Source organism: Streptomyces cyanogenus (assembly GCF_017526105.1).
Taxonomy (GTDB): domain Bacteria; phylum Actinomycetota; class Actinomycetes; order Streptomycetales; family Streptomycetaceae; genus Streptomyces; species Streptomyces cyanogenus.
This window is the reverse complement of the sequence record NZ_CP071839.1, coordinates 5201564-5255146: the sequence shown is the minus strand read 5'-3', so window position 1 is coordinate 5255146 and position 53583 is coordinate 5201564. Positions and strand designations below refer to the sequence as shown.

Below are 53583 nucleotides of genomic sequence, written 5' to 3'. Positions count from 1 at the left end.
CTCGGTGGCCGCGTTCGTCCCGCGCGGCACGTACGGCGCGTCCAAGGCGTGGGTCGTGCAGTTCACCCAGGGCGCGGCGAAGGACCTGGCCGGCAGCGGGGTCCGGCTGATGGCGCTGTGCCCGGGATTCGTGCGCACCGAGTTCCACCAGCGGGCCGGGATGGGCACGGACAACATCCCCGGCTGGATGTGGCTGGACGCCGACAAGCTGGTCGCGGCGGCCCTGGCCGATCTCGCGCGCGGCAAGACGCTGTCCATTCCGGATCCCCGGTACAAGGCACTGATGGGGCTGGTGAAGGTGACCCCGCGCGGGCTGCTCGGCGGGATCAGTTCCCGGACGGGGCGTAAGTACGGGCCGCAGTAGCGAGGGGTGGCGCTGCCGTCCCGGTGGGAAGATGGGCGGGACGGTACCGGACCAGGGGGGCCGGAGGCGGCGCCATGACGTTCGTACAGCTCATCGAGTGCAGGACGAGCCGGCTGGACGAGATGAACCGGCTCATCGACGACTGGGTCGAGCAGACCAAGGGGAAGCGGACGGCGACGCACGCGGTGGTCGGCACGGACCGCTCGGACGCGTCGCACATCGTGGAGATGGTGGAGTTCCCGTCGTACGAGGAGGCGATGCGGAACTCGAACCTCCCGGAGACCGACCGGATCTTCCGGGAGATGGTCGCGCTGTGCGACGAGATGCCGACGTTCATCGATCTGGACGTCGTACGGGACGAGAACCTGATGGTGGCCACCGTGCGGCGGTTCTTCGAGGCGCTCGCGACCGCGGGCGAGCTGCCGCCGCTCAACGACCTGCTGGACGAGGACATCCACAGCCACGACCCGGCGAACCCGCAGGACACCATCGGCCTGGACAACGCCCGCGCCGAGTTCCGGATGTGGCGCGGCGCCTTCGACTTCGCGTTCACGGTGGCGGACGTGATCGCCCAGGGCGAGCGGGCCTGCGCGCGGTGGACATGGGACGCGACGCACAAGGGCGACTTCCTGGGGATCGCACCCACCGGCAGGCAGGTCACCATGACCGGGATGACGCTGTTCCGGTTCGCGGACAACGGCAAGATCGCCGAGACCTGGTGGCAGCACGACCAGCTGGGGCTGATGCAGCAGCTCGGCGCGCTGGACGAGCTGGAGCAGTAGACCGCGCCGGACGCGTGGGAGCACTGGACCGCGCCGGACGCGTTGGCGCAGTGGACAGGGCGAAGGCCCGGCTCCCCGTCCGGGGTGCCGGGCCTTCGCTCAGGCGTGGGTCGCTCAGTGGGCGTGGCCGTGGCTGTGGCCGTGGCCCGCGGCCTCCGGCTCCTCTTCCTTCTTCTCGACGACCAGGGTCTCGGTCGTGAGCAGCAGGGAGGCGATGGAGGCGGCGTTCTCCAGAGCGGAGCGGGTGACCTTGACCGGGTCGATGACGCCGGCCTTGATCAGGTCGCCGTACTCGCCGGTGGCGGCGTTGTAGCCCTGCCCCTTGTCCAGGTCCTTGACCTTGGACACGATGACGTAGCCCTCCTGGCCGGCGTTCTCGCCGATCCAGCGCAGCGGCTCGACCACGGCGTTGCGGACGACCGTGACACCGGTGGCCTCGTCGCCGGTCTTGTCGAGGTTGCCCTCGAGGACCTTGGAGGAGTGGACCAGGGCGGAGCCACCACCGGAGACGATGCCCTCCTCGACCGCGGCGCGGGTCGCGGAGATGGCGTCCTCCAGACGGTGCTTCTTCTCCTTCAGCTCCACCTCGGTGGCGGCGCCGACCTTGATCACGCACACGCCGCCGGCCAGCTTCGCGAGGCGCTCCTGGAGCTTCTCGCGGTCCCAGTCGGAGTCGGTGTTCTCGATCTCGGCCTTGATCTGGGCGACGCGGCCCTGCACGTCCTCGGACTTGCCGGCGCCGTCGACGATCGTGGTGTCGTCCTTGGTGACGGTGACGCGGCGGGCGGAGCCGAGCACGTCGGTACCGACCTGGTCGAGCTTGAGGCCGACCTCCTCGGAGATGACGGTGGCGCCGGTGAGGACGGCCATGTCCTGCAGCATCGCCTTGCGGCGGTCGCCGAAGCCGGGGGCCTTCACCGCGACGGCGTTGAAGGTGCCGCGGATCTTGTTGACGACCAGGGTCGACAGGGCCTCGCCCTCGACGTCCTCGGCGATGATCAGCAGCGGCTTGGAGGAGCCGGCCTGGATGACCTTCTCCAGCAGCGGCAGCAGGTCCGCGATGGCGGAGATCTTGCCCTGGTGGATGAGGATGTACGGGTCCTCCAGGACGGCCTCCATGCGCTCCTGGTCCGTCACGAAGTACGGCGACAGGTAGCCCTTGTCGAAGGCCATGCCCTCGGTGAAGTCCAGCTCCAGACCGAAGGTGTTCGACTCCTCGACGGTGATGACACCGTCCTTGCCGACCTTGTCCATCGCCTCGGCGATCAGCTCGCCGACCTGCTGGTCCTGGGCGGACAGCGCGGCGACGGCGGCGATGTCGGACTTCTCGTCGATCGGGCGGGCGGAGGCCAGCAGGTCGTCGGAGACGGCCTTGACCGCGGCGTCGATGCCCTTCTTCAGGGCGGCCGGGGAGGCACCGGCGGCGACGTTCTTCAGACCCTCGCGGACCAGCGCCTGGGCGAGGACCGTGGCGGTGGTGGTGCCGTCACCAGCGATGTCGTTGGTCTTGGTCGCCACCTCCTTCACCAGCTGGGCGCCGAGGTTCTCGTACGGGTCCTCGATCTCGACCTCGCGGGCGATCGTGACACCGTCGTTGGTGATGGTCGGAGCGCCGAACTTCTTGTCGATGACGACGTTGCGGCCCTTGGGGCCGATCGTCACCTTGACCGTGTCGGCAAGCTTGTTGACGCCGCGCTCAAGGGCGCGACGGGCGTCCTCGTCGAACTTCAGGATCTTCGCCATGACAGCGGGAGCCCTCTCGAAATCTGTGGGTGAAAAGACGCTGCGCCCCGGGCGCCCGGCTTCTTATCGGTCGCGGGGGCCAGGGGCGCAGCTCAAAGCGGAGAGTCGCTTGAGGTGATTACTTCTCGATGATCGCGAGGACGTCGCGAGCCGAGAGGACGAGGTACTCGTCGCCGTTGTACTTCACCTCGGTGCCGCCGTACTTGCTGTAGAGGACGACGTCGCCGACCTTGACGTCGAGCGGCAGACGCTCGCCGTTCTCGAACCGGCCCGGGCCCACGGCGAGGACGGCGCCCTCCTGGGGCTTCTCCTTCGCGGTGTCCGGGATGACCAGGCCAGAGGCCGTGGTCTGCTCGGCGTCCAGCGGCTGGACCACGATGCGGTCCTCGAGCGGCTTGATGGCAACCTTGGAGCTGGCGGTCGTCACGATCCGACCTCCCCCTTCGGAGATCTCACGGGGTTAACTGTCTGAGGTGGCGACCAGGTCGATCCGTCGTCGCGGGTGCCGGACCTGCCCGTCGCGTTTGTCTGGCACTCTCCAGGGGGGAGTGCCAGAGCCGAGACTATGACCGGGATTAGCACTCGGTCAAGCGGAGTGCCAATCGCGGTGCGGCGCGTCGGCCGTGAACGGCGTGCGCGGGCGCCCCGGCGGCGTCGTGTGCGCCGGGCCGGCGCTCAGAGGTAGTCCTCCAGGCGCCCCACCGTCAGGCCCTCCTCCTGTGCCTTCCTCAGCACGTCGACCGTGCGCTTGCGCAGGGAGGGGCCCGTCGACTCGTCCGGGCCCACCAGGACGATGTCGCCGGGGCGCAGGTGGCGGGGGCCGTGGGTGTAGGCGAGGCCGGCCGGGGTGAGGGCGGCGCGCCAGAGGACGAGGGCGGAGATGCCGCAGCCGGCCGCGGCGCGCCGGGTGGTGCGGTCGTAGGAGCCGTAGGGCGGGCGGAAGAGGCGCGGGGTGACGCCGAGGCGGGTGCGCAGGCGAGTCTGCTGGCCGCAGATCTCGGCGCGCTGGCCGGCGTACGGCAGTCCGGCCGGCGCCCGGTGGTCGAGGGTGTGGTTCTCGATGCCGGCGCCGAGCGCGTGCAGGCGGGCGAAGTGGCCGTAGCCGGGGGCGGCGACGCTGTCGGTGAGGAAGAGGGTGACCGGCAGCCGGAGGTCGCGCACCATGTCGACGAAGCGGGGGTCGCGTTCGGAGCCGTCGTCGTAGGTGAGGAAGACGACCGGGTCGCGGGTGCGGACGTGGTCGACCACCGGGGGCAGGACGGGGACCCCCGGGTGCTCGGCGAGCGGACGGGCCGGGTGCACCGGGGAGCGGGCGAGCGGCCGGGTCAGGCCCCAGTGCCGGTAGCCGGGGCCGGGCGCGGTGGCGTGTGGGCGTACCCCTTCGGCGGCCTTCTTGCCGAGGCGTTCGATGGGGTCGACGGACTGGGCGCAGCCCGCCAGGAGCAGGGCCGGGGCGAGGACCGCGGCCGGGCCCCGCAGGCGCCTCACAGGTAGTCCTCCAGGCGGGCCACGGCGTAGCCCTCGCGCGTGACCTTGTTCAGGAAACGGCGCATGTCGTCCACCATCGTGCCGTCCCAGTCGTCCCGGCCGCGGAAGTGGGTGAGGACGATGTCGCCGGGGTGCAGGCTGCGGTCCCAGTCGCGGTACTCCCAGTGGTCGACGAAGACCTCCTCGTCCCAGATGGGCGCGTACCTGATCCCGCAGGCCTTGGCGGCGCGCAGGGTGTCGCCGTTGTAGTTGCCGTACGGCGGCCGGAACACGGTGGGCGCCCGGCCGAACTCCCGCTTCATGACGGCCTGCATGCCGCAGATCTCGTCCTTCTGCTCCTCGTAGGAAAGGCCGGGCAGGTAGGGGTGGGTGAGGGTGTGGTTGTTGAGGGTCACGCCCTGGGCCTGCATCCGGCGGAAGTAGCCGTAGTCGTCCTTGACGAGGTAGTTGCTGAGGAAGGCCGAGTACGGCACCTTCAGCTCGCTCATCATGCGCAGGAAGGCCGGGTCCTTCTCGGCGCCGTCGTCGATGGTGAGGAAGACGACCCGCTGCTTGGTGGGGACCGCGGTGAAGACCGGCGGGAGGTCCTCCTCCTCCTGCCCGTCCACCTCGAAGCCGTCCCGGGGGGTGATCTTCGGCTTCCTGGCCGGTGGTGCGGGGGGCGTGAGCGGGACGCGGTCCAGGCCCCAGCGCCGGGCGGCGGCGGCCAGCCGGGCCTGTTCGGCGGCCGCCCGGGCCTGCGGGTCCGGGGCGCGGGCGGGGCCGCCGTGGCCGGTGGCGGGTTCGGCGCCGCCGGCGCAGCCGGACAGGAGGGCGGCGGCGGCCAGCGTGAGGGCCGCGGAGCCCACGGCCGTCTTCCGGGAGGTGCTCACGGCGAGCCGCGCCCGCTTTTTGTCATTTTGTACTACTGCTCGCATGGTGCCGGATCCTCCCAGGACCCGGCCCCCGATCCCGGCCGACACCGCCGCCGTCGGGCGCACCATCCACCGACTGGCCCACAATGACCCGGTGAACGACCTCGCTCTGCTCCTCAGCCCCGAAGGCCGCGCCCTCCTCGACGAGGTGCGGGACACCGAGCCCGCGCAGGAACTTGCCGTGGCCACCCGGCTGCGCCGCGACCACCCGGCCGAACTGGTCTCGGCCGCGCTCGGCCAGGCCCGGCTGCGGCAGCGGGCGGTGGCCAAGTTCGGGGCCGAGGACGCCGGCCGGATGTTCTTCACGCCGCACGGGGTCGAGCAGTCGACCCGGGCGAGCGTGGCGGCCTACCGGGCCGGGCGGCTGCGGGAGCTGGGCGTGGCCTCCGTCGCCGACCTGTGCTGCGGGATCGGCGGGGACGCGATCGCGATGGCGCGGGCCGGGATCCGGGTGCTGGCCGTGGACCGGGACCCGGTCACGGTGGCGGTGGCCCGGGCGAACGCCGAGGCGCTGGGGCTTGCGGGCCTGATCGAGGTGCGCGAGGCCGACGTCACGGAGGTGGACACCGCCGGGTACGACGCGGTGTTCGTGGACCCGGCGCGCCGGGGCGGACGCGGCCGGGTGTTCGACCCGGAGGCGTACTCGCCGCCGCTGTCCTGGGCGGTCGGGACCGCGCTCGCGGCGCCCCGGGCCGCGCTGAAGATCGCGCCGGGCATCCCGCACGAGGTGATCCCGGCGGCGGCCGAGGCCGAGTGGATCTCAGACGGCGGGGACGTGAAGGAGGCGGTGCTGTGGTTCGGGACCGGGGCGCCGGGCGCCGTGCGGGCCACGCTGCTGCCCGGCCCGCGCACCCTGCCCGGCCGCGGGCTGCCCGATCCCGCGGTGCGGCCGGTGGGGCGCTACCTGTACGAGCCGGACGGTGCCGTGATCCGCGCCCACCTGGTCGCCGAGGTGGCCGAGGAGGTCGGCGGCGGGCTGCTGGACCCGACCATCGCCTACGTCACGGCCGACGAGCCGCGGTCCACGCCGTACGCCACCGGCTACGAGATCACCGACCGGCTGCCGTTCAACGTCAAGAAGCTGAAGGCCCTGCTGCGCGAGCGCGAGGTGGGCACGCTGACCGTGAAGAAGCGCGGCTCGGCGGTGGAGCCGGAGGAACTGCGCCGCAAGGTGCGCCCGCACGGGCCGAACGCGGCCACCGTGTTCCTCACCCGGGTCGCCGGGGCGCCGACGATGCTGATCGGCCGTCCGCTGGGCTGACGCCGGCGCACTCCCCCGCCCTGCGCAGCAGCAGGCGCCGTTCCCGCTCGTTGTGGGTCAGGCCGGCGGCGCGGAGGAACTCCTCGCGGGCCTCGGCGGTGCGCCCGAGGCGGGACAGCAGGTCGCCGCGGACGCTGGGCAGCAGGTGGTAGCCGCGCAGCGCGGGCGCGTCGGCCAGGGCGTCCACCAGCTTCAGGCCCTCCGCGGGGCCGTCGGCCATCGACACGGCGACCGCGCGGTTCAGCTCGACCACCGGGGACGGCGCGCGGACGGCCAGCAGCCGGTACAGGGTGGCGATGGCGCGCCAGTCGGTCTCCTCGTACCTGTACGCGCGCGCGTGGCAGGCGGCGATGGCGGCCTGGAGGGTGTACGGCCCGGGCGGGCCGCTCGCGGTGGCCTCGGCGCGGTCGAGGGCGCGGACGCCGCGCGCGATGAGCATGCGGTTCCAGCGGCGGCGGTCCTGGTCCTTCAGCAGCACCGGTGCGCCGTCGGGGCCGGTGCGGGCGGCGGCGCGGGAGGCCTGGAACTCCAGCAGCGCGGTCAGGCCGTGCACCTCGGGCTCCTCGGGCATCAGCGCGGACAGCACCCGGGCCAGCCGCAGCGCGTCCTCGCACAGGCCGGGGCGCAGCCAGTCGTCGCCTGCGGTGGCCGCGTACCCCTCGTTGAAGATCAGGTAGATGACGTCCAGCACGGAGCCGAGGCGGGCCTCGCGCTCGGGCCCGTACGGCACCTCGAAGGCGACGTTCCGCTTCGCCAGGGTGCGTTTGGCGCGGACGATCCGCTGGGCGATCGTCGGCTCCGGCACCAGGTGGGCACGGGCGATCTCGGCCGTGGTCAGGCCGCCCAGCAGGCGCAGGGTGAGCGCGGTGCGGGCCTCCGGCGACAACACCGGGTGGCAGGCGGTGAAGACCAGCCGCAGCAGGTCGTCGTCGATGTCGTCCGGGTCGGCGGGTTCGTCGTACGACGGCGGGGCCGTCTCCAGGTCCCGGCCGATCTCGGCGAGTTTGCGGGCGTAGGTCTCGCGGCGCCGGACCAGGTCGACGGCCCGGTGCCGGGCGGTGGCCATGAGCCAGGCGCCCGGGTTGTCCGGCACCCCCTCCCGGGGCCACCGCTCCAGGGCGGCGACCAGGGCGTCCTGCGCCAGCTCCTCGGCGATGCCGACGTCCCGGACGATCCGGGCGACGCCGGCGATCACACGGGGCGACTCCAGGCGGAAGACGGTCTCGATCGCGTGTGCCGCGGTGGGCTGTGATTCCACAGCCCACCATGCAACACCCTGGTCGACGGACGGCCAAACGGGCTCAGCCCTCGGCGATCTCCCGCAGCTCGCAGGCGAACCGCCACTCCGTGCCGTGGATCTTCAAGAAGCGCTGGGTCCACTCCAGCGCCTCCGCCCGGTCCTTGCACTGCATGAGCGCGTAGCCGCCGACGACCTCCTTGGACTCGGTGAACGGACCGTCGGTGACCGAGACCTTCGTGCCGTCCCAGTCCAGCCGGACGGCTTCGGCGGACGGGGTGAGCCCGGCGGTGTCGAGCAGGACACCGGCCTTGGTCATCTCCTCGATCAGCTCGCCCATCCGCTGCATCAGCTCCTCGCTGGGGCCGCCGGCGGGGCCGGTGGACTCGTCGATGCGCACGAGCGACAGGTAGCGGGGCATGGTGTCTCCTTCGGTCGGGGCGGCGGGTCCGTTCCCCGCCGCTCACCCTTGCGTCGAACGGGAGGGAGCCGGATCGACACGCTCGCGGAAAAATCTCCGGGATTTTTTTCGCCGCCCCCCGCCCCGCCGCTCAACCTCCCGCCGCCCCGCCGCTCAACCTCCCGCCCGTCCCGCCGGCCCGGGCGGCCCGTTACTTCAGCGCGAAGCCGAACGACGCCTTCTTGTACGGCGCCCCGAGCGCCTTCCCGCCGAAGACGGCGGCCGCGTCCGTGACCAGGCCGGACGGCCGTCCGCGCAGCACCCACACCGCGCCGTCGCCGCCGTCCTCGCCAGGGGCCGCGGCGGCCAGGTCGGCGTGGCCGTTGCGGTCGACGTCCAGCAGCCGGACCACGTACCCGAAGGAGTCGTACGGCTCGGCGGTGCCGGGAACGCCCCTGGTGTTCTGCCCGAACGCCTGGGCTCCGGCGCCGGTCAGCCCGGAGCGGCTGCCGCGCAGCACGTCGACCACGCCCTCGCCGTTCTCGTCGGGCGCGCCGACCGCCACGTCGTCGATGCCGTCCCCGGTGATGTCGCCGACCGCGACGGCCTGGCCGAACTTGTCGTTCGACTCCCGGCTGCCGGGGACGCCGGGCGTGTCCTGCGTGAACCGCTTCCAGGTGGACTCGCCGCGCAGCCCGGCGGCGCTGCCGTACATCACCCAGATCGCGTTGTCGTCCTGGAAGCCGGTGACGAGGTCGTCGTAGCCGTCGCCGTCGAGGTCGCCGAGCGCCGCCGCGCCGTCCCCGCTGCGGTAGGGGGTGGTGACGGGGGCGAGGCCGGCGGGGCCGCTCAGGTACAGCCGGCTGCAGTTGTTGCCGTCGCCGCAGTAGCCGGTCAGCACCAGGTCGGAGCGGCCGTCGCCGTTGATGTCACCGGTGTCGCCGTCGCGGATGTCGACGTACCGGAGGTGGTCGGGGTCGAGCGGGGTGCGTGCGGCCGGCGTGCCGCTGCGCTTGAGCGGGCCCTTCCAGATGCTGCCGGTGGTGCCGGCCGGGTCGTCGCCCCCGCCGAAGCCGGCCCGGAACAGGGCGAGGTCGAGCCGCCCGTCACCGTCGAAGTCCCCGGTCTGGGTGTCGGTGGCCGGGATGGACCTGCCGCCGGACAGGCCGCGCGGGCCGCCCCAGACGACGACCCCGCCGTCCCGCGGCGAACCGCTGCCGACGACGAGATCGGCGTAGCCGTCACCGTCCAGGTCGCCCTTGGAGATCTGCTGCCCGAAGCCCTGCCCCTTGACGGGGTTTCCGGGGATGCCGGCGGTGGCCCGGCTGAGGATCGTGCGGTGGCCGGCGGACAGCCCGTGCGGGCCGCCGTACAGCACGGCGACGTAGCCGGCCCGGGCCTGGCCACCGACCGTGGCGTTCGGCGCCCCGATGGCCAGGTCGGCGTAGCCGTCGCCGTTGAAGTCGTCACGGACCGGGGCGGCGCTCCTGGCCGGGGCCGCGGAGACGGCCGGGACGGCGAGGCCGAGGGCGGTGAGGCCGAGGGTCAGCGGCAGTGCCCAACGGGCGTGCGAACGCGAGCGGAACAACGAAAAACCCCCTGGTGTACAGCTGTTCGGTCATCGCAGCAGACCCGTGCGTCACCCGGAAGGTTGTACGCGTCAGCGCAGGGACGCCCAGAGCCGGCTCGCCCGCGGCTCCTCGGCGACGACCCGGTTGGGGTCGGAGGGTGCCGTGGTTACCGGCATGGTCACCGTCCGCACCCGGTCGGCGGTCAGGCCCCGCAGGCTCCGGCCGAGACCCACCAGTTCGTTCAGCGAGTCCAGGCCGGTGTCGGTGGTGAGGCCGGCGGTGACGGCGTCGGCGACCTGGTACAGCCTGGCCGGGTCGGTGAGCAGGCCGGCGCCGGAGAGCTGTTCCAGCAGGTCCTTGACCAGCATCTGCTGCAAGCCGATGCGGCCCAGGTCGCTGCCGTCGCCTATGCCGTGCCGGGTGCGGGCCAGGGCGAGGGCCTGTGTGCCGTCCAGGTGGTGGGTGCCGGCCTTCAGGCGCAGGTGGCTCTGGTCGTCGTCGATGTCCTCGGTGGTCGTGACGTCGACCCCGCCGAGCGCGTCGACCAGCTTCGCGAAGCCGGAGAAGTCGATCTCGACGTAGTGGTCCATGCGGACGCCGGTGAGCGACTCGACGGTCTTCACCGCGCACACCGGACCGCCCAGCTCGTAGGCGCTGTTGAACATGGCGCCGTACGCCGGTGCCGAACTGCCGCCGGAGGACAGCGGGCAGGACGGACGGGTGACGAGGGTGTCGCGGGGGATGCTGACGACGGTGGCCCTTGTCCGGCCGGCGTCGAGGTGCACGACCATCGCGGTGTCGGACCGGGCGCCGCCGCTGTCCCCGCCGCCCAGCTCCTGGTTGGCCTTGCCGCTGCGCGAGTCCGAGCCGAGGACCAGGATGTTCAGGGAGCCGGTGGGCAGCGGGGCGGCGCTGGTGGAGGGGGTGACCACGGCCCTGGCCGGACGGTCGTCGCCGAGTGCGCTGTTGATGTCGACGCTTCGGATGTTGCGGTCCAGATGCCAGTAGGTCCAGCCGGCCGCCGCCGCACCCAGCACCAGGGTGCCCGTCAGGGCGAGACCGGCGATCCGCAGCGCACTCGGCCGCCTGCCCACCCGTCTGCCCGTGTCGCCTTGCTCCTCGTGTCGCGTCACGGCAGGAACGTAAGTCCGAATTATTAGGGGACTGTTAGCGGAAGCCGCCCGAGTCGGTTTTCCTCGGAAATTCTCATCTTGCGGGTGGCGTTCCAGGCCTGGTGACCTGTCGGCCCGCGCCGTAGCTCCAGTTCGGCGCCTCCGAAAGTTTCGGTTGGGGAACCGCTTGGCTTCGGGGCAGTGTGGGGTTGCCCCCCGCCCCCGTCACTACGCCAACCGCTGAGCCACCGCCGGTGCGTCCGTGCTCGACCGCACCACCAGACTGGTCGCCAGCTCCACCCGGGTCGCCGCCCGCTCCTCCGGCGCCCGCCCCAGCTCCAGCACCAGCCGGGCGGCGGCCTCGGCCATCTCGGTGAGCGGCTGCCGTACGGTCGTCAGCGGCGGGCCCACCCAGCGGGCCACCGGCAGATCGTCGAAGCCGACCACGCTCAGGTCCTCCGGGATGCGCAGGCCCAGTTCGCGGGCGGCCTCGTACAGGCCGAGCGCCTGCAGGTCGTTGCCCGCGAAGACGGCGGTGGGCCGGTCCGGGCGGCGCAGCAGCTCCAGGCCCAGCCGGTAGCCGGCGTCGTGGTGGAAGTCGCCGGCCACGACGAGTGAGGGGTCGACCGGCAGTCCGGCCGTCTCCAGGGCGGCCCGGTAGCCGTCGACCCGGGCCCGGCTGCACATCATCCGGGACGGGCCGCTGATCGCGCCGATCCGGGTGTGCCCGAGCTCCACCAGGTGGCGGGTGGCGGCGAGCCCGCCCTGCCAGTTGGTGGCGCCGATGGACGGCACGTCGGGACCCGGGTCGCCGGCCGGGTCCATCACCACGAACGGGATGGAGCGGCTGGTCAGCAGCGCCCGCTGGGACTCGTCCAGCCCGGACAGCACCAGCACCACGCCGTGCGGGCGGCGGGCGGCGACCTGGTCGGCCCAGGTCCGGCCGGGGGTGAGCCGGCCGGCCGACTCGGACAGGACCACGCTCAGCCCGGCGTCCCTGGCGACGTGCTCCACGCCCCGGATGACCTCCAGCGCCCAGGCGCTCTCCAGCTCGTGGAAGACCAGGTCGATCAGGGGCGAGCGGGAGGCCTCGGCGCGGCGGCGCCGGTAGCCGTGGACGCGCAGCAGTTCCTCGACGCGGGTGCGGGTCGCGGGGGCGACGTCGGCGCGGCCGTTGAGGACCTTCGAAACAGTCGGAGCGGAGACCCCGGCCTCCCGGGCGATCTCGGCGAGGGTCGCCGTCTGCGGTGCTGCGGGCTTCGAAGGCTTCATGGCCGCGATCGTATCCCCGCCGGGCCTCTTGACGAAGGGCTTGGCTCGCCATAGGTTCCCGGAACATTCGATGTATTACTCGAAACATTCGTGGCCGAGCTCGCGAAGCAGAGTCGAGACGGGAGTTCCATGACCACCGCTCCTTGGCGCGACCCCGCCCTGCCCGCCGACGCCCGCGTGGCCGACCTGCTGTCCCGGATGACCCTGGAGGAGAAGGCCGCCCAGCTGTACGGCGTGTGGGTGGGCGCCGCCACGGACGGCGAAGGAGTCGCTCCGCTGCAGCGCGAGATGACTGCCGAGTACGACTGGGACGAGCTGATCAGCCACGGCCTCGGCCAGCTCACCCGGTCCTTCGGCACCGCCCCCGTCGACCCGGACGTCGGCGCGCGGGCGCTGGCCCGGGCACAGCGCCGGATCGCCGCCGCGAACCGCTTCGGCATCCCGACGGTCGCGCACGAGGAGTGCCTGGCCGGTTTCACCGCCTGGCGGGCGACCGCCTACCCGGTCCCGCTCGCCTGGGGCGCCTCCTTCGACCCGGAGCTGGTCGAGCAGGTGGGCCGGCGCATCGGCCGGGACCTGCGCGCGGCCGGGGTCCACCAGGGCCTGGCCCCCGTCCTGGACGTGGTCCGCGACCCGCGCTGGGGACGGGTCGAGGAGACGATCGGCGAGGACCCGTACCTGGTCGGCACCATCGGCACGGCCTACGTGCGCGGTCTGGAGTCGGCCGGTGTGGTCGCCACGCTCAAGCACTTCGCCGGGTACGCGTCCTCGGCGGGCGCCCGGAACCTGGCCCCGGTGCGGGCCGGGGTCCGCGAGTTCGCGGACGTCACCCTGCCGCCGTTCGAGATGGCGCTGCGCGAGGGCGGCGCCCGCTCGGTGATGGCGGCCTACACGGAGACCGACGGGGTGCCGGCCTCCGCCGACCCTGGACTGCTCACCGGGCTGCTGCGCGAGGAGTGGGGGTTCACCGGCACGGTGGTGGCCGACTACTTCGGCATCGCCTTCCTGCAGAGCCTGCACCGGGTCGCGGCGGACGAGGCGGAGGCGGCCCATCGGGCGCTGGCCGCCGGCGTCGACGTGGAGCTGCCGACCGTCAAGTGCTACGGGAAGCCCCTGGTGGCGGCCGTACGGGAGGGACGCGTCCCCGAGTCGCTGGTGGACCGCGCGGCCCGCCGCGTCCTGCTCCAGAAGTGCGAGCTGGGCCTGCTGGACGAGGACTGGCGGCCGGAGCCGCAGGGCCCGCTCGACCTGGACCCGGTGGCGAACCGGGCCCTCGCCGGGCGCCTGGCGCAGGAGTCGTTGGTGCTGCTGGACAACCCCGACGGGCTGCTCCCGCTGGCCCCGGACACCCGGATCGCGGTCGTCGGCCCGCGCGCGGCGGACGCCCTCGCCATGCTCGGCTGCTACTCCTTCCCCTCCCATGTCCTCACCCACCACCCCGACGTCCCGCCCGGCATCGAGATCCCCACCGTGCTGGACGCCCTGCGCGGCGAACTCCCCGACACCAAGGTCACGTTCGCGGAGGGTTGCGGGGTGTCGGACCCGGACACCGCCGGCTTCGCGGAGGCGGTGGCCCGGGCGGCGGAGGCGGACGTGTGCGTGGCGGTGCTCGGCGACCGGGCGGGCCTGTTCGGGCGCGGCACCTCGGGCGAGGGCTGCGACGCGACGGACCTGCGGCTGCCGGGCGCGCAGGGCGAGTTGCTGGACGCGCTGGTGGCCACGGGCGTCCCGGTGGTCCTGGTCCTGCTCACCGGCCGCCCCTACGCCCTGGGCCGCTGGCACGGCCGGCTCGGCGCGGTGGTGCAGGCCTTCTTCCCGGGCGAGGAGGGCGGCCCGGCGGTCGCCGGGGTGCTGTCCGGCCGGGTGAACCCCTCCGGCCGACTCCCGGTGAGCGTCCCGCGGCTGCCCGGCGGCCAGCCGTGGACCTACCTCCAGCCCCCGCTGGGCCTGGCCGGCGAGGTCAGCAGCCTGGATCCGACCCCGCTGTACCCGTTCGGGCACGGCCGCTCGTACACGGAGTTCGCCTGGGAGGAGTTCGCGGGCTCCGCGGCCGACATCGGCACGGACGGCTCGTACGACCTCTCCCTCACGGTCCGCAACACCGGCGACCGGGCGGGCACCGAGGTCGTCCAGCTGTACCTGCACGACCCGGTGGCCTCGGTGACCCGCCCGGACGTGCGCCTGATCGGCTACCAGCGCCTGGACCTGGCCCCGGGCGCCGCCCGCCGCCTCACCTTCCGCTTCCACGCGGACCTGTCGTCCTTCACGGACCGCACGGGAGCGAGGGTGGTGGAGCCCGGCGAACTGGAGCTGCGCCTCGGCCCGTCGAGCGCGGAGGTACGGCACCGGGCGCGGCTGCGGCTGACGGGGCCGGCGCGGGTGGTCGGGCCGGAGCGGCGGCTGCGCTGCGAGGTGGTGGCGTAGAACGCCGACACCCCGCCTCCGGAAACCCGGGGGCGGGGTGTCGAGTGGAGCGCCGGGCAGGCCTTGCACCTGCATCTCCCCGCAGGAAGCGGGGCGTCTTTCCTTGGACCACCAACGCACTGCGTCCGGGGCGGTTCCCGATTCCCGGGTTCCGGCCGTTCGCTGTGTGATGATCATAGCCCAGGTGCGGGGTGCTCGCGCAACCTCAGTGGTCCGCCACCGCCTCGAACCGCCAGCGGTGCACGGCCCGGGTCACCAACTCGGGGCCGGGCTCGGGCAGTTCCGGCAGCGAGGCGTCGTACGGCGCGGCCCACCACGTGATGACCAGCACCCGGTCCTCAGGCGCCCGGAAGGTCTCGCGGCGCAACGGCTCGCCGGTGAGCGGCTGTTCCCGCACCCAGGCGAGCAGGTCCGCCCCCCGTCCCTCGGCGGCCCGGGCCTCCCACATCAGCGCGACCGTCACGAGTACAGGTTCTCCTCGCCGACCTCGTGCACGTGGTCGTGGTCGTGGCCCGGCACGTGCGGGTCGGTGACCGGCAGGGACGAGTCGGCCGACAGGTCCCATGCGGACGCGGCCCGGCCCCGGGCGACCATCTCGGCGCCGAGCGCGGCCACCATCGCGCCGTTGTCCGTGCACAGCTTGGGGCGCGGCACGCGCAGCCGGATGCCGGCCGCCTCGCAGCGTTCCTGGGCGAGTGCGCGCAGCCGGGAGTTGGCCGCCACACCGCCGCCGATCATCAGGTGGTCCACGCCCTCGTCCTTGCAGGCGCGGACGGCCTTGCGGGTCAGCACGTCGACCACGGCCTCCTGGAAGGAGGCGGCCACATCGCGCACCGGGACCTCCTCGCCGGCCGCCCGCTTCGCCTCGATCCAGCGGGCCACCGCGGTCTTCAGACCGGAGAAGGAGAAGTCGTACGCCGGGTCGCGCGGGCCGGTCAGGCCGCGCGGGAAGGCGATCGCCTCCGGGTCGCCCTCGCGCGCGTACCGGTCGATGACCGGGCCGCCGGGGAAGCCCAGGTTCAGCACGCGGGCGATCTTGTCGAAGGCCTCGCCGGCCGCGTCGTCGATGGTCGAGCCCATCGGGCGGACGTCGGAGGTGATGTCCGAGGACAGCAGCAGCGAGGAGTGGCCGCCGCTGACCAGCAGCGCCATGGTCGGCTCGGGCAGCGGGCCGTGCTCCAGCTGGTCCACGCAGATGTGGGAGGCGAGGTGGTTGACGCCGTACAGGGGCTTGCCCAGGGCGTAGGCGTACGCCTTGGCCGCCGAGACGCCGACGAGGAGGGCGCCGGCGAGGCCGGGACCGGCGGTGACCGCGACGCCGTCCAGGTCCCTGGCGCTGATCCCCGCCTCCTTCAGCGCGCGGTCGATCGTCGGGACCATCGCCTCCAGGTGCGCCCGGGAGGCCACCTCCGGTACGACACCGCCGAAGCGGGCGTGCTCGTCCACGCTGGAGGCGACGGCGTCCGCCAGCAGGGTGGTGCCACGGACGATGCCGACGCCGGTCTCGTCGCAGGAGGTCTCGATGCCGAGGACGAGAGGTTCGTCAGTCATTGATATCGGTTCCTTGTACTGAGGCGGAGCCCGCGGCGGAGCCGCTGCCGGGTTCCGTGGTCAGGCGCATCACCAGGGCGTCCACGTTGCCCGGCTGGTAGTAACCGCGCCGGAAGCCGATGGGCACGAAGCCGAAGCGCTCGTAGAGTTTCTGGGCGGGGAGGTTGTCGACCCGGCACTCGAGCATCACCTCGTGGCACTCGAACGCGGTCGCCGCCCGCAGCAGCTCGGTCAGCAGCCGGGCGCCGAGGCCGGTGCCCTGGTGGTCGCGGGCGACGGCGATGGTCTGGACGTCGGCCAGCTCACCGGCCGCTGCCAGGCCCGCGTATCCGACGATCCGGCCGTCGGCGGACTCGGCGACGAGGTAGCAGCGGGTGGCGCCGGTGCCCCGGGCGTGGGCCAGCTCGGACCAGAACATGCCCCGGGACCAGGCGTCCTCGGGGAACAGGTCCCGCTCCAGCCCCAGGACCGGGTCGATGTCCCACCAGCGCATCTCGCGCAGTCGGGGGGGTGCCGGCTGTGTCACTTGGGGGTGACCACCTTGTAGTTCTTGGGGACCTGGGCGTCCGGCCGGCGCAGGTACAGCGGCCGGGGCGCCGGGAGTTCCTCGCCCGCGGCGAGCTTCCGCGCGGCGAGCGAGGCCAGGGCGGCGGCGGACACGTGCTCGGGCTCGTGGGCGCGCGGGAACGTGTCCGGGTAGAGCAGCGCACCCGCGCCGACCGCGGGCAGGCCCGCGACCTGCTCGGCGATGTCGGCCGGGCGGTCGACGGCGGGGCCGGTCAGCCGGGTCCGGGAATCGGCGTAGGTGGCCCAGTAGACCTCCTTGCGGCGGGCGTCGGTCGCCACCACGAAGGGGCCCTTCTCGATGTCTGCGGCGTAGGCGAGGCCGTCCAGGGTGCACAGGCCGTGCACCGGGACGCCGAGCGCCAGGCCGAAGGTGTCTGCGGTCATCAGACCGACGCGCAGGCCGGTGTAGGGGCCGGGCCCGGTGCCGACGACGATGCCGGTGACGGCGTCCAGTTTCAGGCCGGCCTCGGCGAGGACGCGGTCGACGGCCGGCAGCAGCAGCTCTCCGTGCCGGCGCGCGTCCACCTGGCTCGACGAGGCGATGACGTCGGTGCCGTCGTGCAGCGCGACGGTGACGGCGGGCGTTGCGGTATCCAGAGCGAGCAAGAGCACGCGAACAGCCTACGGCGCCCGCGGCTCGCGCATCGCCGTCCCGGCCGGACGGTCACCGGCTGCTACGGTCAGTACGAAGTACGACATATGACACGAGTAAGACCAGGCAGAGGTGGACGCAGGTGGCAGGGACCAGCTCGGGGATCGTGGCCGGCCTCACCGCGGCGGCTCTGGGAACCGTCGGTTTCCTCGCCTTCCGGGCCCAGGCGACCGTCCCGGCGCACCCCGGCGCGATGCCGGCGGCGCACGCGACGGTCGCGTCCAAGGCGCCCCGGGACCGGCATCACCCGACCGCCCTGCCGAGCGGCTCCGGAACGGGTGAACGGGTCGTGTACTCGGTGGACGACGACCGGGTCTGGCTGGTGTCCCCCGGGAACCGCGTGCAGCGCACCTTCCCGGTGCGGCCGGGCAGCGTCGACCCGCCGGCCGGCACCTACTGGGTCACCTCCCGCTCCAACGCGGCCACCGGCACCGACGGCGCCGCCATCGAGCACGTGGTGCGGTTCACCAGCGTGGACGGGGTGACCGTCGGGTTCAGCGCGGCGGTGGACGACGGCTCGGGCACCACGGCCGACGCGAGCGTGAAGACGGGCGGCATCCGGGAGAGCCGGGCGGACGGGGACGCGATGTGGAGGTTCGCGACGATCGGGGTGCGGGTGGTCGTGATCCGCTAGTCGCCCGGGCGCTCCGCCGGAAGGACCGCGAGGTGTCGTCGGCCGGCTGCCGCGGCGCAGTCCTGCGCGACAGGGTGGCGACAGCTCGTCGGGACGTTCCGCGGGCTCAGCCGGACAGCGTCTCCAGGCCGGCGTCGTCCCAGCGCTCACCCAGCCCCGTCACCGTCACGTGCCGTACCTCGTCCGTGGTGTCGCCGACCGCGCGGTGGATGACGACCTGGAGCCGGTCCTCGGTCAGTTCCTCGACCTTGCCCTCGCCCCACTCCACGACGATCACCGAGTCGGGCAGCGAGACGTCGAGGTCCAGGTCCTCCATCTCGTCCAGGCCGCCGGAGAGCCGGTAGGCGTCGACGTGCACCAAGGGCGGGCCGTCGCCGAGGGACGGGTGGACCCGGGCGATCACGAAGGTCGGTGAGGTGACCGCGCCGCGCACGCCGAGGCCCTCGCCGAGCCCGCGGGTCAGCGTGGTCTTGCCCGCGCCCAGCTCCCCGGTGAGCATCACCAGGTCGCCCGCGCGCAGCAGTTTGGCCAGTCGGCGGCCCAGTTCCCGCATCTGTTCCGGGGAGGTGACGGTCAGCTGGGTCTCAGCGGGGTTGTGCGGTGCTGCTGGTGCTTCCATAGCCACTTACCGTAGCTCCTGCCGGCACCGCACCGGCGCGGGTGAGCAGGTCGGCGAGGCGGTCGGTGACCACTTCCGGGTGCTCCAGCATCACCAGGTGCCCGGCGTCCGGCACGAGGACCAGCTCGGCGTCGGGCAGCAGGTCGGCGATGGCCTCGCTGTGCTCGCTGGGCGTGACCAGGTCCTGCACTCCGGCCAGCACCAGCACCGGCATGTCCCGGAAGCAGGTGAGCGCCTCGGTCTTGTCGTGGTCGGTGAAGGCCGGGTAGAACTCGGCGACCACGTCGATCGGTGTGGACTCGATCATCCGCTCGGCGAACCGCTCGACGGCCGGGTCGACGTCCCGCCCCGCGAACGAGTACCGCTTGATGATCCCGGCGAACAGGTCGGCGGTGGCCCGGCGCCCCTTCTCCACCAGCTCCGCCTGCTGCCCGAGGGCCTTCAGCACCCCGGGGAGGATCCGGCGCACCGCGTTGACGCCGGCCACCGGGAGCCCGAAGTTGACCTCGCCGAGCCGCCCGGACGACGTGCCCACCAGGGCGGTGGCGACGACCCGGTCCCGGATCAGCTCCGGGTACTCGGAGGCGAGGGCCATCACGGTCATGCCGCCCATGGAGTGGCCGACCAGGACGAGCGGCCCCTCCGGTGCGGCGGCGTCGAGGACGGCCTTCAGATCGCGGCCGAGCTGGTCGATGGTGAGGGGCACCCGGTCCCGGGTCTGGGCCACGCCCCGCCCGGACCGGCCGTGGCTGCGCTGGTCCCAGTGCACGGTCCGCACCACCCCGCGCAGGGCCGCCCGCTGGAAGTGCCAGGAGTCCTGGCTGAGGCAGTAGCCGTGGCAGAAGACGACGGTGACCGGGGCGGGCGCCTTGCGGCCGAAGAGCCTGCGCCGACGCGGGGACACGCTCGGTCCGGGGTCGGGGTCGACCTCGTCGACCTCGTAGTACAGCTCGGTGCCGTCGTCGGCGTACGCCTTGCCTGGGGTGCCGCGCAGGGTGCCGTAGGGGCCCGCCGAGTCGAGCGCCAGCCGTGCCTTCCTGCGCATCCCGCGGCCCACCGTCATCCGCTCGATGGCGACACCGGCCGCCGCGCCCGCGGCGAGCACGCCTATCGCGGCGCCGGCGATGCCGGTCGCCCTGCGCCAGTTCCCGGCCGCCCCCACGGCGGAGGCGGCGGCGGCCGAGGCCACGACGTCCGCCACGGCCTCCGCGCTGCTCTCGCTCACGTACCGCTCCTCTTCGCCGTACTGCAGTTCGCCTGGATGGGTGTCGCTGCGGAACGGGTTACCCGGCTTCTTGCCCGTTCACCTACCTGCGTCGGCAGCCGATGTGCGGACACGCAGCACCGTTCGCACAGCACCGTTCACGCGGTCCGTTCACACGGACCCGTTCACATAGACGCGGGGAACGCGCGTTCCGATGCGTGTGACGATCTCGTACGCGATCGTGCCGCAGGCCTGGGCCCAGTCCTCGGCCGTGGGCTCGCCCCGGTCTCCGGGTCCGAACAGCACCGCCTCGCTGCCCACCGGAGGCTCGTCGCCGCCGAGGTCCACCACGAACTGGTCCATGGCGACCCGCCCGGCGATCGTCCGCCACTTGCCGTCGACCAGCACCGGGCCGGTGCCCGAGGCGTGCCGCGGGACGCCGTCCGCGTAACCGACCGGCACCAGGCCGAGGGTGGTCTCGCCGGGGGTGACGTAGTGGTGGCCGTAGCTGACGCCGTGGCCGGCCGGGGTGCGCTTGACGAGGGCCAGCGAGGCGCTGAGCGTCATCACCGGGCGCAGCCCGAAGTCCGCGGGGGTGCCGACCTCCGGGCTGGGCGAGACGCCGTACAGGGCGATGCCCGTGCGGACCAGGTCGAAGTGGGTCTCGGGCAGGGTGAGGGTGGCCGGCGAGTTGGCGATGTGCCGCACCTCGGGACGTACGCCCCGCTCCTCGGCGTACGCCGTCATCTCCCGGAACCGGGCGAGCTGGGCGGCGATCGACGGGTGGCCCGGCTCGTCGGCGCACGCGAAGTGCGACCACAGTCCGGTGATCCGGACCAGGCCCTCGGCCTCCGCGCGCAGCGCCGCGGCCACGAGTTCGGCCCAGTCCTCGCCGGGCTGGCAGCCGTTGCGTCCGAGTCCGGTGTCGGCCTTGAGCTGCACGCGCGCGGGGCGCCCCGCCGCCCGGGCGGCCTCGACGACCTCCCGCAGGGCCCACATGCCGCTCAGCGAGACGTCGATGTCGGCCTCGATCGCCTGCCGCCAGGGGCCGCCCGGCACCCACAGCCAGCACAGCATGCGGCCGGGCAGCCCGGCCGCGCGCAGCGCCAGGGCCTCCTCGGCCGTGGCCGTGCCGAGCCAGGTCGCGCCCGCGGCGAGGGCCTCGCGGGCACACCGCAGCGCGCCGTGGCCGTACGCGTCGGACTTGACGACGGCCATCACGGCGGCGCCCTGCGCCCGGGCGCGCAGGGCCCGCACATTGGCGCGCAGGGCGCCCAGATCGATCTCGGCGCGGGCGCGCAGGGCGGCGGTCGGCACAGCTGCTGTCTCACTCATCGCGCCCCCAGTGTCTCAGAGGCCGCCGACAGCCTTCGGGCACCGCCCCCCGCGGGCCCCGGGCGCACGCTCAGGTGCCGGGCCGCCGCCCCCACCGACCCGATGGGCGGCGGTGCTGTGGTCCGGCCCGGCCTCGCCGCCGGCCGTCCCACCGACCCAGGGCGCGGCGGTGCTGTCATCCGGTCCGCTCTCGCCGTGGGCCGTACCACCGCTTCCCTGCGGGCCGTCGCGGGTTGCTCGCGCGGTTCACCGCGACGCCCTCACGCGGTCCTCCGCGGCGTCCCTCGGAGCGCTCCCGCCGCGGCCGCGGTCGGCTGCGCCGCCGGGACGGTGCCCGCCCGGCAGTGGCCGATGCCGCGCCGGCCTCGCGCAGCCCTGCCGTTGGGGTCAGCTGCCCACGTTTCGCCACGCCTCCGGGATGTGTGACGCGACGTCATGGGCGCCCGTGGGTGCGCCGGCGGCGGCCAGGCGGCCCGCCAGCCCGTGGAGGTACGCGGCGACGCTCCCCGCGTCCAGCGCGCTCAGCCCCGCCGCCAGCAGGGACCCGGCGAGCCCCGACAGCACGTCCCCGCTCCCGGCGGTGGCCAGCCACGGCGTCCCCGTGGCGTTGACCCGCACCGCCCCGCCCCCCGCCCCGGCGACCAGCGTCGTCGACCCCTTCAGCAGCACCGTCGCCCGGTACGCCGCCGCCAGCTCCCGCACTGCCGCGAGCCGGGCCCCCTCGACCTCCTCGCGCCGCACCCCCAGCAGCGCGGCGGCCTCCCCGGCGTGCGGGGTCATCAGCGTCGGCGCCGTACGCCGCCGTACCGCGTCCCGCTCGGCCAGCCGCAGCCCGTCCGCGTCCAGCAGCACCGGCACGTCCGCGTCCAGCACCTCGGCCACGCTCCCCGCGTCGTCCCCGGCCCCGGGCCCGGCCACCCAGGCCTGCACCCGTCCGGCCTTGGCGGGCCCGGCGTCGGAGACGAGGATCTCCGGGAAGCGCGCGATGACGGCCGCCCCGGCCGGCCCGACGTACCGTACGGCCCCGGCCCCGCCCCGCAGCGCCCCGGACACCGCCAGCACGGCGGCCCCCGGATACCGCGCCGAGCCCGCGGCGATCCCGACGACCCCGCGCCGGTACTTGTCGCTCTCCGCCGCCGGCGCCGGCAACAGCCGGGCCACGTCGGCGTGTTGCAATGCCTCCAGCTCGGCGTCGGCGGGCGGCGGTTCCAGCCCGATGTCGACGAGCCGCACCACCCCGGCGTACTCCCGCGCGGGATCCACCAGCAACCCGGGCTTGTACGTGCCGAAGGTGACGGTCAGGTCGGCCCGGAGCGCGGCCCCCCGCACCTCCCCGGTGTCCGCGTCGACGCCGCTGGGCAGGTCCACGGCCACCACCGCGGCCCCGGACCGCGCCACCACCCCGGCGAGCCGCTCGGCGTCCGGCCGCAGCCCGCCCTTGCCGCCGATCCCGACGATCCCGTCCACGACCAGGTCGGCCCGCAGGATCGGTTCCTCCGGGGAGTCGGCGGTGGCGACCGTGCCGCCCGCCCGCCGCAAGGCCGCCAGCCCGCCGGCGTGGGCCCGTTCGGGCGCCAGCAGCACGGCCGTCACACCGGCGCCGCGCCGGGCCAGCCGGGCCCCCGCGAACAGGGCGTCACCGCCGTTGTCGCCGCTGCCGACGAGCAGCACCACCCGGCTGCCGTACACCCGCCCGAGCAGTTCGGCACAGGCGGCGGCCAGCCCGGCGGCGGCCCGCTGCATCAGCGCACCCTCCGGCAGCCGTGCCATCAACGCCCGTTCGGCCGCCCTTACCGTCTCCACGCTGTACGCAGTACGCATGGCTCCGAGTCTGCCCCGGAACCCCCACCGCCCACACCCGGGCGCCGGCCCGGTCAGCCCTCGGCGATCACCACGGCCGAGGCCACCCCCGCGTCATGACTGAGCGACACGTGCCAGGCCCGCACGCCCAGCTCCGCCGCCCGCGCGGCGACGGTGCCCTTCACCCTGAGCCGCGGCTGCCCGCTGTCCTCCACGTACACCTCGGCATCGGTCCACTGCAGCCCGGGCGGCGCGCCCAGCGCCTTCGCCAGCGCCTCCTTGGCGGCGAACCGGACCGCGAGCGAGGCGATCCCACGCCGCTCCCCGCTGGGCAGCAGCAGTTCGCGCGTCACGAACAACCGGTCGGCCAGTCCCGGCGTCCGCTCCAGGGACGCCCGGAACCGGTCGATCTCGGCGACGTCGATGCCCACCCCGATGATGCTCATGGCGAGCACCCTACGACCCCGGTGGAGCGGGATCCGGCGACACCACGGCGGCGAACCGGGCTCTAGGCTTCCGGCATGACCTCGCCGCACGCCTATCTCTCCGGCCTCTTCTCCCTGGACGGCCGCACCGCCGTGGTGACCGGCGGGAGTTCCGGTATCGGACGGGCCATCGCGGGGGCGCTGGCGCGAGCCGGGGCCGGTGTGGTGATCGTGGCCCGCGGTGCGGAGCAACTGGCCGAGACGGTCGATGAGTTGACTGCCGACGGCTGCCGCGCGGCCTGGGTCGCCGGGGACCTGGGGTCGCGGGAGGGCGTGCGGGCGGCGGCCGAGGAGGCCGCGGCCGTCTTCGGCGAGCCCGACATCCTCGTCAACTCGGCCGGCATCAACCTCCGGCCGCCGATGGGCGAGTTGGGCGAGGAGGTGTGGGACAGCACGATGGCAGTGAACCTGGAGGCGCCGTTCCTGCTGGGGCAGCGGTTCGGGCCCGGCATGGCCGAGCGGGGCTTCGGGCGGATCATCCACATCACCTCCCAGCAGGCCCACCGCGCCTTCGTGCACAGCGGCGCCTACGGCGTCTCCAAGGGCGCGCTGGAGTCCCTGGCCCGTTCCCAGGCCGAGGCCTGGTCGCCGTACGGGGTCACCTGCAACACCCTGGTGCCGGGCTTCGTGATGACCGCGCTCAACCGGCGGCTGTCGTCCGATCCGGAGCGGGTGGCGGCGCTGGCCGCGCGCACGATGACCGGCCGCAACGGCCTCGCCGAGGACTTCGCGGGCGCGGCGGTGTTCCTGGCGAGCCGTGCCTCCGCCTACGTCACGGGCCAGTCGATCCACGTGGACGGGGGCTTCTCCGTGCACTGAACACAACCCCACGATCAGCCGAGTTCACTGCTCCCGTAGTCTTCCCGGCGACCGGCGCTCCGTCCGCGGACGGACGCCTCGCACCACAACGGGAGGACACAGCTGTGAAGTTGAAGTCTCTGGGCACCGCGCTCACCACCGCGGCCCTGATCGGTACGGCCCTCACCGGCGCCGTCGCCACCGCCGGCACCGCCTCCGCGGCCACCCTGCCGAGGGACTGCAGCAAGGCGATCATCAACGTCAAGGCCAAGGAGACCGTCAACGTCCGCACCTCGCCGAAGACGACCGCCACGGCCGTCGGCATCTGGGGCAAGGGCAAGAAGGGCTCGGTCTGCAACGACGGCAAGGCCTACAAGGGCGGCTCGTACACGGCCTGCGGCAAGAAGAGCAACCTGTGGTACTACGGCGGCGACAAGAAGACCGGCTGGGTGCCGAAGACCTGCATCAACTGGTAGTCACCACGGCCGTACCGGCCGGCTGACCGGGGGGGCGGACGGCACCGGCCGTCCGCCCCTCCTCGTCACCTCGGCCGCCTCACTCCACCGTCACCGACTTCGCCAGGTTCCGGGGCTGGTCCACCTCGTTGCCCCGCGCCGTCGCCAGCTCGCACGCGAAGACCTGGAGCGGGACAGTGGCCACCAGCGGCTGGAGCAGCGTGGGGGTGACCGGGATCCGGATCAGGTGGTCGGCGTAGGGGACCACCGTCTCGTCGCCCTCCTCCGCGATCACGATGGTGCGCGCGCCACGGGCCCGGATCTCCTGGATGTTGGAGACGATCTTGTCGTGGAGGACCGACCGGCCGCGCGGGGACGGTACGACGACGACCACCGGCACGTCCTCCTCGATCAACGCGATCGGACCGTGCTTCAGCTCGCCCGCGGCGAAGCCCTCGGCGTGCATGTACGCCAGTTCCTTCAGCTTGAGCGCGCCTTCCAGGGCCACCGGGTAGCCCACGTGCCGGCCGAGGAACAGCACGGTGTTCTTCGAGGCCAGGGTGCGCGCCAGCGCCCGTACCGGCTCCATGGTCTCCAGGACCCGCTCGACCTCCTCCGAGATCCGGGACAGGTCCTTGATCACGGCCTGGATCTCGTCGCCCCACTTGGTGCCGCGCACCTGGCCCAGGTACAGGGCGACCAGGTAGCAGGCGACCAGCTGGGTGAGGAACGCCTTGGTCGAGGCGACCGCGACCTCGGGGCCCGCGTGCGTGTACAGCACCGCGTCGGACTCGCGGGGGATCGTCGAGCCGTTGGTGTTGCAGATCGCCAGTACCTTCGAGCCCTGCTCGCGGGCGTGCCGGAGCGCCATCAGGGTGTCCATGGTCTCGCCGGACTGGGAGATGGCGATCACCAGCGAGCGACCGTCCAGGATCGGGTCCCGGTAGCGGAACTCGCTGGCCAGTTCCACCTCGCAGGGGATGCGCGTCCAGTGCTCGATGGCGTACTTGGCGATCAGGCCGGCGTGGAAGGCCGTACCGCAGGCCACGATGACGACCTTGTCGATCTCGCGCAGTTCGGAGGGGCTGATCCGCACCTCGTCCAGGGTGAGCGAGCCGGACGGGTCGATGCGGCCGAGCAGGGTGTCGGCGACCGCCTTGGGCTGCTCGGCGATCTCCTTGAGCATGAAGTAGTCGTAGCCGCCCTTCTCGGCGGCGGAGGCGTCCCAGTCCACGTGGTAGGAGCGGACCTCGGCCGGGCGGCCGTCGAAGCCCGTCACGGTGACGCCGTCCCGGCGCAGCTGCACCACCTGGTCCTGGCCCAGCTCGATCGCCGACCGCGTGTGCTCGATGAACGCGGCCACGTCGGAGGCCAGGAACGCCTCGCCCTCTCCGACGCCCACCACCAACGGCGAGTTGCGGCGGGCGCCGACCACCACGTCCGGCTCGTCGGCGTGCACCGCGACCAGCGTGAACGCGCCCTCCAGCCGCCGGCACACCAGCCGCATCGCCTCGGCGAGGTCGGCGCAGGAGGAGAACTCCTCGGCGAGCAGATGGGCGACGACCTCGGTGTCCGTCTCGGAGTTCAGCTCATGGCCCCGCTCGGCCAGTTCCGCACGCAGGAGCGCGAAGTTCTCGATGATGCCGTTGTGGACCACCGCGACCCGGCCGGCGTTGTCCAGGTGCGGGTGCGCGTTGCCGTCCGTGGGACCGCCGTGGGTGGCCCAGCGCGTGTGGCCGATGGCGGTCTGGCCGGTCGGCAGTGGCCGGTCGACCAGCTCCTTCTCCAGGTTGACCAGCTTCCCGGCCTTCTTGGCGGCGGCCAGCCCGCCGTCCGCCAGCACGGCGACGCCCGCCGAGTCGTACCCCCGGTACTCCAGCCGCTTCAGCCCGGCCGTCACGACATCGAGAGCCGACTGTGCCCCTACGTATCCCACGATTCCGCACATGAGCGGCAGCCTACGGTCATACGACGATCAAAAAAGGCCTCCGCCTGCCCGAATTCGGAAATTCCCACCACCGTACGAAGGCCCTGACGGAGCCGCGGAGCCGACGGGACCGGACTGCGCGCGTGACGGACCCCACCCGCCGTCCCGTTCAAACTCCGTTAACAATGGACTGTGATCTCACCGGTCTCCTCGATGCCCCGGAGCGCCCACCGGCACAGGCCGGAGGCGACTCCCTACGTCGATCTCACCCGCGCCGAGTGGAGCGCGCTGCGCGACAAGACACCGCTGCCGCTCACCGCCGAGGAGGTGGAGAAGCTCCGCGGTCTCGGCGACGTCATCGACCTCGACGAGGTCCGGGACATCTACCTCCCGCTCTCCCGGCTCCTCAACCTCTACGTCGGCGCCACGGACGGCCTCAGGGGCGCGCTGAACACCTTCCTGGGCGAACAGGGCTCCCAGTCGGGCACCCCGTTCGTCATAGGGGTCGCCGGCTCCGTGGCCGTGGGCAAGTCCACGGTGGCCCGGCTGCTCCAGGCCCTGCTCTCCCGCTGGCCCGAGCACCCGCGCGTGGAACTGGTCACGACGGACGGCTTCCTGCTGCCCACCCGGGAGCTGGAGGCCCGCGGCCTGATGTCGCGGAAGGGATTCCCCGAGTCCTACGACCGCCGGGCCCTGACCCGCTTCGTCGCCGACATCAAGGCCGGCAAGGGCGAGGTGTCCGCGCCGGTCTACTCCCACCTCATCTACGACATCGTGCCGGGCGAGAAGCTCACCGTCCGCCGCCCGGACATTTTGATCGTGGAGGGCCTGAACGTCCTCCAGCCCGCCCTGCCCGGCAAGGACGGCCGCACCCGGGTGGGTCTCGCCGACTACTTCGACTTCAGCGTGTACGTCGACGCGAGCACCGAGGACATCGAGAGCTGGTACCTCAGCCGCTTCAGGAAGCTGCGCCAGACGGCCTTCCAGAATCCGAACTCGTACTTCCGCAAGTACACCCAGGTCTCCGAGGAGGAGGCCCTCGACTACGCCCGCACGCTGTGGCGGACCATCAACAAGCCCAATCTGGTCGAGAACATCGCCCCGACCCGCGGCCGGGCCACCCTGATCGTGCGCAAGGGCCCGGACCACAAGGTGCAGCGCCTGCGGCTGCGCAAGCTGTAGCCGGCCGTGTTGGATGGGCGCCATGCTGCATCTGCGCCTGATCACCCCGGCGGAGCGGACCGACGAGGTCGTCCGTCTGATCGAGAAAACGGTCGGTACCACCCACCTCGTCGTCCTGCCGGGCGCCGCCCGCAACCCGGCCGGCGACCTCGTCCTGTGTGACGTGGCCCGCGAGGCGGGCGACGAACTCATCGCCGGGCTGCGGCGGATCGGCCTGGACGACACCGGTTCGATCGCCGTCGAGACCATCGACCTCTCGCTGTCCCGGCGCGCCGACAGGGCCGAGGCGGAGGCGCCGGGCGAGGGCGCGGACGCGGTGCTGTGGGAGGGGCTGACCGACGCCACCCACGAGGAGTCGACGCTGTCGTTCACCTATGTGGCCTTCATCACCCTGGCCACGATGATCGCCGCCTGCGGCGTGGTGCTGGACAACGCGATCCTGATCGTGGGCGCGATGGCGGTGGGACCGGAGTTCGGGCCGCTCGCCGGCATCAGCACGGCCGTGGTCCAGCGTCATCCGCGCCTGGCGTGCCGCTCGCTGATCGCGCTGCTGGTGGGCTTCGCGGTGGCGATGGCGGTGACCGTCGGCTTCAGCCTGTTCATGGACGCCCTCGGGCTGTTCCACCGGTCGGCGCTGGAGGGCGAACGCCCCAACAGCGCCTTCGTGTACGCCCCCGACGCCTTCTCGTTCATCGTGGCGGTGCTGGCCGGCATAGCCGGCACCCTGTCCCTGACCTCGTCCAAGTCGGGCGCGCTGGTGGGCGTGGCCATCTCGGTGACGACGGTCCCCGCAGCGGCCAACGCGGCGGTCGCCCTGGCCTACGGCGACACGAACCAGACCCTGGGCTCGTCCGTCCAGCTCCTGGTGAACCTGGCGGGGATCGTCGTGGCGGGCACACTGACGCTGCTGGCGCAGAAGTACTTCTGGAAGAAACAGCGGGGATTCTCCCGCAGGGCGGCGTAGCCGGCCCAGGGGTGCGGGGAACTGCGCGACGAGCCACGACGGACCCGCAGCCCGCCGCGCACGGTTCTTCGCCCCTTTGGAACCGGAACTATCCCAGCGCCGACTTCACCGCATCGGCCAGCCGCCCGGCAACCGCCCGCGCCTGCTCGATGTCCGCGGCCTCGACCATGACCCGGACCAACGGCTCCGTACCGGAGGGCCGCAGCAGCACCCGCCCCGTGGCCCCCAGCTCCTTCTCCGCCTCGGCCACGGCGGCAGCGACATCCGCGGACGTCCTCACCCGGGACTTGTCCACATCGGGGACGTTGACGAGGACCTGCGGCAGCCGCTCCATGACGGAGACCAGCTCCCGCAGCGTACGACCGGTCTCGGCGACCCGCGCCGCCAGCAGCAGGCCGGTCAGCGTGCCGTCCCCGGTGGTCGCGTGGTCGAGGATGATGACGTGCCCGGACTGCTCGCCGCCGAGGGCGTAGCCGTGCTCCTTCATCTCCTCCAGGACGTACCGGTCGCCGACGGCGGTCTGCACGAGCCGGATGCCCTCGCGCTCCATCGCCAGCTTGAAGCCGAGATTGGACATCACGGTCGCGACGACGGTGTCGGAGCGCAGTGCGGAACGCTCCCGCATCGCCAGCGCGAGCACGGAGAGGATCTGGTCGCCGTCGACCTCGTCGCCGGTGTGGTCCACGGCCAGGCAGCGGTCGGCGTCGCCGTCGTGCGCGATGCCGAGGTCCGCGCCGTGCTCCAGGACCGCGGCCTTGAGCCGGCCCAGGTGGGTCGAGCCGCAGCCGTCGTTGATGTTGAGGCCGTCCGGCTCGGCGCCGATCGTGACGACCTGGGCGCCGGCCCGGGCGAACGCCTCCGGCGAGACCCCCGAGGCCGCGCCGTGCGCTTCGTCCAGGACGATCTTCAGTCCGTCGAGCCGGTTGGGCAGGACCGACAGGAGGTGGGCGATGTACTGCTCGGAGCCCTCGTCGTACGACCTTACGCGGCCGACCCCGGCGCCCGTCGGCCGCTCCCAGGGCTCGCCGTGCCGGTGCGCGTCGTACACCGCCTCGATCCGGTCCTCCAGCTCGTCGGCGAGTTTGTGGCCGCCGCGGGCGAAGAACTTGATGCCGTTGTCCGGCATGGCGTTGTGGCTGGCGGAGAGCATCACACCGAGGTCGGCGCCGAGCGCGCCGGTCAGGTGCGCCACCGCGGGCGTCGGCAGCACGCCGACGCGCAGCACGTCCACGCCCGCGCTCGCCAGGCCCGCGACCACCGCGGCCTCCAGGAACTCCCCGGACGCGCGCGGGTCCCGTCCGACCACCGCCGTCGGCTTGTGGCCCTCGAAGGTGCCCGCCTCGGCCAGCACGTGCGCCGCGGCGACGGAGAGGCCGAGCGCCATCTCGGCCGTCAGATCCGCGTTGGCGACACCGCGCACGCCGTCCGTGCCGAAGAGTCGTCCCACTTGTCCTCCCGAGGAAACATGCGATCACACAAGCCTTTGAGCGTCTTGTGTCGTTATACGCCCTTGGCTGGGATAAGCGAACGCCCCGGGGGCACATGTGGCGTGCCGCCGGGGCGTTCGGAGTACGAGCAGGCAGCTGCTGGTTAGCGCTTGCTGTACTGCGGAGCCTTGCGGGCCTTCTTCAGACCGGCCTTCTTCCGCTCGACCGCGCGGTCGTCGCGGCGCAGGAAGCCGGCCTTCTTCAGCGGGCCGCGGTTGTTGTCGACGTCGGCCTCGTTCAGCGCACGGGCGACACCGAGACGGAGCGCACCGGCCTGGCCGGAGACACCGCCACCGGCGATGCGGGCGATGACGTCGTAACGGCCCTCGAGCTCGAGCACCTTGAAGGGCTCGTTGACTTCCTGCTGGTGCACCTTGTTCGGGAAGTAGTCCTCGAGGGTGCGACCGTTGATCTTCCACTTGCCGGTGCCCGGGACGATCCGGACGCGGGCGATGGCGTTCTTGCGGCGGCCCAGGCCGGCGGCCGGCTGGGGCTCGCCGAAGCGGGAGGCCAGGGACTCCGAGGTGTACTCGCCCTCGACGGGGACCTCGGACTCGGTGGTGTAGCTGTCGATGTCAAGCTCTTCGAGCGGCTGCTCGGCAGTGGTCTCGGCCACGATGCTCCTCAGATTCTCTTCAGTCTTAGGGGGTGGCCGGACTTACTGCGCGACCTGGGTGATCTCGAACGGCACCGGCTGCTGGGCAGCGTGCGGGTGCTGGTCGCCCGAGTAGACCTTCAGCTTGGTGAGCATCTGACGGCCCAGGGTGTTCTTGGGGAGCATGCCCTTGACGGCCTTCTCGATGGCCTTCTCGGGGTTCTTCGCCAGCAGCTCGTCGTAGCGGACGGAGCGCAGACCACCCGGGTAGCCGGAGTGGCGGTACGCCATCTTCTGGGTCCGCTTGTTGCCGGACAGGTGCACCTTGTCGGCGTTGATGATGATGACGAAGTCACCAGCGTCGACGTGCGGCGCGTAGATCGGCTTGTGCTTGCCCCGGAGGAGGGTCGCGGCAGTGGTGGCGAGACGGCCCAGGACAACGTCCTGAGCGTCGATGACGTGCCACTGGCGCGTCACATCGCCGGGCTTGGGGCTGTACGTACGCACGGTTCGTAGCCTTCGCTTCGAGTGAATGGTCCTAAACAAGGTCACCGAAACGATCACGACAGCCTTGAACCCACGGCGGCGACGCAAACCGCGTGCGTGGGGTCGCTGGTCATCGGCCCGGTGGACCGGTGTAAGGGCCCGTCCCGTGAGAATGAGCAAGCCAATACACAACGAAGAAGTAGGTTACCGGGCGGCCCCCGGACGGGTCAAAACGAGGCAGGCCGGTAGACGGACCCCGCACCCCCGGCCCCCCGTCTAAGATGCGCCCCATGAGTTACGGGCAGGGGGGACCCCAGTCTCAGTGGGATCCCTGGAAACCGCAATCCCAGCAGCCGTGGAGCAGCGGAGCCGACGACGGGTCGCCGGACTGGGCCGCGCTCGCCGAGGCCTCGGAGACGCGGAACAAGCGCCGCAGGCTGCTGTTCATAGCCGGCGGCGGGCTCGCCACGGTCGCGATAGGCACCGCGGTCGCCATGGCCGTGGTCTCCGCGAACGGCGGTGATCCGCAGGCCGGGCCGAGCAACCTGCCCGCCAGCGCCTCCATCCCGGGCTCCGGCGGCGCGACGCCGTCCTTCGCGCCCACCAGCGCGCCGCCGCCGCTGGACCCGGAGGACTTCATCTCCAGCGCCAAGAAGGACACCGCACCACTCAGCGCGGACGGCCTGTTCCCGGGCAAGCAGCTCACCATGAGCGGCACGGTGTACAAGAAGGGCCCGACGGCCGACACCCGCAGCTGCGCCACCGCCGCGGGCGGCACGCTGCCCAAGATCCTCACCGCCAACGGCTGCACCCGCCTGATGCGCACGACCTACAGCAACGGCGGCATCGCGGTCACCGTGGGCGTCGCCGTGTTCGACACCGCGGCCCAGGCCACGAAGGCCAAGGCGCAGACCAACGACCAGAGCATCGTGCGCTCACTGTTCGGCAAGGGCGTCAAGCCGTTCTGCGACGGCGCGTTCTGCCGCTCCACCCGCAACGCCTACGGCCGCTACGCCTACTTCACGATCTCCGGCTTCACCAGCGGCAAGGACGTCACCACCAAGGACACCAAGGTCTTCCGCACCGGCAACGACCTGGCGCAGTTCACCGCGAACCAGATCCACCGCCGGGGCCAGGCCCAGGCCTCGGCCGCCGCGAACCGGTAGCCGCCAGCGCCGCCCGAGCCGCAGCCGCAGCGGGATCACGGCCGACTCCAGCCGGGTGCGCAGCGTCATCTCGGAGACACCCTCCGTGCGCTCGGCGAAGCGGATCGGGTATCTCCACGGCCGTGTGCCCGGCCCGTACGGCCTGGCGGTGACGTCCCGGATCCCGGTGCCGCACGCTCATCCGGTGCCGGGGTTCTTGATCCAGATGCGGTAGTGACCGGTGCCACTGGAGTTGCGGAACGGCAGGTCGGCGAGGAGCCGGTAGTGCGCGTTGCCCCTGAGCGCGTCCGCGACGACCGTGTCCACCCGGGGGTTGGTGAGGCCGTCCAGGACGATCAGGTCGTACGCGCCCTCGCGCAGCGCCGCCCGGTAGCCGGCGTCGCCGGAGTGGTGCCGGCCCTTCCTGTCCGTGTACTCCATGGCGAAGGCGCCCTGCCACTGCCGCTGGCTGGTCTTCTCGCGCAGGTAGTAGACGGGCACCTCGGGCGTCGAGGCGAGGTAGCGGCCCGTGCGGTCCACGTGGGAGTCGATGACCTGGATCATCCTCGCGGAGTCGGGCCAGACGCCGAACCGCCAGTCCGCCTGGGAGATGCCGAGGCAGAGCGCCGCCGTCCACAGCATGATGCCGAGCTGGGGATAGCGGAAGTGGGCGCCTATCAGCCGGGTCACGCCCACGCCGGCCATCGGCGCGGCGAAGAGCAGTCCGAAGCCGACGTGCTTGAACAGCGAGACCACCGTGCCCAGGTGCACCTGGTACGCGGGCGCGAGCAGGGCGGTGCCGCACAGCACCAGCCCGAGCAGCGCCCGCCGGCGCCGGCCGGGGTTGGCGAGCCGCTGGGCGAGCGGGGACTCGTTCATCCGGCTGCGCCGCACGTAGGAGATCGCGCCGCCGACGGCCGTGAGGAACATCAGCCCGCCCCACTCGGCCGACCGCTGGAGCAGGAAGGCGGCGCCGTCGGAGCCGTGGTCCCGGTCGGTGGTGGTCTGCCGCACACCGGCCAGCAGGTCGGTGCTGTACATGCCGGCCGCCAGCAGGGCACCGACGCCGAGCGCGAGCAGCAGCATCCGCAGGAAGGCCTTGCCGCCCTTGTGCGGCCGGCCGGTGAGCAGCGCGAGCACGACGATCGTCGGCAGGTACAGCCCGGACGCGTACTTCACGCCGACGGCGAGCACGGCGACGGGCGCGGCGAGCAGCACGGCGGCCACCGGCGCCCGGTCGGTGCGTACGACGATCCACGTGGCCAGGGCCAGCAGGAACACGGCGGCGGCGTCGTAGGTGGCGAAGTACCCCATGACGACGGTCGACTGCACCACGGCGAAGAGCGCCGCGCCGGCCAGCGCGGCCCGCTCGTTGAACAGCCGCCGGGTGAAGGAGTACAGCAGCGCGGTGGTGCCCAGCATGAAGGCCAGGCTGAGCGTGCGCGCTCCCGCGAGCCCGAAGCGGCCGTCGACGACGGCGGCGAGCACCGGGTACAGCTGCGGCGAGCCGGAGAAGTACGCCGCGTAGTTCACCGGCAGCGGGGTGCCGTGCAGCAGGTGCTGCAGCTCGGCGTGTCCGGCTGACAGGTACAGGGCCTCGTCCTGGAACGCCGTGTTGGACAGGCGCAGCGAGAGCACCGCCTGGACGGCCAGCACGAACAGCAGCACGGCCCGGCTGACCCAGGCGCGCCGCCGGCTCGCGGCCATGTCCCAGCCGACCTCGGGGGTCTCCGGCACGTGGTACCCGGGCTCGGCCGCCTCGGCCGCCTCGGCCGTTTCCGGCACGGGCTGCGGGACGGAGGCAGGCTGGTCGGCCGGCTGCTGGTACGGATAGGTCCGGGGGTCGTAGTCGTACCCCTCGGGTGTCTCGTACGCCTGGGGGACGCCGTAGCCCTGGGGGACGCCGTACCCCTGATGTGTCTGGTACCCCTGGGGAACGTCGTACCCCGGATGTGTCTCGTACCCCTGGGGAACGTCGTAGGCCTGCGGCTGGCGCGGCACGTAGCCGTCGGAGTTGAACCAGCCGCCCTGCGGCTCGTCGTCGGCGTACGGGTCGTACGGCTCGGGGGTGTAGTACCGGGGTTGTGAGGTCATGACGGCTTCCGTACGTCGAAGCCGAACCGGTCGTCGGCTGCCAGGCGCTTGAACTCCTTCAGCGCGAGCGGGCTGGCCTCCAGCCGCCAGTCGGCGCGCTTCTTGTGGTTGAACCAGACGAAGCCGAGCATGTCGTCGTCGGCCGCGACGCCCGCGAACAGGTTGCGGATGTCGGCGCGGCGCCGCTCGCCGGGCATGGCGGCGGTCTCCAGCAGCAGGAACGGCTTCTCGGTGAAGGTGCGGATCCGGTCGCGGGTGGGCCCGAAGACGCTGTCGAAGGCGTTGTCGGAGCCGGTGGTGAAGTAGCCGATCAGACCCACCCAGTCGACGTAGGCGTCGCCCGGGTAGTACGGCTCCAGCTTCACGTTCCGCACCGGGTTGACGATGTTGGGCGACCAGGCCCAGATGACGTTGGTGGCGCCGGCGTCCACGAAGGTCCGGTGGATGTGCCGCCAGGCGGCCACGTACTGGGCCGGGGTCACGTGGTCCGTGCCCCACTTCTCCCAGTGGCCGTTGAACTCGTCCGCGAAGTCGATCACCACGGGCAGGTTCAGGCGGCGGACGGCGGCCGCGTACTCCTTGACGTACGGGTCGGACCTGCCCGCCGCGATGTCGGTGAGCGGGGTGTCGAAGGGCTCCCAGGACATCAGCGTCAGCGCGCCCTCGGCCCAGGCGTTGCGCACCCCGGTGGCGTCGAAGCCGTCGCCCCAGCCGGCGTAGTACTCGACGAGGTTCGGCTGCTTGCCGGTCGAGCCGGTGTACGCGTCGACGCTCTTCATGGCGGTCGGGGCGCCCGGCACGGCCACGCCGTAGTACTTCTTCGCGGGCTTCAGCAGGGGCGTGACGTCGTAGGGGATGTCCTGGTCGGGGTTCGCGGAGGAGTGCGGGGCCGCCGTGCCGGTGCCGGACACCGGCGATCCGCCGGAGTCGCCGAGGAGCGAGCAGCCGGTGAGCGCCAGCAGGCCGACGAGAGCGCCGGCCAGGGCAGCACGGACCCTGAAGAAACGTTTCACCGATCGCATCAGGCGGTCTCCGCCCCCGCACGCGGCTGGACCAGGACCCGGCCGACGACCAGGGCGTAGAACAGCCCGGAGGACAGGATCAGGGCGAAGTCCGGGGCGTTCATGGTGAACGTCCGGTACACCGCCGCGGTGACCCAGACCAGCGCCGTGCCGCCGCTCCACGCCCACATGCCGATCCAGAAGCGGCGCGTCTTGTTCTTCTTGGCGCCGGAGGAGCCGGTCGGCTGCCAGCCCATGCGGTTCTTGCGCAGGATGTCCCAGATGGCGAAGACGTGCGCCCAGCCGTACATCATGCGGGCCGCCCAGGCCTCCAGGCGGTACGGCGCCCTGTGCCACATCGGGAAGACGATCGTGGTGTAGAGGATGCTGGGCACCACCAGCAGCAGATGCTCGACCTTGAGCTTCTCCGGCATCATCAGCAGCAGCACGATCGGGATGACCGGGGCCGCGAAGGTGAACAGCGCGGTGTGGATGTAGTAGAAGAACCCGGACATGTAGCACAGCCGGCTGGAGAGCCTGATCCTCGCCTGCCAGAACTTGCGGCTGCCGAGCAGGCTCATCGAGCCCGAGCACCAGCGGTACTGCTGGTTGAAGAAGGCGCCGGCGCTGTCCGGGCACACCCCGGTGGACACCGCGACCGGCACGTACCGAAGGTCCCAGCCGAGCCCGCGCAGGTCGAAGCCGGTGTGCACGTCCTCGGAGTGCTCGATCAGGGTCGTACCGCCGTTGGTCTCCAGGGCCGCCCGCCGGTAGATCGCGCAGGAGCCGACGCAGATGGCGCCGTCACTGCCCTGCCGGGAGACCTGCACGGACCGGTAGAACAGCTCCTGCACCGCGCCCGCGCCGCGCTCGATCCAGTTCTGCGAGTCGAGCACCCGGAAGTACTGCGGGGACTGGACGATGCCGATCCGCGGATCGTCGTCCATGTACGGCAGCAGCTCCTCCAGCAGGTCGGCGCGCGGGGTGAAGTCGGCGTCGAGGATGAGGACGTACTCGCCGTCGGACTGTCCGAAGCCGAAGTGCAGGTTGCCGGCCTTCTTGAACCAGCCCCGGTTCTCCCGGGTGCCGTAGCGGAAGCCGAAGTCCCGGGCCATCGCCGCCAGCTCCGGGTTCGCCCCGTCGTCCAGCACGAACGGCACGCAGACACCGGGGTACCGGTCGGCCATCGCCCGCACGTGCCACCAGGTGTTGTGCAGCACCTCGATGGGTTCGCCGCACACCGGCAGGAACACGTCGACGGTCGGGTACACCGCGGGCCGCCAGTTCTGCACCAGCCGACGGTGGTGGGCGATGTCGAAGTCCCGGGTGAAGCCGTTGACCCGCAGCGACACCAGGTAGTAGACGACCGTGAAGACCAGCAGCGGGGTGTAGACCCACAGCACCGGCGTGGACTGCGCCAGCTTGAACTGGCTCGTCACCAGACAGCAGAAGCTGACCAGCGAGCTGATCGTCAGGATCCACAGGTGCCGGTGCGCGTAGGAGTACTTCTCCTTGTCCGTCGGCGGGAGCGGCAGCAGTCCCAGCGCGGGGCGCCCGCCGCGCCCTGCCCGTCGCCGCCCGCCGCTCCGGCGCGCCGCGCGACGCCCCCCGGTCCGCACGGGACCCACTGAAGTCATGCCGTTGTCCAACCCCGGGCCCGTACCGACCCGTCGACCCCCCACCCGATCCGGCCACCCCTGTCGAACATGCGGCCGGAAGGCGCAAGATTAATCGAGGTGTATGAAACGCGTAAGAGTCGACCACGTCGGTTACGCCAGGTAAGTCCAGACATGGTGCATAAGCGCCGCGAAATGCAACGTAACTAACAGGTATCGCAACCGGACGCACCGGGCAGCGACCGCTTGTTCCGGGCCTCCTTGTTCCGCGCCGCCAGCAGCTCGTCGGCCGGGTAGCCGACCTCCTCCAGGGTCAGCCCGTGCGGCCGTACGACATGCACCGCGGAGTCCCGCACGCCCGCGGCCAGCACCTTCCCGGGCCACTCCGGCCCCCGGTGCCCGTCCCCCACGAACAGCAGCGCCCCGATCAGCGAGCGCACCATGTTGTGGCAGAACGCGTCCGCCCGCACGGTCGCGGTGATGATCCCGTCGTCGCCCCGGACCAGGCTCAGCTCCTGGAGCGTGCGGATCGTGGTCGCGCCCTCGCGCTTCTTGCAGTAGGCGGCGAAGTCGTGCTCGCCGAGGAGCGCCCGGGCCGCCTCGTTCATGGCGTCCACGTCGAGCGGCCAGTCGTGCCACAGCACATGGTTGCGCAGCAGCGGATCCACGCCTCCCGGGTTGTCGGTCACCCGGTACGCGTACCGCCGCCAGACCGCCGAGAACCGCGCGTTGAAGCCGCTGGGCGCCTCGCGCAGGGCCCAGACGCGGACGTCCCTCGGCAGCCGGCCGGCGAGCCGCTTGAGCAGCTTCTCGTGATGCTCGCGCCACACGCCCTCGGGCAGATCCACATGGGCCACCTGCCCGCGCGCGTGCACGCCGGCGTCGGTCCGCCCCGCGACCGTCAGCTCGTAGGTCTCCCGCGACCGGGTCACCGTCCGCAGCGCGTCCTCGATCTCGCCCTGCACCGTACGCCTGCCACCGGCCTGCTTGGCCCAGCCGTGGAAGCCGGTGCCGTCGTAGGACAGGTCGAGACGGAGACGGACATGGCCGGGCTGTACTTCGTCACTCACGTACAGATCCTCTCAGGAACACAAGAGCGGGCCCGCTCCTCGAAAGGAACGGGCCCGCAAACGCCCTTCGGGGGCGCGGGGAACTGCGCGACAGGCCACGACAAGGCCGCACCCGCCGACGTATCAGTCCCCGGCAGAACGCTTACGCGTCCTTGGACTCCTCGGCAGCGGCCTCCTCGGCCGGAGCCTCGGTCGCCTCGGGGGCCTTGGCCTCCTCGGCCTCCTTGACCGCACGCTTGGTGGCGGCCTCGGCCTCACCGGTCGCCTGCTGCGCAACCGTCAGCGCCTCGACCAGCTCGATGACGGCCATGGGCGCGTTGTCGCCACGGCGGTTACCGATCTTGGTGATGCGGGTGTAGCCACCCGGACGGTTCTCGTAGCGCGGGCCGATCTCGGTGAAGAGCGTGTGGACGACGCTCTTGTCCGTGATGACCTGGAGCACCTGACGGCGGTTGTGAAGGTCGCCCTTCTTCGCCTTGGTGATCAGACGCTCGGCGTACGGCCGCAGACGGCGGGCCTTCGCCTCGGTGGTGGTGATACGGCCGTGCTCGAAGAGGCTCTTCGCCAGGTTGGCGAGGAGGAGCTTCTCGTGCGCGGCGCTGCCGCCCAGACGGGCACCCTTGGTGGGCTTCGGCATGTTCTTTCTCCTGTGTGTCTGCCCCGGCCGTGTCAGGTACCGGGGTCAGTATCCGAGCAGGCGGTTGCCTGTCGGAGATCCGGACGACAGCCCGCAAGGGGCATGTCGTCCGGAAGGGGCGCGGGGAACTGCGCGACAACCACAGCGCACCCGCACCCGAGTACGGACCGGAAGGCCCGAGCTCTCAGTACTGCTCGGTCTCCACGAAGCCCGCGTCCGCGTCGTCGTCCGCGCCGAACGCGTCCGCGGCGGCCGTGGGGTCGAATCCGGGCGGGCTGTCCTTCAGGGCCAGGCCCATGCCGGCCAGCTTCGCCTTGACCTCGTCGATGGACTTCGCACCGAAGTTGCGGATGTCCAGGAGGTCGGCCTCGGAACGCGCGACGAGCTCACCCACGGAGTGGATGCCCTCACGCTTGAGGCAGTTGTACGACCGAACGGTGAGCTCCAGCTCCTCGATCGGCAGCGCCAGGTCGGCGGCGAGGGCGGCGTCCGTCGGGGACGGGCCCATGTCGATGCCCTCGGCGTCGATGTTCAGCTCGCGGGCGAGACCGAACAGCTCGACCAGGGTCTTACCGGCCGACGCCATGGCGTCACGCGGACGCATGGCCTGCTTGGTCTCGACGTCGACGATCAGCTTGTCGAAGTCGGTGCGCTGCTCGACACGCGTGGCCTCGACCTTGTACGTGACCTTGAGAACCGGCGAGTAGATGGAGTCGACCGGGATACGGCCGATCTCCTGGCCCACCTGCTTGTTCTGCACGGCCGAGACGTAGCCGCGACCGCGCTCGACGGTCAGCTCCATCTCCAGCTTGCCCTTGCCGTTGAGCGTGGCGAGGACGAGGTCGGGGTTGTGCACCTCGACACCGGCCGGGGGCGCGATGTCGGCGGCGGTGACCAGACCCGGGCCCTGCTTGCGCAGGTACATCACGACCGGCTCGTCGTGCTCCGAGGAGACGACCAGCTGCTTGATGTTGAGGATCAGGTCGGTGACGTCCTCCTTGACGCCCGGCACGGTGGTGAACTCGTGCAGGACGCCGTCGATCCGGATGCTGGTGACAGCAGCGCCGGGGATCGAGGAGAGGAGGGTGCGGCGGAGGGAGTTGCCGAGGGTGTAGCCGAAGCCCGGCTCCAGCGGCTCGATCACGAACCGGGAGCGGAACTCGTCGACGACCTCTTCGGTCAACGAGGGACGCTGAGCGATCAGCATGTGTGGATCAGATCCTTCTTTCGTGGACGCCCGCTATTTGACGTCCGACGGAAACCGCACCTGTGAGAAGTGCGGGTACTGCAAGGGTACGGGCGATACGGCCCTTTTCACGGGGCCGTACCGCCCGAAAAACCCTGAAGCAGCCGGTGCCTCAGACGCGGCGGCGCTTCGGCGGGCGGCAGCCGTTGTGCGGGGTCGGGGTGACGTCCTGGATGGAGCCGACCTCGAGGCCCGTGGCCTGCAGGGAGCGGATCGCGGTCTCACGACCGGAACCCGGGCCCTTCACGAACACGTCGACCTTGCGCATGCCGTGCTCCTGGGCGCGGCGGGCAGCCGACTCGGCGGCCATCTGCGCGGCGAACGGCGTGGACTTCCGGGAGCCCTTGAAGCCGACGTGGCCGGCGGAGGCCCAGGAGATCACGTTGCCGGACGGGTCCGTGATGGAGACGATCGTGTTGTTGAACGTGCTCTTGATGTGCGCGTGGCCGTGAGCGACGTTCTTCTTTTCCTTGCGGCGCACCTTCTTGGCAGCGCCCTGACGTCCCTTGGGGGGCATCTACTAACTCCTACGGGAGGTGGTCGGTCCTACAGCGAAGACCGTGGACAGGTGTCCGCTGCGGACTACTTCTTGCCCGGCTTCTTCTTGCCGGCGATGGCGCGACGCGGCCCCTTGCGGGTGCGAGCGTTGGTGCTGGTGCGCTGACCGCGGACGGGCAGACCGCGACGGTGACGGAGACCCTGGTAGGTGCCGATCTCGACCTTGCGGCGGATGTCGGCCTGGATCTCGCGACGGAGGTCACCCTCGGTCTTGATGTTGTTGTCGACGTACTCGCGGATCGCGACCAGCTGCTCTTCGGTGAGGTCACGAACACGGGTGTTCGGGTCGACGCCGGTCGCAGCCAGCGTCTCCTTCGAGAGGGTCCGGCCGATGCCGAACACGTAGGTGAGGGCGATCTCCACGCGCTTGTCGCGCGGGATGTCGACACCGGAAACGCGTGCCATTCAATGGCTCCTGGTGAATCTTCGGAGGTCTTCCACAGAGCCGGCTCCCGGCCGCCGTACCAGGTACGAACCGGGTCCCCGGCCTCCGAACCGGGGGTGTCGAGCTGGATGGCTCGGGCTCTGCGTATGAACATATTCAGCTCGCGTCGCGCGAAACTCTGCGATAGAGGTGCAGAGGGTGATGGTCGTGCGTCAGCCCTGGCGCTGCTTGTGGCGCGGGTTCTCGCAGATGACCATGACCCGGCCGTGACGGCGGATCACCCTGCACTTGTCGCAGATCTTCTTGACGCTCGGCTTGACCTTCATGGGGTGAGGTTCTCCGGGTCAGTGCCATCGCACCGGGCGGGCCCGGGGCGCGGGCAAGATCTACTTGTACCGGTAGACGATCCGGCCACGCGTCAGGTCGTACGGAGACAGCTCCACCACGACCCGGTCGTCAGGGAGGATGCGGATGTAGTGCATACGCATCTTGCCGCTGATGTGTGCCAGGACCTGGTGGCCGTTCTGGAGCTCGACCTTGAACATGGCGTTCGGAAGAGACTCGACGACAGTGCCCTCGATCTCGATGGCACCTTGCTTCTTGGCCACGCTTCGCCCTTCGAATCGACTACCTTGATCGACTCCGTCTCAAGCATGCGGACATGCGGGTGCACGAGAGCCGACGAGTCAGTCTACGTCGGCGCACCGCGAAAGGCGAATCGAGGAAGTCTGCCCCATGGCGGAGATCGTTAAGCGAGCGGGTCCGGAGCAGCCGTGATGCCGTACTCGGCGAGCTTGGCCCTGCCGCCGTCGGGGGCCGTCAGGACCAGGGGGCCCTGCTCGGTGAGGGCGACCGAGTGCTCCCAGTGGGAGGACCAGGTGCCGTCGGTGGTGATGACCGTCCAGTCGTCGGAGAGGACCTCCGTGCGCGGGGTGCCGAGCGAGACCATCGGCTCGATGGCGAGGCAGAAGCCGGGCACCAGCTTGGGGCCCTTGCCGCGACGGCGGTCGACGTAGTTCAGCAGGTGCGGGTCCATGTGCATCTCGGTGCCGATGCCGTGGCCGCCGTAGTCCTCGATGATCCCGTACCGGCCGCCGCCCGGCTTGGGCTGGCGGCGGATGTACGTCTCGATCGCCCGGGAGACGTCGACCAGGCGGTTGCCCAGCTTCATGGCCGCGATGCCGGCCCACATCGACTCCTCCGTCACCCGGGAGAGCTCGACCAGCTCCGGGGAGTGGCCGGAGCCGACGAAGGCGGTGTAGGCCGCGTCGCCGTGCCAGCCGTCGACGATCGCGCCGCAGTCGATGGAGATGATGTCGCCGTCCTTCAGGACGACGTCGTCGGAGGGGATGCCGTGCACGACCACGTCGTTCACGGAGGTGCAGATGGTGGCGGGGAAGCCGCCGTAGCCCAGGAAGTTCGACTTCGCGCCGTGCTCGGCGAGGACCTTGCGGGCCACCTCGTCCAGGTCCCTGGTGGTGGCACCCGGCACCGCGGCCTCCCGCGTGGCCGCGTGGATGGCGGCTACGACCAGGCCCGCCGCCCGCATCTTCGCGATCTGCTCGGGGGTCTTGATCTGCACCATGGGGGGCCTGCGCTCTCCGTCACTCACGTCGACTGGGGTACCTGTACAACAGTACGGCCGCGGCGCCCGGACAGGCACCGCGGCCGGAAGGACCGCGAACTACTTGTTCTCGGCCTTCTCGCGCTTGAGGGCCTCCAGCGCCCGCTGCGTGATCTCGTCCACCGGGCCCAGGGAGGAGATCGTCACGACCAGGCCCTGCGCCTTGTAGTAGTCGATGATCGGCTCGGTCTGCGTGTGGTAGACCTCCAGCCGCTTGCGCACGGTCTCCTCGGAGTCGTCGTCGCGCTGGTACAGCTCGCCGCCGCAGACGTCGCAGACGCCCTCCTGCTTGGGCTTGCTGTACGTCACGTGGAAGACGTGCGAGGAGTCGTTGCGGCAGATGCGGCGGCCGGCGATGCGCTTGACGACCTCGTCCTCGGGGACCTCCAGGTCGAGGACGGCGTCCAGCGTGATGCCCTCGGTCTGCAGCAGCTCGTCCAGCGCCTCCGCCTGCGAGACGTTCCGCGGGAAGCCGTCCAGCAGGAAGCCGTTCTCCGCGTCCGGCTGCTCCATGCGGTCCTTGGCCATCGCGATGGTCACCTCGTCGGGGACGAGGTTGCCGGCGTCCATGTAGGACTTCGCCAGTTTGCCCAGCTCGGTCTGCTGGCTGATGTTGGCCCGGAACAGGTCGCCCGTGGAGATGTGCGGGATGGCCAGCTTCTCTGCGAGCCGGACGGCTTGCGTTCCCTTACCGGCACCCGGCGGCCCGACGAGGACGATACGCATCAGCGGAGGAACCCTTCGTAATTGCGCTGCTGGAGCTGGCTCTCGATCTGCTTCACCGTCTCGAGACCGACACCCACGATGATCAGGATGCTGGTCCCGCCGAACGGGAAGTTCTGGCTTGCCCCAAAGCCCACCAACGCCATTGTCGGCACGAGAGCGATCAGACCCAGATACAGCGAACCCGGCCAGGTGATCCGGTTGAGCACGTAGCTCAGGTACTCAGCGGTCGGTCGGCCAGCCCGGATGCCCGGGATGAAGCCACCATACTTCTTCATGTTGTCGGCGACTTCTTCGGGGTTGAAGGAGATCGCCACGTAGAAGAACGCGAAGAAAACGATGAGCAAGAAGTACGAAGTGATGTAAATCGGGTGATCGCCCTTGGTCAGGTTCTGCTCGACCCAGGTCTTCCAGTCCGACTTGCCCCCCGCGAACTGCGCCACGAGCGCCGGGATGTAGAGCAGCGAGGAGGCGAAGATGACAGGAATCACACCGGCCTGGTTCACCTTGAGCGGGATGTACGTGGACGTACCGCCGTAAGAACGGCGCCCGATCATGCGCTTCGCGTACTGCACCGGGATGCGGCGCTGGGCCTGCTCGACGAAGACGACGAGCGCGACCATGACGAGGCCCACCGCGATGACGGTGCCGAACTCGATCCAGCCGCCGGCCAGCGTGCCCTGCTTCTTGATGGCCCACAGCGCGGACGGGAAGGTCGCGGCGATCGAGATGAACATCAGGATCGACATGCCGTTGCCGATGCCGCGGTCGGTGATCAGCTCACCGAGCCACATCACCACGGCCGTACCCGCGGTCATGCAGATGACCATCGTGATGGTCGTGAAGATCGCCTGGTTGGGGACGATCTGGTTGGCCACCGAGCAGGTGCCGAAGAGAGCACCGCTGCGGGCGGTGGCCACCAGGCCGGTGCCCTGAAGGATGGCCAGCGCCACGGTCAGGTAGCGGGTGTACTGCGTGATCTTGGCCGTGCCGGCCTGACCCTCCTTCTTGAGGGCCTCCAGACGCGGGATCACGACCGTCAGCAGCTGCAGGATGATGCTGGCCGTGATGTACGGCATGATCCCGAGCGCGAAGATCGTGATCTGCAGCAGCGCTCCACCACTGAACATGTTGACCAGCCCGAAGAGGCCCTGGTTACCGGAGGCCTCCCGGACACACTGCTGAACGTTCTTGTAGTTCACGCCGGGGATCGGGATGTGGGTACCGACCCGGTAGACCACGATGATGCCCAGCGTGAAGAGCAGCTTCTTGCGCAGGTCGGGCGTCCTGAACGCCCGGGCGAACGCGGTGAGCACGGTGCCTCCTGCGACCCCCGCGCAACTGCGTCAAGGGTGACGGTCTGAGGTTCGACGAATACGAAAAAGAACAGTGCAGGCCACCTTACCGGCGACACTGCCCCCCTAGGAACGACCGACCGGGGATACCTCATTGTGAGGTATCCCCGGTCGGGATCGTTTACGTCATCGAGGCGTCGTCCGAGGGACTCAGACGAGCTCGGTGACCGTACCGCCGGCGGCGGTGATCTTCTCCTTGGCGGAGCCGGAGACGGCGTCGACCGTCACCTGCAGCGCCACGGAGATCTCGCCCTGGCCGAGGACCTTGACGAGGCTGTTCTTGCGAACGGCACCCTTGGCCACGAGACCCTCGACGGTGACCTCGCCACCCTCGGGGTAGAGCGCGGCCAGCTTGTCGAGGTTCACGACCTGGTACTCGGTCTTGAACGGGTTCTTGAAGCCCTTCAGCTTCGGGAGGCGCATGTGGAGCGGCATCTGGCCACCCTCGAAGCGCTCCGGAACCTGGTAGCGGGCCTTGGTGCCCTTGGTACCACGACCGGCCGTCTTACCCTTCGACGCCTCACCACGACCGACACGGGTCTTGGCGGTCTTGGCGCCCGGGGCGGGACGGAGGTTGTGGATCTTGAGCGGGTTCTGCTCCGCCATGATCAGTCGACCTCCTCGACCGTCACGAGGTGGCGGACGGTGTGCACCATGCCGCGGAACTCGGGGCGGTCCTCCTTGACGACCACGGTGTTGATCCCCTTGAGACCAAGCGACCGCAGGGTGTCACGGTGGTTCTGCTTGCTGCCGATGTAGGACTTGACCTGCGTGATCTTGAGCTGCGCCATGATTACGCACCCACCCCGGCACGCGCACGCAGCAGGGCCGCGGGAGCGACGTCCTCGAGCGGCAGACCACGGCGGGCCGCGATCTCCTCGGGGCGCTGCAGACCCTTCAGGGCCTCCACGGTCGCGTGCACGATGTTGATCGCGTTGTCGGAGCCGAGCGACTTCGACAGCACGTCGTGGATACCGGCGCACTCGAGCACGGCACGCACCGGACCACCGGCGATAACACCGGTACCCGGGGACGCGGGCTTGAGCAGCACGACGCCGGCAGCCTTCTCACCCTGGATGGGGTGGGGGATGGTGCCCTGGATCCGGGGGACCTTGAAGAAGTGCTTCTTGGCCTCCTCAACGCCCTTGGCGATGGCGGCCGGCACCTCCTTGGCCTTGCCGTATCCGACACCCACGGTGCCGTCACCGTCGCCCACCACGACCAGCGCGGTGAAGCTGAAGCGACGACCACCCTTCACAACCTTGGCGACGCGGTTGATCGCGACGACGCGCTCGACGTACGCGGTCTTCTCGGCGGCAGCAGCGCCGCCGTCACGGCCCTTCCGGTCCCGCCGCTCGCCGCCACCGGCACCGCTTCCGCGGCGCTGGGGTCCAGCCATTGGATTACCTCTCTCTTTCCGCTAGCTACAAGCGGCTCAGAACTTGAGCCCGGCTTCGCGGGCGGCGTCCGCCAGGGCGGCGATGCGCCCGGCGTACTGGTTGCCACCACGGTCGAACACGACGGTCTCGACACCGGCGGCCTTGGCACGCTCGGCGACCAGGGCGCCGACCTGCTTGGCCTGCGCGGACTTGTCGGCCTCGCCGCCACGGATCGACGCGTCCAGGGTGGACGCCGACGCCAGGGTGTGACCCTTCAGGTCGTCGATCACCTGCGCCACGATGTGGCGGTTGGAGCGGGTCACGACCAGACGGGGGCGCTCCGCCGTACCGGAGATCCGCTTGCGGATCCGGATGTGACGGCGCTTGATCGCGGCGCGCTTGTAGGCGTCGCCCTTGAGGATCTTCTGCCCGTATGCCATGGCTTACTTACCCGCCTTTCCGACCTTGCGGCGGATGACTTCGCCCTCGTACTTGACGCCCTTGGCCTTGTACGGGTCGGGCTTGCGCAGCTTGCGGATGTTGGCCGCAACCTCGCCGACCTTCTGCTTGTCGATGCCCTCGACCGAGAAACGGGTCGGGGACTCCACCTTGAAGGTGATGCCCTCGGGGGCCTCGACCACGATCGGGTGGCTGTAACCGAGAGCGAACTCCAGGTTCGAACCCTTGGCGGTCACTCGGTAACCGACACCGCTGATCTCGAGCTTCTTCACGTAACCCTGGGTCACGCCGGTGATCATGTTCGCCACCAGCGTGCGGGAGAGGCCGTGCAGGGCCTTGCTCTGACGCTCGTCGTTCGGGCGCAGCACCTGGAGGGTGCCGTCCTCGCCCTTAGCGATGTCGATCGGCGCGGCAACGGTGTGGGTCAGCGAACCCTTGGGGCCCTTGACCGAAACCGTACGGCCGTCGATGGTGACGTCCACGCCGGCGGGAACCGCGATGGGGAGCTTGCCGATGCGCGACATAGCTGTTTCCTCCGTTCCCTTCTGCTACCAGACGTAGGCGAGGACTTCCCCACCCACGCCCTTCTTGCCGGCCTGCTTGTCGGTGAGGAGCCCGTGCGACGTGGAGATGATCGCCACGCCCAGGCCGCCGAGCACCTTCGGCAGGTTGGTGGACTTCGCGTACACCCGGAGACCGGGCTTGGAGATCCGCTTGATGCCCGCGATGGAGCGCTCACGGTTGGGGCCGAACTTCAGCTCCAGGACGAGGTTCTTGCCGACCTCGGCGTCCTCGACCTTCCAGCCCGTGATGAAGCCCTCCTGCTGGAGGATCTCCGCGATGTGAGACTTGATCTTGGAGTGCGGCATCGACACCGAGTCGTGGTACGCCGAGTTCGCGTTCCGCAGACGCGTCAGCATGTCTGCGATCGGATCAGTCATGGTCATGAATTGGCCTGTGGCCTTTCTCGCCGGGGTTTCCTATATGCGCCATCCCTCTCCCCGTACTTCTGCAGACGGGACGGGTGCGGCGCGGGGACCTACGGCGTAGTAAGCAATTACTAGCGGACGCTGTCCGCGGGCGTTCAGGGCGGCAGAGGCCCAACCCTCCTAGCCTAAGCCATGAGGGCGGGAGCCCCTGCCGTCCCGGTTGCTTACCGAGAGGTCCAGGAATCCCTAAAAAGCAGGGATTACCAGGAGCTCTTGGTCACGCCCGGCAGCTCGCCACGGTGAGCCATCTCACGAAGGCACACGCGGCAGAGGCCGAACTTGCGGTAAACGGAGTGCGGACGACCGCAGCGCTGGCAGCGGGTGTAGCCACGCACACCGAACTTGGGCTTGCGAGCAGCCTTCGCGATGAGAGCCTTCTTCGCCATCTCGCTCACGCCTCCTTGAACGGGAAGCCGAGGTGACGGAGAAGGGCACGGCCCTCTTCGTCGTTGGTCGCCGTGGTCACCACGGTGATGTCCATACCCCGGACGCGGTCGATCTTGTCCTGGTCGATCTCGTGGAACATGACCTGCTCCGTGAGACCGAAGGTGTAGTTGCCACGGCCGTCGAACTGCTTGGGGGACAGGCCGCGGAAGTCGCGGATGCGCGGGAGCGCGAGCGACAGGGTGCGGTCCAGGAACTCCCACATGCGGTCGCCACGGAGCGTGACGTGGGCACCGATCGGCTGGCCCTCACGCAGCTTGAACTGCGCGATGGACTTGCGGGCCTTGGTGACGGCCGGCTTCTGACCGGTGATGGTGGTCAGGTCGCGGATAGCGCCCTCGATCAGCTTCGAGTCACGGGCGGCGTCGCCGACACCCATGTTGACCACGATCTTGACGAGGCCGGGAACCTGCATGACGTTCTCGTACTTGAACTCGTCACGCAGCTTGCCCGCGATCTCCTCGCGGTACTTCTGCTTCAGACGCGGAGTGGTGGTGGTAGCCATCAGATGTCCTCACCCGTCCGCTTGGCAACGCGGATCTTGTTGCCCTCTTCGTCGAAGCGGTAACCGACACGCGTGACGACCTTCTGGCCGTCCTTCTCCACGACCAGCTGAACGTTGGACACGTGGATCGGGGCCTCGGTGGTCACGATGCCGCCGGCCTGGGAACCGCTGGCGGTCGGACCGGCCTTGGTGTGCTTCTTGACCCGGTTGACACCCTCGACCAGGACACGGTCCTCGCGGGGGTAGGCCGCGATGACCTTGCCCTGCTTGCCCTTGTCCTTACCGGTGATGACCTGGACCAGGTCGCCCTTCTTGATCTTCATGCTTACAGCACCTCCGGCGCGAGCGAGATGATCTTCATGAACTTCTTCTCGCGCAGCTCACGGCCGACCGGGCCGAAGATGCGGGTGCCGCGAGGGTCGCCGTCGTTCTTCAGAATGACGGCGGCGTTCTCGTCGAAGCGGATGTACGAGCCGTCCGGACGGCGGCGCTCCTTGACGGTGCGAACGATGACCGCCTTGACGACGTCACCCTTCTTCACGTTGCCACCGGGGATCGCGTCCTTCACGGTGGCGACGATGACGTCACCGATGCCCGCGTAGCGGCGACCGGAGCCACCGAGCACACGGATGCAAAGGATCTCCTTCGCACCAGTGTTGTCGGCGACACGCAGTCGCGACTCCTGCTGGATCACGTCTATCTCCTGATCGTCTGCCGGTTCCCCGGGGGCCGCCTCTCAGCGGCCCCCGGAGCCTGGCGGAACTGACCTGCGGGGTTTGCCCCGCAGGAATTACTTGGCCTTCTCGAGGATCTCGACGACGCGCCAGCGCTTCGTCGCGGACAGCGGCCGGGTCTCCATGAGGAGGACGCGGTCGCCGACGCCCGCAGCGTTCTGCTCGTCGTGGGCCTTGAGCTTGTTCGTACGGCGGATGACCTTGCCGTACAGCGCGTGCTTCACACGGTCCTCGACGGCGACGACGACGGTCTTGTCCATCTTGTCGCTGACGACCAGACCCTCACGGGTCTTGCGGAAGCCTCGGGCTTCGGTGTTCTCAGTCACGTTGCTCTCGCTCATCAGGCGCTCTCCACCGTCTCGATGCCCAGCTCGCGCTCACGCATCAGGGTGTAGATCCGCGCGATGTCCTTGCGGACGGCCTTCAGCCGACCGTGGTTCTCGAGCTGACCCGTCGCCGCCTGGAAGCGGAGGTTGAACAGCTCTTCCTTGGCCTCGCGGAGCTTCGCCAGAAGCTCCTCGTTGCCCAGCTCGCGCAGCTCGGACGCCTTGGTACCGGCCGACATCACGCTTCACCTGCCTCGCGCTTGACGATCCGGCACTTCATCGGCAGCTTGTGGGCCGCACGCGTGAGCGCCTCACGGGCGATCTTCTCGTTGGGGTACGACAGCTCGAACATCACACGTCCGGGCTTGACGTTGGCGATCCACCACTCCGGAGAACCCTTACCGGAACCCATGCGGGTCTCGGCCGGCTTCTTGGTGAGGGGACGGTCCGGGTAGATGTTGATCCAGACCTTGCCGCCACGCTTGATGTGGCGGGTCATCGCGATACGAGCCGCCTCGATCTGGCGGTTCGTCACGTAGGCCGGGGTCAGCGCCTGGATGCCGTACTCGCCGAACGCAACCTGCGTTCCACCCTTGGACATACCGTTGCGCTTCGGGTGGTGCTGCTTGCGGTGCTTGACCCTACGGGGGATCAGCATGACGGTCAGGCCTCCGTTCCGGTGCTCTCAGCCGGAGCGGCGGCGGGAGCCTCGGCCTTGGGGGCCTCGGCGCCGGCAGCCTGCTGCGGCTTGCGACCGCGCCGCTCGCCACCGCGGCCACCACGGGCCGGGCGGTCGGCGCCACCGCGGGCCGGGCGGTTACCCGCACGGGCGGCAGCGTTCTCGGCGCGGACCTCGGCGATGTTCTTGACGTCGCCCTTGTAGATCCAGACCTTCACGCCGATGCGGCCGAAGGTCGTCTTGGCCTCGAAGAAGCCGTAGTCCACGTTCGCACGGAGCGTGTGCAGGGGCACGCGGCCCTCGCGGTAGAACTCCGAGCGGGACATCTCGGCGCCGCCGAGGCGGCCACCGCACTGGATCTTGATGCCCTTGGCGCCGGCCTTCATGGCGGACTGCATGCTCTTGCGCATGGCCCGACGGAAGGAGACGCGGGAGGAGAGCTGCTCGGCGACGGCCTGGGCCACGAGCTGAGCGTCGGTCTCGGGGTTCTTGACCTCGAGGATGTTCAGCTGGACCTGCTTGCCCGTGAGCTTCTCGAGGTCACCGCGGATGCGGTCGGCCTCGGCGCCACGGCGGCCGATCACGATGCCCGGACGAGCGGTGTGGATGTCCACACGCACGCGGTCACGGGTGCGCTCGATCTCGACCTTGGAGATGCCGGCGCGCTCCATGCCGGACGTCATCATCCGACGGATGGCGACGTCTTCCTTGACGTAGTCCTTGTACAGCTTGTCGGCGTACCAACGCGACTTGAAGTCGGTCGTGACACCGAGCCGGAACCCGTGCGGGTTTACCTTCTGGCCCATTACCGGGTTCCTTCCTTGCTGCTGACGACCACGGTGATGTGGCTGGTCCGCTTGCGGATCCGGTAGGCACGGCCCTGGGCACGCGGACGGAACCGCTTCAGGGTCGGGCCCTCGTCGACGTAGGCCTCGGAAACGAAGAGGCTGTCGACATCGGTGTGGTCGTAGTTGTGCGCGGCGTTGGCAATGGCGCTGTCCAGCACCTTGCCCACCGGCACCGAGGCGGCCTGCGGAGCGAATCGCAGGACGGCCTGGGCCTCCGTGGCGTCCATGCCACGGATGAGGTCCACCACGCGGCGGGCCTTCATGGGCGTGACGCGGATGTACCGCGCCTGGGCCCTGGCTTCCATGGTTGTCCCTTCAGTTACTTACGTGTCTGAATGCGATCCGCTGCTAGCGGCGCTTCGACTTCCGGTCTTCCTTGACGTGGCCCCGGAAGGTGCGCGTCGGCGAGAACTCGCCGAGCTTGTGGCCGACCATCGACTCGGTGACGAACACCGGGATGTGGGTCTTGCCGTTGTGCACCGCGATCGTGTGACCGAGCATGGCCGGGACGATCATCGAGCGACGGGACCAGGTCTTGATGACGTTCTTAGAGCCCGCTTCGTTCTGGGCGTCCACCTTCTTGATCAGGTGGTCGTCGACGAAGGGTCCCTTCTTCAAGCTACGAGGCATCTCAACCCGTCCTTAGCGCTTCTTGTTCGTCTTGCGGCGGCGGACGATGTACTTGTTCGACGCCTTCTTGGGCGAACGAGTACGGCCTTCCTTCTTGCCCCACGGGGACACAGGGTGGCGACCACCGGAGGTCCGGCCCTCACCACCACCGTGCGGGTGGTCAACCGGGTTCATGACCACACCACGGACGGTCGGGCGAACGCCCAGCCACCGCTTGCGGCCCGCCTTGCCCCAGTTGATGTTGCTCTGCTCGGCGTTGCCGACCTCGCCGACGGTGGCGCGGCAGCGCACGTCGACCAGGCGGATCTCACCGGACGGCATGCGCAGGTGGGCGTAGGCGCCCTCCTTCGCGAGCAGCTGCACGGAGGCACCGGCGGAACGGGCGAACTTGGCACCGCCACCGGGACGGAGCTCGATCGCGTGGATCGTGGTACCGACCGGGATGTTGCGGAGGGCCAGGTTGTTGCCCGGCTTGATGTCGGCCCCGGGACCGTTCTCGACGCGGTCGCCCTGCTGCAGGTTGCGCGGGGCGAGGATGTAGCGCTTCTCGCCGTCGGCGTAGTGCAGCAGCGCGATGCGCGCGGTGCGGTTGGGGTCGTACTCGATGTGCGCGACCTTCGCCGGCACGCCGTCCTTGTCGTGACGACGGAAGTCGATCACGCGGTAGGCGCGCTTGTGTCCGCCACCCTGGTGGCGAACGGTCACACGACCGGCGTTGTTACGGCCGCCCTTGCTGTGCAGCGGGCGGACCAGCGACTTCTCCGGCGTGGACCGCGTGACCTCGACGAAGTCGGCGACGCTGGCGCCACGACGGCCCGGCGTAGTCGGCTTGTACTTGCGGATTCCCATTTCTCAGTCCTCGTCCGATATCGGACGATCCGACCCGCTTACGCGGTCGGACCGCCGAAGATGTCGATACGGTCGCCCTCGGCGAGGGTCACGATCGCGCGCTTGGTGGCGGCGCGCTGGCCGAACCCGGTGCGGGTCCGCTTGCGCTTGCCCTGGCGGTTGATCGTGTTGACCCCGGTGACCTTGACGTCGAAGACCGCCTGGACGGCCTGCTTGATCTGGGTCTTGTTGGCGTTCGGGTCGACGATGAACGTGTACTTGTTCTCGTCGAGGAGCGCGTAGCTCTTCTCGGAGACGACCGGCTTCAGCAGGACGTCACGGGGGTCCGTGTACGACTTGCTGAGCGGGGTCTCGACGGTGTTCTTGCCCTCGGTGGCGTGGCGACGCGCCTTGGCGACGCGCGCGGCCTTGGCGGCCTTGGCGGCCTTCGAGGCGATAGCGGGGTGACGGATGGCCATCAGACCTCGCTCCCTTCGGTGTCGTTGGCCTTCGGGCCGGCGACGAAGGACTCGAAAGCGGCCTGGGTGAAGACCACGTCGTCCGAGACGAGAACGTCGTACGTGTTCAGCTGGCCCGGCTCCAGGATGTGGACCTGGGGCAGGTTGCGGGCGGACAGCCACGCGGCCTCGTCGGAGCGCTCGGCGACCAGGAGCAGGTTCTTGCGCTCCGAGATCTTGCCGAACAGGCTCTTGGCGGCCTTCGTGGAGATGTCACCCTCGACCACGCCGGAGACGACGTGGATGCGGTTGTGACGCGCCCGGTCGGTGAGGGCACCGCGCAGGGCGGCGGCCTTCATCTTCTTCGGGGTGCGCTGCGAGTAGTCACGCGGCTGCGGGCCGTGGACGACGCCACCACCGGCGAACTGCGGCGCGCGGGTCGAACCCTGACGGGCGCGACCGGTGCCCTTCTGGCGGTACGGCTTCTTGCCACCACCACGGACTTCACCGCGGGTCTTGGTCTTGTGCGTGCCCTGGCGGG

The 53583-nt window shown here is 70.8% G+C and carries 64 protein-coding genes and 1 pseudogene (2 of these 65 only partly in view); 10 read left to right on the top strand and 55 right to left on the bottom strand.

All coding sequences use genetic code 11. The annotated features are described in order from the left end of the window. Nucleotides 1-364, top strand: partial view of an SDR family NAD(P)-dependent oxidoreductase gene (locus tag S1361_RS23805; protein WP_208033802.1) — the final stretch only. 410 nt of this gene lie to the left of the window's left edge; only the last 364 of its 774 coding nucleotides appear in the window; its start codon lies beyond the left edge, outside the window; its stop codon occupies nt 362-364. Nucleotides 365-438: 74 nt separating this feature from the next. Continuing rightward, entirely contained in the window at nt 439-1146 is a 708-nt protein-coding gene (locus S1361_RS23800; RefSeq protein WP_208033801.1) for an ester cyclase, read from the top strand. A 114-nt stretch (nt 1147-1260) separates the two neighbouring features. Here the strand turns inward: S1361_RS23800 and groL are convergent, their stop codons facing one another. The 4 genes from groL to S1361_RS23780 all read right to left on the bottom strand — a co-directional run bounded on the left by groL (nt 1261) and on the right by S1361_RS23780 (nt 5294). Further along, nucleotides 1261-2889: a chaperonin GroEL gene (groL, locus tag S1361_RS23795; RefSeq protein WP_208033800.1), complete on the bottom strand. Its 1629-nt coding sequence runs from the start codon at nt 2887-2889 to the stop codon at nt 1261-1263. Between the two features lie 118 nt (nt 2890-3007). Next, nucleotides 3008-3316: a co-chaperone GroES gene (groES, locus tag S1361_RS23790; RefSeq protein ID WP_004955293.1), complete on the bottom strand. Its 309-nt coding sequence runs from the start codon at nt 3314-3316 to the stop codon at nt 3008-3010. A 248-nt stretch (nt 3317-3564) separates the two neighbouring features. Continuing rightward, nucleotides 3565-4377, bottom strand: coding sequence for a polysaccharide deacetylase family protein (locus S1361_RS23785; RefSeq protein ID WP_208033799.1), 813 nt, complete (start codon nt 4375-4377; stop codon nt 3565-3567). Further along, nucleotides 4374-5294 (bottom strand): polysaccharide deacetylase family protein, encoded by a 921-nt coding sequence (locus S1361_RS23780; protein ID WP_208033798.1) that lies wholly within the window; start codon nt 5292-5294, stop codon nt 4374-4376. The genes S1361_RS23785 and S1361_RS23780 overlap by 4 nt, the downstream gene beginning before the upstream one ends. A gap of 91 nt (nt 5295-5385) precedes the next feature. Between S1361_RS23780 and S1361_RS23775 the strand changes: the two genes are divergently transcribed. Next, nucleotides 5386-6552: a class I SAM-dependent methyltransferase gene (locus tag S1361_RS23775; RefSeq protein ID WP_208033797.1), complete on the top strand. Its 1167-nt coding sequence runs from the start codon at nt 5386-5388 to the stop codon at nt 6550-6552. On the opposite strand, the gene S1361_RS23770 is transcribed toward S1361_RS23775, so the two are convergent. From S1361_RS23770 to S1361_RS23750, 5 genes are all read right to left on the bottom strand, one after another. Next, nucleotides 6500-7810, bottom strand: a complete 1311-nt coding sequence (locus S1361_RS23770) for an RNA polymerase sigma factor (RefSeq protein WP_208033796.1) — start codon at nt 7808-7810, stop codon at nt 6500-6502. The two genes, S1361_RS23775 and S1361_RS23770, sit on opposite strands and share 53 nt — an antisense overlap. Nucleotides 7811-7853: 43 nt before the next feature. Then, on the bottom strand, nt 7854-8210 hold the full coding sequence (locus S1361_RS23765) for a YciI family protein (RefSeq protein WP_208033795.1): 357 nt from the start codon (nt 8208-8210) through the stop codon (nt 7854-7856). Nucleotides 8211-8400: 190 nt separating this feature from the next. Further along, nucleotides 8401-9777 (bottom strand): FG-GAP-like repeat-containing protein, encoded by a 1377-nt coding sequence (locus S1361_RS23760; RefSeq protein WP_208033794.1) that lies wholly within the window; start codon nt 9775-9777, stop codon nt 8401-8403. A 72-nt stretch (nt 9778-9849) separates the two neighbouring features. Next, nucleotides 9850-10893 (bottom strand): LCP family protein, encoded by a 1044-nt coding sequence (locus S1361_RS23755; RefSeq protein ID WP_208033793.1) that lies wholly within the window; start codon nt 10891-10893, stop codon nt 9850-9852. A 207-nt stretch (nt 10894-11100) separates the two neighbouring features. Next, nucleotides 11101-12144, bottom strand: coding sequence for a LacI family DNA-binding transcriptional regulator (locus S1361_RS23750; RefSeq protein ID WP_208033792.1), 1044 nt, complete (start codon nt 12142-12144; stop codon nt 11101-11103). Nucleotides 12145-12273: 129 nt separating this feature from the next. Here S1361_RS23750 and S1361_RS23745 point away from each other — a divergent pair, with 129 nt between their 5' ends. Next, the gene (locus S1361_RS23745; RefSeq protein WP_208033791.1) at nt 12274-14568 is read left to right on the top strand and encodes a beta-xylosidase/alpha-l-arabinosidase; all 2295 of its coding nucleotides are present in this window, start codon (nt 12274-12276) and stop codon (nt 14566-14568) included. 205 nt (nt 14569-14773) lie between these two features. Here the strand turns inward: S1361_RS23745 and S1361_RS23740 are convergent, their stop codons facing one another. From S1361_RS23740 to tsaB, 4 genes are read right to left on the bottom strand one after another with little or no spacing between them, the layout of a single operon-like run. Continuing rightward, a complete protein-coding gene (locus S1361_RS23740) occupies nt 14774-15031 on the bottom strand; it encodes a hypothetical protein (RefSeq protein WP_208033790.1) in 258 nt (85 codons plus the stop codon). Then, entirely contained in the window at nt 15028-16119 is a 1092-nt protein-coding gene (gene tsaD, locus S1361_RS23735) for a tRNA (adenosine(37)-N6)-threonylcarbamoyltransferase complex transferase subunit TsaD (RefSeq protein ID WP_208033789.1), read from the bottom strand. The genes S1361_RS23740 and tsaD overlap by 4 nt, the downstream gene beginning before the upstream one ends. Continuing rightward, nucleotides 16112-16612, bottom strand: a complete 501-nt coding sequence (rimI, locus tag S1361_RS23730) for a ribosomal protein S18-alanine N-acetyltransferase (RefSeq protein ID WP_208036735.1) — start codon at nt 16610-16612, stop codon at nt 16112-16114. Before rimI ends, tsaD begins: the two co-directional genes overlap by 8 nt. 29 nt (nt 16613-16641) lie before the next feature. Then, a complete protein-coding gene (gene tsaB, locus S1361_RS23725) occupies nt 16642-17298 on the bottom strand; it encodes a tRNA (adenosine(37)-N6)-threonylcarbamoyltransferase complex dimerization subunit type 1 TsaB (protein ID WP_208033788.1) in 657 nt (218 codons plus the stop codon). Between the two features lie 122 nt (nt 17299-17420). Between tsaB and S1361_RS23720 the strand changes: the two genes are divergently transcribed. Then, complete coding sequence (locus tag S1361_RS23720; protein ID WP_208033787.1) at nt 17421-17972, top strand: hypothetical protein; 552 nt, start codon at nt 17421-17423, stop codon at nt 17970-17972. A gap of 106 nt (nt 17973-18078) precedes the next feature. Here S1361_RS23720 and tsaE read toward each other — a convergent pair whose 3' ends face one another. From tsaE to S1361_RS23695, 5 genes are all read right to left on the bottom strand, one after another. Further along, the gene (gene tsaE, locus S1361_RS23715; protein WP_208033786.1) at nt 18079-18591 is read right to left on the bottom strand and encodes a tRNA (adenosine(37)-N6)-threonylcarbamoyltransferase complex ATPase subunit type 1 TsaE; all 513 of its coding nucleotides are present in this window, start codon (nt 18589-18591) and stop codon (nt 18079-18081) included. After that, nucleotides 18557-19816 carry an alpha/beta fold hydrolase gene (locus S1361_RS23710; RefSeq protein WP_208033785.1) on the bottom strand — a complete coding sequence of 420 codons (1260 nt, stop codon included), beginning with the start codon at nt 19814-19816 and terminating at the stop codon, nt 18557-18559. Before S1361_RS23710 ends, tsaE begins: the two co-directional genes overlap by 35 nt. 150 nt (nt 19817-19966) lie before the next feature. Then, nucleotides 19967-21130, bottom strand: coding sequence for an alanine racemase (alr, locus tag S1361_RS23705; RefSeq protein WP_208033784.1), 1164 nt, complete (start codon nt 21128-21130; stop codon nt 19967-19969). 387 nt (nt 21131-21517) lie between these two features. Then, the gene (locus S1361_RS23700) at nt 21518-22951 is read right to left on the bottom strand and encodes an NAD(P)H-hydrate dehydratase (protein ID WP_208033783.1); all 1434 of its coding nucleotides are present in this window, start codon (nt 22949-22951) and stop codon (nt 21518-21520) included. A gap of 53 nt (nt 22952-23004) precedes the next feature. Beyond that, nucleotides 23005-23376 carry a holo-ACP synthase gene (locus S1361_RS23695; RefSeq protein WP_208033782.1) on the bottom strand — a complete coding sequence of 124 codons (372 nt, stop codon included), beginning with the start codon at nt 23374-23376 and terminating at the stop codon, nt 23005-23007. Between the two features lie 75 nt (nt 23377-23451). On the opposite strand from S1361_RS23695, the gene S1361_RS23690 reads away from it, so the two are divergent. Continuing rightward, entirely contained in the window at nt 23452-24234 is a 783-nt protein-coding gene (locus tag S1361_RS23690) for an SDR family NAD(P)-dependent oxidoreductase (RefSeq protein WP_208033781.1), read from the top strand. Between the two features lie 104 nt (nt 24235-24338). Next, complete coding sequence (locus S1361_RS23685) at nt 24339-24689, top strand: hypothetical protein (RefSeq protein ID WP_208033780.1); 351 nt, start codon at nt 24339-24341, stop codon at nt 24687-24689. A gap of 79 nt (nt 24690-24768) precedes the next feature. Here S1361_RS23685 and glmS read toward each other — a convergent pair whose 3' ends face one another. Next, complete coding sequence (glmS, locus tag S1361_RS23680) at nt 24769-26616, bottom strand: glutamine--fructose-6-phosphate transaminase (isomerizing) (RefSeq protein ID WP_208033779.1); 1848 nt, start codon at nt 26614-26616, stop codon at nt 24769-24771. 192 nt (nt 26617-26808) lie between these two features. Here glmS and coaA point away from each other — a divergent pair, with 192 nt between their 5' ends. Both coaA and S1361_RS23670 read left to right on the top strand, forming a co-directional pair. Continuing rightward, the gene (gene coaA / locus S1361_RS23675) at nt 26809-27777 is read left to right on the top strand and encodes a type I pantothenate kinase (protein ID WP_208036734.1); all 969 of its coding nucleotides are present in this window, start codon (nt 26809-26811) and stop codon (nt 27775-27777) included. Between the two features lie 22 nt (nt 27778-27799). After that, nucleotides 27800-28741, top strand: coding sequence for a DUF389 domain-containing protein (locus S1361_RS23670; RefSeq protein WP_208033778.1), 942 nt, complete (start codon nt 27800-27802; stop codon nt 28739-28741). A gap of 88 nt (nt 28742-28829) precedes the next feature. Here S1361_RS23670 and glmM read toward each other — a convergent pair whose 3' ends face one another. The 3 genes from glmM to rplM form a co-directional block, all read right to left on the bottom strand. Further along, complete coding sequence (glmM, locus tag S1361_RS23665; protein WP_208033777.1) at nt 28830-30188, bottom strand: phosphoglucosamine mutase; 1359 nt, start codon at nt 30186-30188, stop codon at nt 28830-28832. A gap of 143 nt (nt 30189-30331) precedes the next feature. Continuing rightward, entirely contained in the window at nt 30332-30844 is a 513-nt protein-coding gene (gene rpsI / locus S1361_RS23660; RefSeq protein ID WP_003998795.1) for a 30S ribosomal protein S9, read from the bottom strand. Between the two features lie 42 nt (nt 30845-30886). Continuing rightward, the gene (gene rplM, locus S1361_RS23655) at nt 30887-31330 is read right to left on the bottom strand and encodes a 50S ribosomal protein L13 (RefSeq protein ID WP_189978663.1); all 444 of its coding nucleotides are present in this window, start codon (nt 31328-31330) and stop codon (nt 30887-30889) included. 269 nt (nt 31331-31599) lie between these two features. Here rplM and S1361_RS23650 point away from each other — a divergent pair, with 269 nt between their 5' ends. Beyond that, nucleotides 31600-32475: a hypothetical protein gene (locus S1361_RS23650; RefSeq protein ID WP_208033776.1), complete on the top strand. Its 876-nt coding sequence runs from the start codon at nt 31600-31602 to the stop codon at nt 32473-32475. Between the two features lie 6 nt (nt 32476-32481). Here the strand turns inward: S1361_RS23650 and S1361_RS39335 are convergent. The 33 genes and pseudogenes from S1361_RS39335 to rplD all read right to left on the bottom strand — a co-directional run. Next, nucleotides 32482-32620: pseudogene (locus S1361_RS39335) on the bottom strand (polyprenol monophosphomannose synthase); the annotation flags it as partial. A gap of 32 nt (nt 32621-32652) precedes the next feature. Further along, nucleotides 32653-34548, bottom strand: a complete 1896-nt coding sequence (locus S1361_RS23645) for a glycosyltransferase family 39 protein (protein WP_208033775.1) — start codon at nt 34546-34548, stop codon at nt 32653-32655. After that, nucleotides 34545-35570, bottom strand: a complete 1026-nt coding sequence (locus S1361_RS23640; protein ID WP_208033774.1) for a glycoside hydrolase family 26 protein — start codon at nt 35568-35570, stop codon at nt 34545-34547. The genes S1361_RS23645 and S1361_RS23640 overlap by 4 nt, the downstream gene beginning before the upstream one ends. Continuing rightward, nucleotides 35570-36988, bottom strand: coding sequence for a glycosyltransferase family 2 protein (locus tag S1361_RS23635; RefSeq protein ID WP_208036733.1), 1419 nt, complete (start codon nt 36986-36988; stop codon nt 35570-35572). Before S1361_RS23635 ends, S1361_RS23640 begins: the two co-directional genes overlap by 1 nt. Before the next feature lie 383 nt (nt 36989-37371). Beyond that, on the bottom strand, nt 37372-38235 hold the full coding sequence (gene truA / locus S1361_RS23630) for a tRNA pseudouridine(38-40) synthase TruA (RefSeq protein WP_208033773.1): 864 nt from the start codon (nt 38233-38235) through the stop codon (nt 37372-37374). A 142-nt stretch (nt 38236-38377) separates the two neighbouring features. Continuing rightward, nucleotides 38378-38872, bottom strand: a complete 495-nt coding sequence (gene rplQ / locus S1361_RS23625; protein ID WP_208033772.1) for a 50S ribosomal protein L17 — start codon at nt 38870-38872, stop codon at nt 38378-38380. 184 nt (nt 38873-39056) lie between these two features. After that, a complete protein-coding gene (locus S1361_RS23620) occupies nt 39057-40079 on the bottom strand; it encodes a DNA-directed RNA polymerase subunit alpha (protein WP_003966937.1) in 1023 nt (340 codons plus the stop codon). Between the two features lie 151 nt (nt 40080-40230). Next, a complete protein-coding gene (rpsK, locus tag S1361_RS23615) occupies nt 40231-40635 on the bottom strand; it encodes a 30S ribosomal protein S11 (RefSeq protein ID WP_003956432.1) in 405 nt (134 codons plus the stop codon). Nucleotides 40636-40700: 65 nt separating this feature from the next. After that, nucleotides 40701-41081: a 30S ribosomal protein S13 gene (gene rpsM / locus S1361_RS23610; protein WP_030641206.1), complete on the bottom strand. Its 381-nt coding sequence runs from the start codon at nt 41079-41081 to the stop codon at nt 40701-40703. 192 nt (nt 41082-41273) lie between these two features. Next, on the bottom strand, nt 41274-41387 hold the full coding sequence (gene rpmJ, locus S1361_RS23605; RefSeq protein WP_003998809.1) for a 50S ribosomal protein L36: 114 nt from the start codon (nt 41385-41387) through the stop codon (nt 41274-41276). Between the two features lie 60 nt (nt 41388-41447). Continuing rightward, a complete protein-coding gene (gene infA / locus S1361_RS23600; protein WP_003948620.1) occupies nt 41448-41669 on the bottom strand; it encodes a translation initiation factor IF-1 in 222 nt (73 codons plus the stop codon). Between the two features lie 140 nt (nt 41670-41809). After that, nucleotides 41810-42646 (bottom strand): type I methionyl aminopeptidase, encoded by an 837-nt coding sequence (gene map, locus S1361_RS23595; RefSeq protein WP_208036732.1) that lies wholly within the window; start codon nt 42644-42646, stop codon nt 41810-41812. A 99-nt stretch (nt 42647-42745) separates the two neighbouring features. Further along, nucleotides 42746-43411, bottom strand: coding sequence for an adenylate kinase (locus S1361_RS23590; RefSeq protein WP_208033771.1), 666 nt, complete (start codon nt 43409-43411; stop codon nt 42746-42748). Further along, nucleotides 43411-44724 carry a preprotein translocase subunit SecY gene (gene secY, locus S1361_RS23585; protein ID WP_208033770.1) on the bottom strand — a complete coding sequence of 438 codons (1314 nt, stop codon included), beginning with the start codon at nt 44722-44724 and terminating at the stop codon, nt 43411-43413. Before secY ends, S1361_RS23590 begins: the two co-directional genes overlap by 1 nt. A gap of 189 nt (nt 44725-44913) precedes the next feature. Further along, on the bottom strand, nt 44914-45369 hold the full coding sequence (gene rplO / locus S1361_RS23580) for a 50S ribosomal protein L15 (protein ID WP_014674382.1): 456 nt from the start codon (nt 45367-45369) through the stop codon (nt 44914-44916). 2 nt (nt 45370-45371) lie between these two features. Next, nucleotides 45372-45554: a 50S ribosomal protein L30 gene (rpmD, locus tag S1361_RS23575; protein ID WP_003998814.1), complete on the bottom strand. Its 183-nt coding sequence runs from the start codon at nt 45552-45554 to the stop codon at nt 45372-45374. 2 nt (nt 45555-45556) lie between these two features. Continuing rightward, complete coding sequence (gene rpsE / locus S1361_RS23570) at nt 45557-46162, bottom strand: 30S ribosomal protein S5 (protein WP_014674381.1); 606 nt, start codon at nt 46160-46162, stop codon at nt 45557-45559. 36 nt (nt 46163-46198) lie between these two features. After that, nucleotides 46199-46582: a 50S ribosomal protein L18 gene (gene rplR, locus S1361_RS23565; RefSeq protein WP_208033769.1), complete on the bottom strand. Its 384-nt coding sequence runs from the start codon at nt 46580-46582 to the stop codon at nt 46199-46201. 3 nt (nt 46583-46585) lie between these two features. Next, entirely contained in the window at nt 46586-47125 is a 540-nt protein-coding gene (rplF, locus tag S1361_RS23560; RefSeq protein WP_030641195.1) for a 50S ribosomal protein L6, read from the bottom strand. Nucleotides 47126-47149: 24 nt separating this feature from the next. After that, the gene (rpsH, locus tag S1361_RS23555) at nt 47150-47548 is read right to left on the bottom strand and encodes a 30S ribosomal protein S8 (protein ID WP_014674378.1); all 399 of its coding nucleotides are present in this window, start codon (nt 47546-47548) and stop codon (nt 47150-47152) included. Between the two features lie 242 nt (nt 47549-47790). Then, complete coding sequence (locus tag S1361_RS23550) at nt 47791-47976, bottom strand: type Z 30S ribosomal protein S14 (RefSeq protein ID WP_003948630.1); 186 nt, start codon at nt 47974-47976, stop codon at nt 47791-47793. Nucleotides 47977-47981: 5 nt separating this feature from the next. Then, nucleotides 47982-48539, bottom strand: coding sequence for a 50S ribosomal protein L5 (rplE, locus tag S1361_RS23545; protein WP_030345436.1), 558 nt, complete (start codon nt 48537-48539; stop codon nt 47982-47984). Then, the gene (rplX, locus tag S1361_RS23540; protein WP_030345434.1) at nt 48539-48862 is read right to left on the bottom strand and encodes a 50S ribosomal protein L24; all 324 of its coding nucleotides are present in this window, start codon (nt 48860-48862) and stop codon (nt 48539-48541) included. Before rplX ends, rplE begins: the two co-directional genes overlap by 1 nt. Nucleotides 48863-48864: 2 nt before the next feature. Further along, nucleotides 48865-49233 carry a 50S ribosomal protein L14 gene (gene rplN, locus S1361_RS23535; RefSeq protein WP_003998823.1) on the bottom strand — a complete coding sequence of 123 codons (369 nt, stop codon included), beginning with the start codon at nt 49231-49233 and terminating at the stop codon, nt 48865-48867. Between the two features lie 96 nt (nt 49234-49329). After that, complete coding sequence (rpsQ, locus tag S1361_RS23530) at nt 49330-49614, bottom strand: 30S ribosomal protein S17 (RefSeq protein ID WP_014674375.1); 285 nt, start codon at nt 49612-49614, stop codon at nt 49330-49332. Beyond that, nucleotides 49614-49838, bottom strand: a complete 225-nt coding sequence (gene rpmC / locus S1361_RS23525; protein WP_003974259.1) for a 50S ribosomal protein L29 — start codon at nt 49836-49838, stop codon at nt 49614-49616. The genes rpsQ and rpmC overlap by 1 nt, the downstream gene beginning before the upstream one ends. After that, complete coding sequence (gene rplP, locus S1361_RS23520) at nt 49838-50257, bottom strand: 50S ribosomal protein L16 (protein WP_009190136.1); 420 nt, start codon at nt 50255-50257, stop codon at nt 49838-49840. The genes rpmC and rplP overlap by 1 nt, the downstream gene beginning before the upstream one ends. A gap of 5 nt (nt 50258-50262) precedes the next feature. Then, nucleotides 50263-51084 carry a 30S ribosomal protein S3 gene (gene rpsC / locus S1361_RS23515; protein WP_014674374.1) on the bottom strand — a complete coding sequence of 274 codons (822 nt, stop codon included), beginning with the start codon at nt 51082-51084 and terminating at the stop codon, nt 50263-50265. Then, the gene (rplV, locus tag S1361_RS23510) at nt 51084-51431 is read right to left on the bottom strand and encodes a 50S ribosomal protein L22 (protein ID WP_030778516.1); all 348 of its coding nucleotides are present in this window, start codon (nt 51429-51431) and stop codon (nt 51084-51086) included. Before rplV ends, rpsC begins: the two co-directional genes overlap by 1 nt. Nucleotides 51432-51474: 43 nt before the next feature. Continuing rightward, nucleotides 51475-51756 (bottom strand): 30S ribosomal protein S19, encoded by a 282-nt coding sequence (gene rpsS, locus S1361_RS23505; protein ID WP_095748093.1) that lies wholly within the window; start codon nt 51754-51756, stop codon nt 51475-51477. Between the two features lie 12 nt (nt 51757-51768). Next, the gene (gene rplB / locus S1361_RS23500; RefSeq protein WP_018543909.1) at nt 51769-52605 is read right to left on the bottom strand and encodes a 50S ribosomal protein L2; all 837 of its coding nucleotides are present in this window, start codon (nt 52603-52605) and stop codon (nt 51769-51771) included. 38 nt (nt 52606-52643) lie between these two features. Next, nucleotides 52644-53063 carry a 50S ribosomal protein L23 gene (gene rplW / locus S1361_RS23495; protein ID WP_030345427.1) on the bottom strand — a complete coding sequence of 140 codons (420 nt, stop codon included), beginning with the start codon at nt 53061-53063 and terminating at the stop codon, nt 52644-52646. Further along, nucleotides 53063-53583, bottom strand: partial view of a 50S ribosomal protein L4 gene (gene rplD / locus S1361_RS23490; protein WP_208033768.1) — the 3' portion only. Its footprint extends 130 nt past the window's final position; 521 of the gene's 651 nt are visible here — the last part of the coding sequence; its start codon lies off the right edge, out of view; it ends in the stop codon at nt 53063-53065. The genes rplW and rplD overlap by 1 nt, the downstream gene beginning before the upstream one ends.

Excerpts from the sequence above, each read along its gene's own strand:
- rpsK (WP_003956432.1), bottom strand. The coding sequence starts at position 40,635 with ATGCCCCCCAAGGGACGTCAGGGCGCTGCCAAGAAGGTGCGCCGCAAG.
- S1361_RS23765 (WP_208033795.1), bottom strand. The coding sequence starts at position 8,210 with ATGCCCCGCTACCTGTCGCTCGTGCGCATCGACGAGTCCACCGGCCCC.
- rplO (WP_014674382.1), bottom strand. The coding sequence starts at position 45,369 with ATGGCGGAGCAGAACCCGCTCAAGATCCACAACCTCCGTCCCGCCCCG.
- rpsE (WP_014674381.1), bottom strand. The coding sequence starts at position 46,162 with ATGGCTGGACCCCAGCGCCGCGGAAGCGGTGCCGGTGGCGGCGAGCGG.
- tsaD (WP_208033789.1), bottom strand. The coding sequence starts at position 16,119 with ATGACTGACGAACCTCTCGTCCTCGGCATCGAGACCTCCTGCGACGAG.
- S1361_RS23645 (WP_208033775.1), bottom strand. The coding sequence starts at position 34,548 with ATGACCTCACAACCCCGGTACTACACCCCCGAGCCGTACGACCCGTAC.
- tsaE (WP_208033786.1), bottom strand. The coding sequence starts at position 18,591 with ATGGAAGCACCAGCAGCACCGCACAACCCCGCTGAGACCCAGCTGACC.
- rpmC (WP_003974259.1), bottom strand. The coding sequence starts at position 49,838 with ATGTCGGCCGGTACCAAGGCGTCCGAGCTGCGCGAGCTGGGCAACGAG.
- rimI (WP_208036735.1), bottom strand. The coding sequence starts at position 16,612 with ATGCGCTGGTGGGACATCGACCCGGTCCTGGGGCTGGAGCGGGACCTG.
- coaA (WP_208036734.1), top strand. The coding sequence starts at position 26,809 with ATGCCCCGGAGCGCCCACCGGCACAGGCCGGAGGCGACTCCCTACGTC.
- rpsM (WP_030641206.1), bottom strand. The coding sequence starts at position 41,081 with ATGGCACGCGTTTCCGGTGTCGACATCCCGCGCGACAAGCGCGTGGAG.
- S1361_RS23780 (WP_208033798.1), bottom strand. The coding sequence starts at position 5,294 with ATGCGAGCAGTAGTACAAAATGACAAAAAGCGGGCGCGGCTCGCCGTG.
- S1361_RS23750 (WP_208033792.1), bottom strand. The coding sequence starts at position 12,144 with ATGAAGCCTTCGAAGCCCGCAGCACCGCAGACGGCGACCCTCGCCGAG.
- rplP (WP_009190136.1), bottom strand. The coding sequence starts at position 50,257 with ATGCTGATCCCCCGTAGGGTCAAGCACCGCAAGCAGCACCACCCGAAG.
- S1361_RS23640 (WP_208033774.1), bottom strand. The coding sequence starts at position 35,570 with ATGCGATCGGTGAAACGTTTCTTCAGGGTCCGTGCTGCCCTGGCCGGC.
- rplE (WP_030345436.1), bottom strand. The coding sequence starts at position 48,539 with ATGGCTACCACCACCACTCCGCGTCTGAAGCAGAAGTACCGCGAGGAG.
- S1361_RS23590 (WP_208033771.1), bottom strand. The coding sequence starts at position 43,411 with ATGCGTATCGTCCTCGTCGGGCCGCCGGGTGCCGGTAAGGGAACGCAA.
- rplV (WP_030778516.1), bottom strand. The coding sequence starts at position 51,431 with ATGGAAGCCAGGGCCCAGGCGCGGTACATCCGCGTCACGCCCATGAAG.
- rplQ (WP_208033772.1), bottom strand. The coding sequence starts at position 38,872 with ATGCCGAAGCCCACCAAGGGTGCCCGTCTGGGCGGCAGCGCCGCGCAC.
- S1361_RS23550 (WP_003948630.1), bottom strand. The coding sequence starts at position 47,976 with ATGGCGAAGAAGGCTCTCATCGCGAAGGCTGCTCGCAAGCCCAAGTTC.
- S1361_RS23745 (WP_208033791.1), top strand. The coding sequence starts at position 12,274 with ATGACCACCGCTCCTTGGCGCGACCCCGCCCTGCCCGCCGACGCCCGC.
- rplB (WP_018543909.1), bottom strand. The coding sequence starts at position 52,605 with ATGGGAATCCGCAAGTACAAGCCGACTACGCCGGGCCGTCGTGGCGCC.
- groL (WP_208033800.1), bottom strand. The coding sequence starts at position 2,889 with ATGGCGAAGATCCTGAAGTTCGACGAGGACGCCCGTCGCGCCCTTGAG.
- alr (WP_208033784.1), bottom strand. The coding sequence starts at position 21,130 with ATGAGTGAGACAGCAGCTGTGCCGACCGCCGCCCTGCGCGCCCGCGCC.
- S1361_RS23700 (WP_208033783.1), bottom strand. The coding sequence starts at position 22,951 with ATGCGTACTGCGTACAGCGTGGAGACGGTAAGGGCGGCCGAACGGGCG.
- map (WP_208036732.1), bottom strand. The coding sequence starts at position 42,646 with ATGGTGCAGATCAAGACCCCCGAGCAGATCGCGAAGATGCGGGCGGCG.
- S1361_RS23690 (WP_208033781.1), top strand. The coding sequence starts at position 23,452 with ATGACCTCGCCGCACGCCTATCTCTCCGGCCTCTTCTCCCTGGACGGC.
- S1361_RS23695 (WP_208033782.1), bottom strand. The coding sequence starts at position 23,376 with ATGAGCATCATCGGGGTGGGCATCGACGTCGCCGAGATCGACCGGTTC.
- rplX (WP_030345434.1), bottom strand. The coding sequence starts at position 48,862 with ATGAAGATCAAGAAGGGCGACCTGGTCCAGGTCATCACCGGTAAGGAC.
- rpsQ (WP_014674375.1), bottom strand. The coding sequence starts at position 49,614 with ATGAGCGAGAGCAACGTGACTGAGAACACCGAAGCCCGAGGCTTCCGC.
- S1361_RS23650 (WP_208033776.1), top strand. The coding sequence starts at position 31,600 with ATGAGTTACGGGCAGGGGGGACCCCAGTCTCAGTGGGATCCCTGGAAA.
- rpmJ (WP_003998809.1), bottom strand. The coding sequence starts at position 41,387 with ATGAAGGTCAAGCCGAGCGTCAAGAAGATCTGCGACAAGTGCAGGGTG.
- S1361_RS23620 (WP_003966937.1), bottom strand. The coding sequence starts at position 40,079 with ATGCTGATCGCTCAGCGTCCCTCGTTGACCGAAGAGGTCGTCGACGAG.
- rpsC (WP_014674374.1), bottom strand. The coding sequence starts at position 51,084 with ATGGGCCAGAAGGTAAACCCGCACGGGTTCCGGCTCGGTGTCACGACC.
- rpsS (WP_095748093.1), bottom strand. The coding sequence starts at position 51,756 with ATGCCTCGTAGCTTGAAGAAGGGACCCTTCGTCGACGACCACCTGATC.
- rplW (WP_030345427.1), bottom strand. The coding sequence starts at position 53,063 with ATGGCCATCCGTCACCCCGCTATCGCCTCGAAGGCCGCCAAGGCCGCC.
- rpsH (WP_014674378.1), bottom strand. The coding sequence starts at position 47,548 with ATGACCATGACTGATCCGATCGCAGACATGCTGACGCGTCTGCGGAAC.
- rplF (WP_030641195.1), bottom strand. The coding sequence starts at position 47,125 with ATGTCGCGCATCGGCAAGCTCCCCATCGCGGTTCCCGCCGGCGTGGAC.
- S1361_RS23800 (WP_208033801.1), top strand. The coding sequence starts at position 439 with ATGACGTTCGTACAGCTCATCGAGTGCAGGACGAGCCGGCTGGACGAG.
- glmS (WP_208033779.1), bottom strand. The coding sequence starts at position 26,616 with ATGTGCGGAATCGTGGGATACGTAGGGGCACAGTCGGCTCTCGATGTC.
- rpmD (WP_003998814.1), bottom strand. The coding sequence starts at position 45,554 with ATGGCGCAGCTCAAGATCACGCAGGTCAAGTCCTACATCGGCAGCAAG.
- S1361_RS23670 (WP_208033778.1), top strand. The coding sequence starts at position 27,800 with ATGCTGCATCTGCGCCTGATCACCCCGGCGGAGCGGACCGACGAGGTC.
- rplR (WP_208033769.1), bottom strand. The coding sequence starts at position 46,582 with ATGGCATACGGGCAGAAGATCCTCAAGGGCGACGCCTACAAGCGCGCC.